This window comes from Shinella sp. JR1-6, from assembly GCF_004284735.1.
Taxonomy (GTDB): domain Bacteria; phylum Pseudomonadota; class Alphaproteobacteria; order Rhizobiales; family Rhizobiaceae; genus Shinella.
Genome location: NZ_SHMI01000033.1, coordinates 1 through 48215, shown reverse-complemented (window position 1 = coordinate 48215; position 48215 = coordinate 1). Strand labels below are relative to the sequence as shown.

Genomic DNA, 48215 nt, shown 5'->3' with positions numbered 1-48215 from the left:
AGGTGGCCGGATTTTACTCCGCCCGCAGCAGCATTATGCCGCCGCTACCGTGGCCGACTTTTGCACCGCCGCTCTCACACCAAACGATACCAACGGCCGTTCAAGCGATCGGCCAGGCTCACCGGAATTCCGCTCGAGGATGAGGTTCACAGCAAGGGGTCCGACAGCCGTTGCAAACTGCATTAGGTAAAGTCCATGGCCATCGTCGCCAGCCTCTTCTATCTTTGGAAAAAGGTGCTGGGCACGGCGTCGATCCGCTCAACCAACTCCCAGAGCTTGACCCGTATCGCTCAAGGCTAGCCAGTCTCCGAGCTCGAGGCGCTGATACCATGAAACTTTAGACCTCACGCTGTCACCTCACGCCATCAGCTAACTGCTTACGTTGCGCAGGATCATGACGATCTGGAATGATTCCGCGTGCGCCCTTTGATGGTCTGGCGAAGCAGGCCTTTTTCGCCAGAGATCGTCACCAGCTGATGTAAAACATAGCCTTTGCCAGGAGAACGATAAGGACCACTTGGAAGAAGACGCTGAGGTGGATGACTTTCGTGTGCCTGGACCTCAGCTTACCACGCGCGCCCAGGATGACGGCCGTGATGAAATGCGCCAGAACGCTGGCCGCCAGCACGATCTTGATCGACAGCAGCGTTGCAAAACTGCTGTCGAGGGGACGGGCGAGGTCTTCGCGATATTGCCAGGCCATGGACACGCCAGCCGTATAGAGCACCGCAATGACGAACGGCATCAGGCGGCGCGCCCGCCAGCCACTTGCCGTTTCCACCGTGCGCATCACGTCCGGCCCCACCCGCTTGCGGATGCCTTCCAAGACGAGAACCTCGAAGAAGACAGTCCCTACAAACAGAATAGCAGCAAAAAGATGCAGCGTGAGAAGCATGAAATGGCTCATGATAGACGTCAGGCTCCGTCAGCTATCCGGTAACGGCACCTTCGTCGGCCGGGCGAGCGAGCGCGGCGAACTTGGCGAGCACACCGCGCTTGTAGCGCGGTTCGGGTTGCTTCCAGGCAGCGCGGCGGCGGGCAATCTCGGCCGCGTCCACGTTCAGTCGCAGTAGCAGGCGCTGCGCGTCGATGGTGATGGCATCACCCTCCTCCACGAGCGCGATGGTGCCGCCGACAAAGGCTTCCGGTGAGACATGGCCGACGACCATGCCCCAAGTGCCGCCAGAAAACCGGCCATCGGTAATGAGGCCGACACTTTCTCCGAGGCCCCGGCCGACCAGAGCCGAGGTCGGTGCCAGCATTTCCGGCATACCCGGCCCGCCCTTCGGCCCGAGATAACGCAGAACCACCACGTCGCCCGGCCTGATCCTATCTGAGAGGATCGCCTCCATGGCGGAAGACTCGTCGTCAAAGACCCGCGCCGGACCGGAGATCACCGGGCTTTTCAGTCCGGTGATCTTGGCCACCGCACCATTTTCGGCAAGGTTGCCCTTGAGGATGGCCAGATGCCCTTCGCGATAGAGCGCCTGCCGCAGCGGCATGATGACACGCTGGTCAACACGCGGTTCAGCTGGCACGTCGGTCAGTTCCTCGGCAAGCGTGCGGCCGGTGATCGTCAGGCAATCGCCATGGAGGAGACCCGCATCCAGCAGGATCTTCAGCACCTGCGGCACGCCGCCTGCAGCATGCAGGTCCACCGCCATGTATCGGCCGGAGGGCTTCAGGTCGCACAGCACCGGCACCTTGCGACGCACACGCTCGAAATCGTCAAGCGTCCACTCAACCTCGGCGGCATGGGCTATCGCCAGGTAGTGCAGAACCGCATTAGTCGAACCGCCCACCGCCATGATGAGCGCCACCGCATTCTCGATCGATTTGCGGGTGACGATGTCGCGCGGGCGTATATTCCGCTTGACCGCCTCAACCAGCACACGGCCGGATGCCGCCGCGCTATCGATCTTCTCCTGATCCGGATTTGCCATGGTGGAAGAATAGAGCAGCGACATGCCGAGCGCCTCGAAGGAGGAACTCATGGTGTTAGCAGTGTACATGCCGCCGCAGGAGCCCGTGGAGGGGCAGGCGTGACGCTCGATACCCTCGAAATCCGCCTCGTCGATCGTACCGGCCATGAAGGCTCCGACGGCCTCGAAGGCGGAGACGATGGACAGGTCCTCACCCTTCCAGCGCCCGGGCTTGATGGTGCCGCCATAGACATAGATCGCCGGCGCGTCGGCGCGCAGGATGCCGATCATACCGCCCGGCATGTTCTTGTCGCAGCCGCCGAGCACGAGCACGCCGTCCATCCACTGTCCCTGCACGGAAATCTCGACGCAGTCGGCGATCACCTCGCGCGAGACCAGCGAATATTTCATACCCTCGGTGCCCATCGACATGCCGTCGGAAATGGTGGGCGTGCCGAAGGTCTGCGGATTGGCCCCGGCCGCCGCGATAGCGCTGATGGCCGCGTCGGCCAGCGGCTGCAGGCCGGCATTGCAGGGGGTGATGGTGGAATGGCCGTTGGCGATGCCGATCATCGGCTTGTCGAAATCGGCTTTCTCATAGCCGAGCGCATAGTACATGGCGCGGTTCGGCGAACGGGCGGCGCCCTGCGTTATATGTTTCGAGCGTTCGTTGAAAGGCATGCCGGACCTTGCTCTTGAAACGGGATGGGCTTGCCCTGTCGGCAATCGAGACGCCGAATGCGCTCGCTGCTCGGTAACAGGCACAAAAACGATACGTTGAACATAGCTTATGGCCATCGGAACGACAAACGCTCAGGGCGTTGCCGCCCGGCATCGTCACCGGCGCTCCGCTTACCGCGTTTCCAGCGCCAATTCCCTGGCCCTGGCCGCAAGCCCCATCCACTCCTTGAGAAGGCCCTGATCCTCCTTTGAAAGGCGTGCACGGTGCGTCTGAAAGGTTCGCCTGAATGGCAACGGTCGAACTCTGCCGCAATAAGGGTCTCGTGATGGAGGCGCATTTGCGCATCTTCGGGGCCGATGGCCTGTATAAATCCCTTGATCGACATGAACAGCCGATCTTCAACGTCCTGCTTCACGGCTTTTTCTCCCACCGGCAAAGTCACGCACCCTCCATCGTCTCCAGACGGCATGAAGGACGCAAATGCAGCTTGGATTTTAGTCCGCCACAGGGCAAGATTTTTCTGGAACCATCGGATCGACCGACATTTGGAAATTCTTACGGCTGGCGCGGGGTGTTGGCGATATTGCGTGCGCCATGCTGGCGGACCTTGCCAGATTGTGAGAATCTATGAAGACGACAGCTCAGATCCTTCGGGATTATCGCGGCCCGGCCCTATTCAGCTTCGGGTTTCGGCCCTTTTTCCTTTTCGCCGCACTTTGGGCCGCGGTGACAATCCCGCTCTGGCTCCTGTCGTTTCTCGGTATCGGGGAAATCTCGGCGACGATCTTCACTCGCGACTGGCATGTGCATGAAATGCTGTTTGGTTACACCGCCGCGGTAATCGTCGGGTATATGACCGTTGCAGGCGTCAACTGGACGGGACACTATCCCGTCGCAGGACGGTCAATCGTCCTATTGGTCATGTTGTGGGCGGTCGGACGGCTGGCAATGCTCGCCTATCCCGTTCTCGGTTCGATAGCCGCCCTGATCGACGCGCTGTTCCTCATCGTGTTTGCCAGCGCGCTTTGGCGTGAGCAACTTGCGGCCAGCAGTTGGCGCAACGTGGCGCCCTGCATCGTCGTATCACTACTAGCGATCGCCAATATCGGTTTTCATATCACCATGATCGTGCCGGATATCGCCCTGGCGCCGGAACGTATGGCCATCGGCCTTATCATCTTCCTCATCGCCCTGATCGGCGGACGGCTCGTGCCAAGCTTCACCCGCAACTGGATGGCGCAGCACAAGATCAAGCCGGAACCGGCATCCTACGGTCGCTTCGACACGGCCGTGCTCGGCATCACCGGCGCGGGCATAGCGCTGTGGGTCGTCTGGCCCTTGGCCGCCGTCACCGGGGTCTTGCTGATCATCGCCGGCGCGGGCCTCTTTATCCGTCTGCTGCGCTGGCGTGGCTGGATCGTCATCAACGACGGCATGGTGGCCGTCCTTCATCTCGGCTATTTCTGGTGCGCGCTCGGTCTTGCCATGCTTGGCGCGTCGATCCTCTGGCCGGCGCATTTGGCCGGTTCCGCCGCGATCCATGCACTGGCCGTCGGCGCAATCGGCATGATGACGCTGGCGGTCATGACCCGGACCAGCCGAAGCCATACCGGCCGCGAACGGCGCGCGGATCGCCCGACGCTGGCCATCTATGGCTTGGCGATGGCGGCCGCGACCACTCGCGTGCTCGCACCATTTGCAATGCCGATCTATCCCCAACTGCTCGTCCTGTCCGCTCTCTCCTGGTCATTAGCCTTCGCCATTTTCGCACTGGTCTATGGACCTATGCTGGCGCGCGCTTGGAAGCGAAAGGTCTGATCGCAACCTTCGCGAGGGATCACACGACATCGCGAGACCCTGGGGCGGGATGCGCCGCAGGACAAAGCCGTTGCGCCGGCAATTCCTGTATCGCGCGTTACGGCGCCCCCCCGAAGCCTTTGCCTATTTTGAAGAGATCGTCGATTCCTACTGTCCTGAACGAGTCTCGACCACGGGCAAAGTGAGGGTGCAGCGCTGTTCCTTTTGGCTCTTGAACATATCGGCAATACACTTGTCGATCGCCACCCGGTTGGTCTCATAGACCCACCCGGCCGTCGAAATATCCCCCGCCTTGGCAGCATCGGCCGCCTGAATCATAGCGCGGCCGGCGCTGATGCGATCGGCCCCCATGATGAGGCTGGCAACACGACTATCGGCCGAAAACGGCAGAAAACGCGGCAAGAGAACAAGCAGGAACGCGCCCGCGACCAAGCCGACGCTAGCTGCTATCCACATCCGGAAATCCTGGCCCTTCCGATCATAGGCGCTTTTCGTATGTGCCGCGAGCTGCCGCCCGGCGCGCTCGAGGTCGGACGCCTGGCGCTCGATCTGTTGCACCGCGGCGCGAACCAGACCTTCGCCGCTGCGCTCGAGCACGCGAGCGTAATGCTCCGGGCCGTTTTTGAGGGTGGGCGACTGTTCGATGCGCTGCAGGCGCTCGTTTGTCGCGGTCTGGTTTTGGTTCATGCGCCCGAGTTCGGCGCTGTAGTCGACCGGCGCGCCCCGCCGTTCCATCTGGTCGAGGGTAAACTCGACGCCCTTACGGATCGTCGTCATTTCCCGCGTGAGATCGGCGGCAAGGTTTTCCATCGTGGCCCGCAGCGCCTCGAAGGCAGAGCTGGCTCGGGAAATCTGCACAGGGGGGATAAGTGGAATTTCTGCCTGATTTCGGCTTAGCTGCCGGGAACAGGAGATACCATGACGAGACGACCGCGCCGGAACCACAGCCCGGCTTTCAAGGCAAAGGTGGCGCTCGCCGCCATCCGGGGTGAGCAGACGCTGGTGGAATTGTCCCAGCAGTTCGATGTGCATGCCAACCAGATCAAACAGTGGAAAGACCAGCTCCTTGAGGGGGCGACGGGTGTGTTCGGCGATGAAACGAAGGCGGAGCCAACGGGTCCGACCGTCGATGTCAAAACGCTGCACGCCAAAATTGGCGAACTGACACTGGAGAATGATTTTTTATCCGGTGCGCTCGGCAAGGCGGGATTGCTGGGCGGAAAGAAATGATCGACCGCGAGCACAAGCTATCCGTGGTGCGTCAGGCGAAGCTTCTCGGCTTCAGCCGTGGAAGCGTCTATTATCTGCCTCGTCCAGTGTCCGACGGCGATCTGGCCTTGATGCGGCGGATCGACGAGCTGCATCTCGATTACCCGTTTGCCGGAAGTCGGATGTTGCAAGGGCTTTTGAGAGGAGAAGGGTTTGAGACCGGGCGGCTACACGTCGCCACGCTGATGAAGAAGATGGGCATCGAGGCGATCTATCGTCGCCCGAACACCTCCAAACCAGCGCCAGGTCACAAAATCTATCCCTACCTCTTGCGCAAGTTGGCCGTCACCAGACCCAATCAAGTCTGGGCCATGGACATCAGCTACATCCCCATGGCGCGGGGATTTGTCTATCTCTGCGCCGTCGTGGACTGGTTCAGCCGGAAGGTCCTGTCATGGCGGTTGTCGATCACGATGGAAGCAGCCTTCTGCATCGAGGCAGTAGAGGAGGCACTTGCCCGTCATGGCAGGCCAGAAATCTTCAACACCGACCAGGGATCGCAGTTCACCTCCATCGACTTCACCGCCGTGCTGAAGAAGGCTGAGGTCGCCGTCTCAATGGACGGCAAGGGTGCGTGGCGGGACAACGTGTTCGTCGAACGGCTCTGGCGTTCGATCAAATACGAGGAAGTCTACCTCCACGCCTACAAGACTGTGTCCGAGGCCCGCGCTGGCATCGGCCGATATCTGAACTTTTACAATCCTGTTTCATCACACCCATCTTTCTATGTTGTTGAAGGGAATAGGCTTTCTTGATCTGGAGACGATCCTGTGGAGTGTCGCGGGTTCTGTCGGACGCGCTGGAGGATTTGACGTGCTTCCGGGGCTGCGAGTTTTGAACGGCTGAAGATCCATGGGCCATCGGGCAGCGGGTGAGCGCCTTCGATCTCGCCGGCCTCGGCCGCCAAGCGCAGCGTCTTTGGCGTGATCCCGAGCAACTTCGCCGCTCCTCCCAAGTTAACCCATGGCTCCATCCCGTCGATCTGAGGACGGAAGACTGGAATCTTGCGATATGACCTCAGCGCGGTGACCCGCTCACGCGTCCAGCGATTGCCATTTCCGGTCGTCAGTCCATTGCGATTGAGGACACCGGCAATCACGTCGTCATTGGCAATCAGAACGAGCTGTCGCACAGCATCGACGATGTCGTCCGGGGTCGCGTTTCTTTGCCCGCGGCGGCGCTTTGGTAGGCGCAGTTCGGTGTGGACCCCGCCAACCCAATGAATGACAAGGACGATCTCGGAGGCGGCATTATCGAGATCGGCGACCACTTCATGGATAAGCGTGCGAACGATGCGTTTCTTCAGCCTTGCATCGGTTGTCGGCGCCGTCCAGACGATACGAAGGTTTCCCGCAAGTGCGGTTACCTGTGATGCGGACATGGGGAATGGCTGCGGCGTAACCGTCCGATGTTTGGCAATCTTGGTTTCGATCTCGCTGACGCGTGCGAGTGTCTTATTCCAGCGAGCTTCGAGCTCCGACGTTACAAGTCTGTTCTCTGGATCAGCCGCGTCGTATTGTCGGAATGCCCGGTCGGCGGCATAGCGCGCCGCCTCGAGGTCGCGCAGCAGGGCATCATGAACCTGGTCGCGTTGGCTGGCCATATTGCGTTCCGCTTCGATGGCGGCGGTAACGGCTCCTGGTTCGACCACGCCGAGCAGTGCCTCTTCGATCGCGTCGTCGACCCGCAGACCGCCGAAGGCTATGCAGCGGGGCTCGCCATTATCGAGTAGGCCACGCCAGCAGGAATAGCGCGGAATATTATGATTGTTTCCGGTGTACCGGACTGTCAGCTTCCGACCGCACCTCTTGCAACGGAAAAGGCCGGCAAGCAGAGCGTCGCCGTGCTTCGGTGCCCCGTGATGGCGGCTGGCTGGCACATTGTCGCTAACCATCTTGCGGATCTCCTCCGCCCGTTCCCAACTGACGTAACCTTCATGTGCATCCGGGATCAGCGCAAGCCATTCATCACGCGCCTTGCGACGAATTCCAGACCGGCCTTCGTATCGGGGCACGGAGCGACTCTTACCATAAGCGTAAGCGCCTCCGTAGATCGGGTTCGCAATCATCCGGTGGATGGTGGCATAATTTGGCCTGCGCCAGATGACGTCACCATTGGTATACCTAACCGGCAGTTCCAGCCCCTGCTCGAGGAACCATAGCAAGGCCTGCCGGGCACTGCCGAGTTGGGCAACCTTGTCGAAGACGAGTGCGATGGCTTCCTGGATGCGTCGATCGGGATCCTTCTCGATCCTATCACCGGCCTTCACGAACCCGGCCGGAACAGTGACCACGAGCTCACCGCGGCGAGCCTTCTCATAGCGGGCGGAAAGCGAACGCTGACGCAAGAGATCGAGTTCATACTCGTTGAGGCTGCCCTTCAAACCTAAGAGCAGGCGGTCGTTGCCCTGGCGGGGCGCATAAACTGCTTCCTGGTCGACCAGGACGGTATCGACAACGCGGCACATCTCGATGAGTTGCTGCCAATCGCGGCTGTTCCGGGCGAAACGCGATACCTCACGTGCGGCCACGGCGCCAACCTTGCCAAGGCAGACTTCCGCCACCATCCGATCAAATCCAGCGCGGGTCACGCCGCCAGCGGCCGAACGACCAAGGTCGTCATCCACCGTCTCTTTATGTGACCATCCAAGCGCTGCCAGACGGTCGCGCATGGCGTACTGGAGGGCGCTGCTCTCTCGATTATGTAGAACCTGGTGAGCCGAGGACTGCCGAACATAGAGGATGGCCTTCCGCTCCAGATGATGAGGCCCGATCTTCTCATGCATCATGACCGGCCTCCTTCTGTTGGGAGGCATGTCCGCACTTTGCGTGATCGACGAACAGCCGCACGATGAGCACCGTCAACGCTTGGCGGGTCTCCTCCGGCAACTCCGGCCATTGCGGCATCCCTGCTGTCTTCCCCCGCTGCGGGGCCGAGAACAGATCGAACTGATATGTCATGGACTGGCGGGGCATGGACATCTCTCCGACTCGTTTCGTGAGAGACCAATGCTGCGCCCGTTACCGCAGATTGCGATGAGGCTTCGGCGTCTTCCAGTAACTTTGCCAAAGCATACAGGCTTGAGAGATCGACGTGCGGAACTGGCAGGCTGCGCCAATATCCGCTTACGGCGCGGTCGAACATCCATGCTGGGACTTCAAGAAGCCGATCAGAGGGAACACCAGAGAGGCTACAGCGGAAAATATCCACACGCTTGGCCAGCGCCGCATGGACATGCACATGCTCTCCGAACCAGGGATGCCACGGATACAAAAGCTCGCGAACCTCGGTCCCGTGGGTGTTCTGTCGTCGTGTTGTACAACTTTGCCAGGCCTCACGGCGCGTTCAATGGAAAAACGCTGTATGAAGCGCTCCGAGAAAAGCTATAATTACATAACGAGATGTCCCAAAAGAACCCGCAGATTACATTTTGCGTAAGATCAAATATACCGGATTGATGATTATGGGTTCTGAAGAATTTTTGGCCGCATACCTTGAGCATTTGCATGAGCTGGTCGGCGCCAAATTCAGTTAATATCCAATCCAACAACTTCGCGATATCGCGACACGGGACAAAGCGAATGCCTGTCGACTCGCCAGCGCAGTCGTCGCGAGCCACTATCGTGGCCATCGGATCTTTACCGCAACTGTCGAAATAGCAACCCAGATGCCGAGCCGCAGGACCATCGCGGCCATCGTGCGGCTCTCGTAGGCCCCGCCGCGCCAGACGTGCCAAAGGAAGAAAGCAAGGACCATGGCCGTTGCCGTCGCGATACCGATGGACAGGGCAGGCGCCCAGGCCGTGCCGCGCCAAAGTCCGATCCCTGCCAGCAGATAGGCGAAGCCGGTCATGAAGTTGAACCACAACACGACGGGAACCACCGCTCCCATGTCGGCCCCGCCGAAGAGCGCGCGGCCGCCCGAAATGACGGTAGCCAGGCCAAACACGACCGCCACGCCAGCGATGATGGATTGCGAGAGAGGTCTTGCGGTCATGGTGTCCTCAGATATCAGGCGTCGGCCAGCCTGCCGTCACGCAGGTGGATCAGGCGATCGAAGCGGTCGAATATCTTCTCGTCGTGGGTGACGGTGACGATGCAGGCTTCCTGCTCGACGGCAAGCTTGCGCAACAGGTCCATCACCAGTCCGGCGCGCTTGCCGTCGAGCGCGGCGGTCGGTTCGTCGGCCAGGATGATGCGGGGACGGTTGGCCAGCGCCCGCGCAATGGCCACCCGCTGCGCCTCGCCACCTGACAGGAGCGCCGGCTTGGCCGCGGCGCGGCGACCGACTTCAAGATAATCGAGCAGTTCGCGTACTCGCGCCCGACCCTTCTCAACCGACCAGCCGGCGAGGTCGAGGACCACGGCAACGTTTTCTTCGGCGGTCAGGAAGGGCAGAAGGTTGTGCGTCTGGAAGATGAAGCCGATCTTGTCCAGCCTGAGCCGCCGCAGGTCGCGCCGCAGCCATTGCCCCTCAAACACCGTCTCGCCGTCCAGCGTCACCTTGCCCGCCGATGGCGCCAGGATGCAGCCGATGACGTTGAGCAGTGTGGTCTTGCCCGAGCCGGAGGGGCCAAGAAGCGCGATCACCTCTCCGGCCCGGACCTGAAGGTCGACGTCGCGCAGTGCATCGACACGGGTTTCGCCCTCGCCGAAATGCTTGGCCACACCTTTCACGTCGATGAGGATTTCGCCGTCCGCCATGTCAGCTCCCCAGAGCCGTAGCGGGATCGACCTTCATCGCCGCCCGTACGCCAAGGCCCGAGGCGGCGATGCAGACGGCGAAGATGATCCCGGCCAGCACCATCACGTTGAACGGCTCCAGCACCACCCGGCGCGGGAAATAGTCCTTTACCGTCAGGATCAGCACGAGTCCGATCCCCCAGCCTGAAGCACCGAGGATCAGCGCCTGCTGCACGATCAGCCCGATGATGGTGCGGTCGGGCGCGCCGATCAGCTTCAGCGTGGCGATCTGCTTCAGCTTCTCCATCGTCATCGTGTAGATGATGAGCGCGATCACTACCGCCGAAACACTGAGCAGGATACCGAGAAACAGGCCGATTTGCCGCCGCGCCAGATCGACCACCGAGGAGACCAGAATGTCCTCCTGCTCGGCTTGCGTCAGCGCCGCCAGATGTTTCCATTGCCGCACGGTCGCTGTCAGCAATTCGACATCCGCGCCCGGCGCTACCCGTGCGATCACGGCCGCGACCGAAGCGGACTTGACCGAAACGGCGCCCCGCGCCGCCTGAACGCGCTGGGCTGCGGGGTCAAGCTCGGTTTGCAATGCCATCGCGTCGGACAGCGTGATATAGACCGCTGGATCGCCGCCCGCGTTCATTGCTCCTTCGACCAGCCCGACCACGGTGAAACGGTTGCGCCCGAGACGGATCGTCTCACCGGTCAGAAGACCGGTCTTGCGGTCTGCCACCAGTTCGAAATGGCTTGTGCCGATGCCGCGCCCTTCGGCGATGCGCTGCGGCCCGCCGGGATGTCCCGGCTCATAGCCGATGACGTAGAGCCGGAGCGAAGCGCCGGCATGGGCAGCCTCGATGTTCTGGAAATTGATCGCGCCGGCTTCGGCCACGCCGGGCATCCGCGCCACGGCGTCGCGCGTGGTCAGCGGGATGTTCGAGGCTTCGGCAAACGGCCCCTGGGTGCCGCTCTCGACCACCCAGACATCTGCCGCCGGCGCCTTCACGACCGCCAGCGCATCGGCGACAAGGCCGTTATAGATGCCGATCATCGACAGCACGACCGTCATCAAGAGCCCCAGCCCGAAACAGGTGAGGACGAAGCGGAACAGTCCGTGGCGTATATCCTTGAGAGCAAGGTTCATGGCGTGGTCCTGGTCCGCGCCCGCCGCCCCTCGGTCGCGCCTTGCGGCATCCGGGCGACGATGGCGGCATCGTCCGGCAGACTGCCCGTGACTTCGACCCGACCACGATCGTCGCGCGCGCCGAAGGTCAGTTCGACCTGCTCCAATCGTCCGTCCCGTACCAGCCAGACCCGCCCGCGATGGCCGTCGAAACCGGTGATCGCCACCTCGGGCACCATCAGCGCACTGTCGCGGTTACCGGTGGTGATGCGCACCTCTGCCTGCTCGCCGAGATACATCGGCTGGGGGCAGTCCGTGCAGGTCAGCCAGATCCGGCGTTCCTCATTCACCCGGTCGCTTTCAAGCCCGATGCGGGCGATGGTGCCATGGAATTCAGCCTGGGGCTGCGAGCGCAGCCGGATCGTGCCGGGCTGGCCAAGCGCAAGCTGGCCGGCGCGCTCCTCATCGACATAGGCCTGGATCCAGACCGTTTCGGGAGCGATCAGGGTGAAGATCGGGTCGCCGGCCCGTACCACCGTTCCCGCTTCGGCATGGCGCGTGACGATCACCGCGTCATAGGGTGCGCTCAGCCGATGACGGGCGAGAAGGACCTTCTCCTGTTGCAGGGCTGCCGCCGCATCCGCGCCCTGAGAACGGATCACCGCCACATCCGCCTGGGCGACCGCAAGATCGGCACGGGCCACGTCCTCGTCGCGCTGCGCTTCCTCGGCGCGCTGGATCGAGGACACATCGCGCTGTGCCAATCCCTGCTGACGCTGATTTGCCGCCTGGCGCTGCGCCAGTACGCTGCGGGCACGCGCCACCGTGGCCTCGGCGCGGGCGAGGGCGGCGACATTGGCCTCGACCGCAGCGCGGGCGCGGGCGGTGCGCGCCTCCTGCTCGGCTGGATCGAGGGTCGCCAGTTCCTGCCCTCTGACTACCCGGTCCCCGACGTCGGCGGCCAGCCCGGTCAGGGCAGCTCCAACCTCGAACCCGACCCGGCTGAGGATCCGCGCCTCGACCGAGCCAAGGCCATAGATGCGCAGGGCCACATCCTGCTCTGGTTGCACCACGCTGACCGTGAGCGGTCGCTCGGTGAGGAACAGCACACCCGCGCCCAGCACCAGACCCGCCGCCGCACCTAACATCCACCGACGCCGCATGGCCTAATCCTCCTTCCCGGTCAAAAGCCGAAGTTGTATTTCAAGGACCCGCTTGCCTTCCCCGATCAGGGAAAAGTTGCGCGCGCCGAGCGACCAGCGGATCGCCATGCCCTGCACCAGCGACGTCAGCAGAACGGCGGCATCCTCTGGGGCGACTTCGCGGCGCAGGGAACCGGCTGTTTGACCGCGCGCCAGTTCGGTCACGATCAGCCCCTGAAACTTCATCAGCAGACCTCGAAAGGCCGCGCGCAAATCCTCATTGCCGACATTCAGCTCGCGCGAGAACAGCAGCATCGGCAGCGCCGGTGTGGAAACAATCTGCCCCAGTTGCGCGCCCACCAGCGCCGTGACCCGGTCGATGGGGCCATCAGTCCCAGTCATGGCCCGTTGCCAGGCTATTGCCAGTTCCCCGGCCACATGATCCGCCACGGCAAGCCACATCTCGGCCTTGGTGGGGAAATGCCGGAACAGGGCCGCCTGACTGACGCCCACGGCCGCTGCGGCAGCACCTGTCGTCACCCGATCCGGCCCGATCCGATCGGCCAGGTCGAGGACGGCCGCGACGATTTCGGCCTTGCGCAATTCCGCGGATTTTCGCATAAAGTACCTAGTAAGTGAGCAATCACATACTTAAGTGGAGCAATGATCGTGGTCAAGCTTTTCTGACGGAGCAAAGCGAACGCGCGGTGTTGCCGGCAAGATGGCGACAAGCTGCCGGCAATGGGAGCAGGCTTGGAAGGGGTGATCCTTCATGGATGCACAGAACCAGAACTGGGACGATCTGCGCTTCTTTCTCGCTGTGGCCCGGGCGGGCACGCTGTCTGGCGCAGCGCGCAGCCTTGGCGTAACGCACTCGACCGTGTTTCGCCGTCTCAGCGCCTTCGAGGAACGTCTGGGCGTTCGGCTCTTCGAGCGGTTGCCGGACGGCTATGCGCTGACGGGCGCCGGAGAGGCCATGCAGGAGACCGCCATCCGGATCGACGAGGAAATTATCGCCCTGTCGCGTCAGGTGACCGGACAGGACCAGCGCCTGAGCGGGCTTATCCGCATCACAGCCATCGATATGCTGGCGATCGGGTTATTGCCACCGCATCTGGCGGCCTTCCATGCAGCGCAGCCAGGGGTCGAATTGGAAGTGATCGTTTCGGACACTCCCCTGGACCTGACCCGACGCGAGGCCGATGTCGCACTGCGCATCGGCAACACGCCGCAGGAAACATTGGTCGGCCGGCGTGTCGGCCGGCTGGCCTTCGGGGTCTATGCCTCGGCAGAACGCGCCGCTCAGGGGCTTGATGACGATCTTGCCGGCAGCGACTGGATCGGCTTCGGCCGGTCACATGGAGCGATCGGTCATCAGTTGGCGGGTTGGCTGCCGAAAATGCGGCCAATCTATCGCACCAACTCGATCTCGGCCGCGATTGCCGCGGCAAGGGCCGGAATCGGCCTTGCGCCGCTGCCCTGCGCCGTAGCCGACCGTACCCCCGATCTTGTCCGGATCGCCCTGTTTCCGCAAGATTTCCGGCTCGATCTGTGGCTGCTGACCCATGAGGACCTGCGCAACACCGCCCGTATCCGTGCATTCATGGATTTCATGGCTGATGCGCTCGCCACCGACGCCGACCTTCTGGAGGGCCGTCGTCCGCAGGCTGGTCTTCCCCGGACAACCACGGCATGAGTCATCCGTTATCTCTCTTGCGGGGTGCGGTCCTGTGGACACCGCTTGCGATGCTGATGGAAGACGAGGCGCGCGCTTCGGCAGTCACCGGTCTGTTCCATTGCCCCATTACAGGGACAATGATCGCATGCGCCCTTTCAGGGCGTCTGGTGAGTCCCGGAAATCGCGAGCATCACGGAGAGATCATGCCCGCCAATGACACGCTGAATGCCGTGGCCCAAAGCCGACGACAAGGAACCCCCGGCGAGGTTCTGGCCGCCTTCCTGAAACTGGGCCTGACCTCCTTCGGTGGACCGATCGCGCATCTGGGCTATTTCCGCGAGGAATTCGTTGCCCGGCGCGGCTGGATCGACGATCGTGGCTACGCCGACCTGGTCGCGCTGTGCCAGTTCCTTCCTGGGCCAGCATCCAGCCAGGTCGGCTTCGCTCTGGGTCTGCAGCGTGCCGGGCCGGCGGGTGCGCTGGCCGCTTGGCTTGGTTTTACCTTGCCTTCCGCCCTGCTGTTGATGCTGTTCGCGCTCGGAGCGGGGGCGTTTTCAGGCCCGCTCGGCATCGGGGTGCTGCACGGGTTGAAACTGGTCGCGGTGGCCATCGTGGCGCAGGCGGTCTGCGGGATGGCGCGCACGCTTTGTCCCGACCGCTCACGCCAGACGATCGCGCTCGCCGCCGTATTGATGGCGGTGCTGATCGGGGGAGCCACGGGTCAGCTGGGTGCAATCCTGCTCGGTGGGCTCGCCGGGCTCTGGCTTTGCCGGGACACGGCGGGAGCGCCGGGTGAAGCGCTGCATTTCCCGGTTTCGCGGCAGGCGGGAATAATCGCGCTGGCCCTGTTCTTCATCCTGATCTTCGGCCTGCCGCTAGCTGTGATGCTATTTCCCGCGCAGGGCCTGGCGGTGATCGACGCCTTCTATCGCGCTGGTGCGCTGGTATTTGGCGGCGGCCATGTGGTCTTGCCTTTGCTGGAAGCCGAAGTGGTTCGCCCGGGCTGGGTCACGCCCGATGCGTTCCTGGCCGGCTATGGCGCGGCCCAGGCGGTGCCGGGGCCGCTCTTCACCTTCGCCGGCTATCTCGGCATGCTGCTCGAACCCGGCCCGAACGGGATCGCCGGCGCGACGCTTGCCCTTTTTGCGATCTTCCTGCCGGGCTTCCTGCTGCTTGTCGGCGCGCTGCCGTTCTGGAACACGCTGCGCGCACGCTCCGGCGTGCGGGCGCCGATGGCAGGGGCCAATGCCGCGGTGGTCGGCATTCTGGGCGCCGCGCTCTACGATCCGCTCTGGACCAGCTCGGTCGGTTCGCCCCGTGACTTTGCGCTGGCGCTGACCTGCTTCGTGGCCCTGATGAGCTGGAAATTCCCGCCATCGCTCGTGGTGTTGATTGCGGCTGCCGGCGGCGCGATCCTGGAGGTAAGCTCGATGTCGTAATGGAAAAAGAATAGCGACCAGGAGCCTGATCGACCGGGAATGTAACGCCAGCCCATCCGGCGCATCATCGCCGGTCTCCCCCAGCCACTGCCGCCGTCGCGGCACAGCCAGGAACACAAATTGCAAATCGACCTTTCTTCCGACCGCTTCATGACAGCATTGACCGGCATCACGCTTGCCGGGATGGCGCTTGCGACTGTCGATGCCTTCTTGATCCCCGGTCTTTGGGGACCGGTCGGTCTCGTGCTGGTCTATCTGGCCGGTGGTGTGCCGACCGGGGTCCGGGCCCTGATGTCGCTCTGGCGCGAGCGGATTCTCGACATCGATCTTCTGATGATCGTGGCCGCCCTTGCCGCCGCCGCGGTGGGTGCTGCGCTCGAAGGGGCGGTGCTGCTGACGCTGTTCAGCCTCTCGACCACGTTGGAGCAGCGGGCGATGGGCCGGGCACGCCATGCCGTCGAGGCGCTGATGGCGCTGCGTCCCGACACCGCGCTCAGGCGCGCTCCTGACGGCACCATCACGGAAGTTTCGGTGGGCGATCTCGTGGCCGGCGACCTGGTGGTGCTGCGCCCCGGTGCGCGTGTGCCGGCCGATGGCGAGGTGGCGGAAGGGGAAGGCTCGCTCGATGAGGCGACGATCACCGGCGAATCGATGCCGGTCGGCAAAAGTCGCGGTGCTAAGGTGTTTGAGGCCACGGTGAACCTCAACGCCGTGCTGGTGGTGCGCGTCACCCGCCCGGTCGCGGAAAGCACCGTGGCGCGAATGATCGAACTGGTGACCGAGGCTCAGGCCGCGCGCGCTCCTTCCGAACGGTTCAGCGCCTGGTTCGGCCAGCGCTATACCATCGCGGTGCTGGCCGGCGCGATAATGGCTCTCGTTATATTCCTCGCACTCGGCTGGACAATGCAGGATGCGCTTTATCGCGCCGCGACGCTGCTGGTCGCGGCCAGCCCCTGCGCGGTGGTGATATCGGTCCCGGCCGCGATCCTCTCGGCATTGGCGGCGGCCGCGCGCGGCGGCGTGCTGTTCAAGGGTGGCGCGGCGCTGGAGACGCTGGCAGATGTCGATATCTTCGCCTTCGACAAGACCGGTACGCTGACCACAGGCAAGGCCGAGGTGACGCAGGTGATGGCGTCGGAATCGGGAGCACAGGCCGAAGAGCGGTTCCTGTCATTGATCGCCGGTCTCGAGGCGCATTCCGAACATCCAATTGCCGATGCGATCCGCCGCCACATCGACGAAAAAGGCATAATCGCCGCCGAGGTGCGCGATGTGGAAACCGTGCCCAGTGAGGGGATTACGGGGGAGGATGCCGTGGGCTCGCTCTGGGCCGGCAATCCGCGCATGGCCGCGCGCATGGGCGCATCGCTCGACGCACCCGAATTTGCGCAGCTGACGGACGGCAGCCAGACCGTGGTGTGGCTGGGGCGGGGAGATCGGGTCTATGGTGCGCTCACCGTCGCCGACCGCCCGCGCGAGACCTCGGCCGCCGGACTGGCTGCGCTCAGGACGGCTGGGGTGGGCACTATCGCCATGATGACCGGCGACCGGCGCCCTGTCGGCTTGCGGATCGCCGCGGAACTCGGACTGGAGGCAAAGGATGTCCATGCCGATCTTCTGCCTGAAGACAAGGTCCGGCTGGTGGGCGAACTGGCGAAGAATGGAAAGGTGGCCTTTGTCGGCGACGGGGTGAACGACGCCGCCGCGCTGGCGCGGGCCGATGTCGGCATCGCCATGGGCGCAGCGGGCAGCGACGTCGCCTTGCAGGCAGCCGATGTCGCGCTGTTGTCGGAGGACATGGCCCGCCTTGCCGCCGCGCATCGGTTGGCGCGCCGTACCCGACGGATCATTCGTCAGAATCTGATTTTCGCCATCGGCATGATGCTGCTTCTGGTCGCCTCGAGCCTGTTCTTCGCCCTGCCGCTGCCGCTCGCGGTCGTCGGACACGAAGGCGGCACGGTGCTGGTGGTGCTGAACGGCCTCAGGCTGCTCGCCGACCCGATCCGGGGGCGCAGTGCGACCTCACTGCGACGCCAACCCGACGCCGGCCCTGTAGAGCCTTCATACCAGTCAGGGGTTTGACCGGATGACGGCAATCCCGCCCGAAACCCGCGTAGATGAGGAACCGACCGCTCTTCAGTAGGCGTCGAATGCCGGTCAAGAACCTGTGGTACGAATGGCGGCCGAAGGCGGCGATGGCCATGCCAAGCAACAAGAGGACAATTCTCTCGACAAAGGCGGCTCTTCCAGACGGAACCATTCCGCTGGAGGGAGAAATTTTCACAAGCCCGTTTCCCGGTGCGGACGCTTCTGAACTTTCGCGATTTGGCAGGCGGCCTTATCGGTAGACGATACCGCCATCGGTCAGGATCGACTGTCCCGTTATGTAGTCGGAATCGGCGCCCGCGAGGAAGGCGACCAACGCTGCCACGTCCTCCGGCGTCTGCGCGCGACCCAAAGCGATGCCTTCGACATACTTCTTGTAAGTTTCGCCCTTCGGCGTTCCGGTGATCTCGGAAAAGCGCTCGTCGATCTCCACCCACATGTCGGTGCCGACGATGCCGGGGCAGTAGGCGTTCACCGTGATGCCCGCGCTGGCATATTCCTTGGCGGCGGCTTGCGTCAGCGCACGCACGGCGAACTTGGTCGCCGAATAGACGCCAAGCATGGCGAAGCCGTCATGTCCGGCAATCGAGCAGGCATTGATGATCTTGCCTTTCTGTCCGCGATCCTTGAATTTCTTCGCAGCCGCCTGGATACCCCAGAGCACGCCGTCGACATTGATCCGGAAGATCAGGTCCATGTCCTCGGGCGTGACGTCGGCGATCGGCTTGACCTGGGCGATGCCGGCATTGTTGACGATGACGTCGAATCCGCCGAGTTGCTTTTCCGCATGGTCGATAGCGGCGTAGACGTCGTCGCGCTTGCTGACATCGGCGATGACGGTGGTGGCCTTGCGTCCGAGCGCTTCGACTTCCTTGCGAACGGAGTCGAGCTTGTCAGCCTTGACATCGGCCAGCGCGAGGTCGGCGCCTTCCTTTGCAAGCCGCAGCGCAATGCCGCGTCCGATCCCCTGGCCAGCGCCGGTTACCAAAATGACTTTGCCATTCAACGACATGATTTTCTCCTACAGAAAGTTGGCCAATCCTGTGCAGCCAGGATGTTCCCTTTCGGGCAATACAGCCGGAGCAGAACCGACTACACTCGATGATTCCGGTCCATTTAAAGGCCGTGGCCCGGAAATGATGCGACGGCGCCGAAACTGGCAGTAAGGCCACCTCAAGGGGCCTCCCTCAAAAGCAACAGTAATTGTTCGACACCGCAAGAGTATGACATGATCCCGCATATATGGCCGAGCGCCATATTTTCATCGCGCGGATAGGGTCGCTGTTGCAGAAGGATGCATAGTTGATGATGGAAGCGGAACGCTACGACGCTGTCGTGATCGGCAGTGGCGAGGGCGGGAAATACCTCGCCTGGCATATGGCGCAAGCCGGCCAGAAGGTAGCTGTCATCGAGCGGCGCTGGATCGGCGGCTCGTGCCCCAACATCAACTGCCTGCCCAGCAAGAACGAGATATGGAGCGCGGGTATTGCTCATGCCGTTGCCCACGCCGCGGAGTACGGCGTTGCATCCGGCCCTGTCTCGGTCGACATGAAGACGGTCGTGGCGCGCAAGCGCGCCATGGTCGAGGGTCTGGTTGCGTTTCATCTCGAACGCTACGAGGCGACGGGCGCGGAACTCATCATGGGCAACGCCCGCCTCATCGGACCAGAAACGATCGAAGTTGCCTTGAACGACGGCGGGACGCGACTGCTCGCCACGGACAAGCTGTTTCTCAATCTTGGAACACATGCAACCATTCCACCCGTCCCCGGTCTGGCCGAAGCCAGGCCGCTCACCCATATCGAGGCGCTCGAACTGGACCGGTTGCCGGCACATCTGATCGTGCTCGGCGCCGGCTATGTCGGCCTTGAACTCGCGCAGGCCTATCGGCGTTTCGGCAGCCGCGTCACCATTGTGGACCGTGGGCCACGGCTGCTGAAGCGCGAGGATGAAGATGTGTCCGAAGAAGTTCGGCGGATTCTGGAGGCGGAAGGCATGGAGGTGCTTTTGTCGGCCGAAGTCGAGAAGGTGGAGGGCCGGTCGTGCGAAAGCGTGCGCGCCACCATTCGGACGCCGGGCGGTTTAAGAACGATCGAGGGCACGGACATTCTGGTCGCTGCCGGCCGCACGCCCAACACGCGAGGGATCGGTCTCGAAGAGGCAGGCATTGCGCTGACGGATCGCGGTTACATCAAGGTGAACGATCGACTGGAGACAACTGCAAGGGACGTCTGGGCCATCGGAGAATGCGCGGGAAGTCCGCAATTCACCCACGCATCGCTCGATGATTTCCGAATTATCCGGGACAATCTTGACGGTGGAGACAGAACGACCACCGGGCGGCTGATGCCCTATTGCATGTTCATCGACCCGCCCCTTGCCCGCATCGGCATGAGCGAAGCGCAAGCGCGGGCCAATGGAATGGATTTGCGCGTCGCGAAACTGCCAATGAAGGCGGTGCTGCGGACGCGGACGACCTCGCAAACCTCGGGCTTCATGAAGGCGCTGATCGATCCACAGGACCGGATCGCAGGCTTTGCGATGATCGGTTCGGAGGCCGGAGAAGTGATGGCCGTGGCGCAGGCGGCCATGCTTGGCGGTCTGTCCTACAGTGTCCTGCGCGATGCGGTTCTTGCGCATCCGACAATGGCCGAGGGGCTGAACGCGCTGTTTGGCAATGTAGCGAAACGATGAGTTTTCCAGGTTCAGGTGAGGCGGCGGGTTAGAGAATGAACGGACACGGTGAGCATCAGCACCATTCGCATGGTCACGCCCATTCGGGTGACGGACATCTTGTGAAGGACCCCGTCTGCGGCATGGAGATCGATCCGCAGACAGCGGAACATCACCTGACCCATGAGGGCCACACCCATTATTTCTGCTCGGCTTCATGCAAGGCGAAATTCAAGGCGGACCCGGCCCGTTATCTTGCCGGAGACGCGGCGCCCGCTCCGGACGCGCCCGAGGGAGCGATCTGGACCTGTCCGATGCATCCCGAGATCCGGCAGGATGGGCCGGGAAGCTGCCCGATCTGCGGCATGGCGCTGGAGCCGTTGATGGTGACCGCCGACAGCGGCCCCAGCCCGGAACTCGCCGACATGACGCGGCGCTTCTGGATCGGGCTGGTCCTCGCCGCTCCGGTGTTCGTGCTCGAAATGGGCAGCCACCTCGTGCCCGCGTTGCATCATCTGGTGCCGATGCGGATATCGATCTGGATTCAGCTCGTTCTGGCAACGCCGGTGGTTTTGTGGTGCGGATGGCCGTTCTTTGAGCGCGCCTGGGAGTCGCTGGTCAATCGCAGCCTCAACATGTTCACCCTGATCGCCATGGGCACGGGCGTCGCCTGGGCCTACAGTATCGTCGCCGTCCTTGCGCCGGGCATTTTCCCCGCCGCCTTTCGCGCGGAAGATGGCACGGTCGCGGTCTACTTCGAAGCGGCGGCGGTCATCACCGTTCTGGTGCTGCTCGGCCAGGTGCTGGAACTGCGCGCCCGCGAGCAGACATCAGGCGCGATCAGGGCGCTTCTCGATCTGGCGCCGAAGACGGCGCGGCGCGTCAGTGACGACGGCATGGAGGAAGACGTGCCGGTCGAGCATGTCGTGCTCGGTGACAGGCTGCGCGTGCGGCCCGGCGAGACAGTGCCCGTCGATGGCGTGGTCGAGGACGGCCGCTCTTCGCTCGACGAGGCGATGGTGACCGGCGAATCCATGCCCGTCACCCGCACTGTAGGCGATCAGGTCATCGGCGGCACGCTGAACCAGACCGGGGCGCTGGTGATCCGTGCGGAAAAGGTCGGCCGCGATACCATGCTGTCGCGCATCGTCCAGATGGTGGCCGACGCGCAGCGGTCGCGGGCGCCGATCCAGCGCATGGCCGACCAGGTCTCGGGCTGGTTCGTGCCGCTGGTCATTGTCATTGCAATTCTCGCCTTCATCGTCTGGGGCATCTGGGGGCCGGAGCCGCGCTTTGCCTATGGGCTGGTCGTGGCCGTTTCGGTGCTGATCATCGCCTGTCCCTGCGCATTGGGGCTGGCGACGCCGATGTCGATCATGGTCGGCGTCGGCAAGGGTGCGAGCGCCGGCGTCCTGATCAAGAACGCCGAGGCGCTCGAACATATGGAGAAGGTCGACACGCTCGTCGTCGACAAGACCGGCACGCTCACCGAGGGCAAGCCGTCGGTGACGGCGGTCGTTGCGGCAAACGGCTTCGATGAAACGGAAATCCTGCGGCTTGCCGCTGGCGTCGAGAAGGCGTCGGAACATCCGCTTGCTCTGGCGATCGTGGAGGCGGCAGAGAAGAAGGGCATCGAGGTCCCGCCCGTGGTGGACTTCGACTCTCCTCTCGGCAAGGGCGCGCTCGGCACCGTCGAGGGCAAGGCGATCGTGCTCGGCAATGCGGCGTTCCTCAAGGAGCATGGTGTCGATGCGTCGGCCCTTGCCGAACGGGCGGACGCCTTGCGCCACGATGGCGCGACGGCGATCTATATCGGCATTGAGGGCAGGGCCGGCGGCATTTTCGCCATTGCCGATCCGGTCAAGGCAACGACGCAGAAAGCGTTGAAAGCCTTACATGGCGAGGGTATCCGCATCGTCATGCTGACCGGGGACAATAAAACCACAGCCGAAGCTGTCGCACGTCAACTGGGCATCGATGAGGTCGAGGCCGACGTGCTGCCGGATGCAAAGAGCGCCGTGGTGAGCCGTCTCAAGGCGGAAGGCCGTGTGGTCGCCATGGCGGGCGACGGCGTCAATGATGCGCCGGCGCTGGCGGCTGCCGATGTCGGGATCGCCATGGGCTCGGGCACCGATGTCGCCATCGAAAGCGCCGGTGTCACCCTGCTCAAGGGTGATCTGATGGGGATCGTGAAGGCGCGGCGTCTGTCGCAGGCGACGATGGCGAATATCCGCCAGAATCTGTTCTTCGCCTTCATCTACAATGCCGCCGGCATCCCGATTGCCGCGGGCGTGCTTTACCCTTCTTTCGGCCTCCTCCTTTCACCGATCATCGCGGCGGCCGCCATGTCGTTGTCGTCGGTCAGCGTCATCGCCAATGCGCTGCGATTGCGAGGGCTGAAACTTTGACTGAAACGCCGGTGCGACTGACGCCCTCGCCTATGATTGACCGGGCGTCAGTCGCGCCAATAATTGTTGGCGGCTGCCACCGTCTGGAAATGGATGGCGATCACCTGTGAGGAGGCGATCAGCTGCGCGGTGTCCTGATCGTAGGCCGCGCGCAGCTTGTCGCGAATTTCTGCGGACGGCTGGGTCACCTTGACGCCGACCCGCGCCATTTTGGTGGCAAGGTCGAACCCCTCCTGCGGGGTTGCTGTCTTGAGTGAGGGAAGCCAAGTGTCAGCCATGATGTTTTCCTTCCAGAGAATACGAATACGCAACAACCGTAATCTACCCGAGCAGCCGACGAAAGCATCAACCCTCGATGCGTTTCGCCTCCAGGCGTCACGCCTGAAACGCCCTCTCGTGCGGGAAATCCCCTCCAGCGATGTAAGCGTCTTCCGCCTGCGTCGATTCTCGGCCGAGGACCTGATTGCGGTGCGGGTGACGGCCGAAAGCGGCGATGACCTTGCGCACATCACCGGCCTGGTTCACCAGCGACTGGTATATCGGTTGAAGGGAAGCGGACGCTTCCGCCGCTATCTCTTCGCGAAGCCCGATGAGCAGATCGATGCGCTCAAGGTGATCCGGGCCTTCGCAATGGCCAAGGGGCTGACTGTAGACGACCCTGTACCAGGGCGTGCCGAGCGATGCATAGTGGCCGTTGGAGAACCCCTCCATCGCCAGCGACAGTGCGGCAGGGTCCTGCGCGAAAGCCCGCGGCGTGCCGCGCCACAGCGAGCGTGAGAACTGGTCGAGCACGATGATGAGCGCCAGCCTGCCTTCGGGTTCGTCGGCCCAGTCGTCGAGATCGCCTGAGGCTGCGCTCCTCGTGAGGTCGGCGAAGCGCGCGACGATCGTGTCATCCGCTCCGCCGTGCAACCGCCACGACCAGTGATCGCGATGAGTTTCAGCCTTTATCTGTGAGGAGCGGCCTTCGGGAAACCAGAAGTCGAGAACGTCGTTCCACGGGGCGGTCCTGGTATTCATGTCGATCCTTTCTGGCGGTTGCGAGCAATGAGACAGGGTTGGCGCCGCAAAAACAACAGACCCCGCATCGCTGCGGGGTCTGCGAGGAGGCTTCAGCCTCGCGCGGCCACAGTTGCGGGCCGGGCGGTGGCTGTTTTTGACGCCCGTCCGCCGGGTGCGGTGGCCTTCGGCACGCGCAGCAGGCGCATGCCGTTGGCGATGACGATCAGCACCGAAAGCTGGTGGACCAGCATGCCGCCGGCCATATGGACATTGCCGGAGAACACGCCCGCCAGCAGTCCGGCCACCGTCACCAGTGCGATGACGAGGTTCTGGCGCATATTGCCCAGCGTTGCGCGCGAGATCGCCATCGCCTCGGGGATCTTGCCGAGATCGTCCTTCAGGAGCGCGATGTCGGCGGTCTCGATGGCGACGTCGCTGCCGGCCGCGCCCATGGCGATCGAGGTGTCGGCTGCGGCAAGCGCCGGTGCATCGTTGATGCCGTCGCCGACCATGGCGACATGCGCGCCATCCGCCTTCATCTTCCGGATCAGTTCCAGCTTGTCCTCGGGCATCAGCCCGGCATGGACCTCGTCGATGCCGACCTCGCGGGCGATGGCTTCGGCCGCGCCATGCTGGTCGCCGGTCAGCATGACCACACGGCCTATGCCGATGTCACGCAGACGGGCGATGGCTTCCGCCGCGCCTTCACGGGCCATGTCGGACATGCCCAGCATCCCGATCAACTGCCCGTCACGCGCCACCAGGATCGGCGTCTGGCCATTGGACAGCAGACGGTCCAGGGCGGCTTCGCCCTCCTGGCCCAGCGTAATGCCGAGCGTATCCATGAGGCGTCGGTTGCCGGCGGCGATGACGCGGCCGTCGATGCGGGCGCTCAGGCCCATGCCGGCATGTTCCTCCAGCGCCTCGGGCGTGGAAAGCGGCCCCTGCTTGCGGCCAGCCTCGACGATGGGACGGCCGAGCGGATGGGTCGATCCGGTCTCGGCGGTCGCAGCCAGATGCAGCAACTCGGCCTCGGCAATGCCGCCGAGCGCGACGATAGAGGCGAGCTGCGGCTTGCCTTCCGTCAGCGTGCCGGTCTTGTCGAGCGCCAGCGTATCGATGCGGCCTGCACTTTCCAGATGCTGACCGCCCTTGATCAGGATGCCGCTGCGCGCCGCCCGGCCGATGCCGGCGACGATGGAGACCGGCGTCGAGATGACCAGCGCGCCGGGGCAACCGACGACCAGCAGCGTCAGCGCCAGGCGGATGTCCTGCGTCACCGCGAAGGCGGCGACCGCGAGCCCGATGATCGACGGCGTATACCATTGCGCAAAGCGCTCGATCATACGCTGGCTCGGGGCCTTTTCCTCCTGCGCTTCCTCGACGCGCTGAATGATGCGGGCAAGGGTGGTGTCGGCGCCGACATTGGTGGCGCGGATGCGCAGCAACCCGTTCTCGGCGATCGTTCCTGCATGAACGTGGCTACCAGGCGCTTTCTCGGCCGGCATCGGCTCACCGGTAATCGCCGCCTCGCTGACGGCGGCGGTGCCTTCGGTCACCTCACCATCCACCGGGATGCGTTGACCGGCCCTGACCAGCACGGTCTCGCCAAGCTGGACCATATGCGCCGGCACCTCGACGGGATCGCCGTCGCGCAGCACGGTCGCGGTGGCGGGCGCGGCATCGAGCAATGCCTTCAGCGCGCCACGGGTCTGCCCCATGGTGCGCGCCTCCAGCCAGCCACCGAAAATGAAGAGGAAAGTGACGGCCGCCGACTCCCAGACCTCGCCGATAAACAACGCGCCGACCGCCGCGACGGTGACGAGCAGTTCGATGCTGAAATGTTTTACGAGCAGCGAACGCCAGGCGCGGATGGCGATGTCGGAGCCGGCAAGAAAAGCTGCCGCGACCATCAGCGCCGTCCATGCCTCGATCATGCCAAAACCGTAGCGTGCCAGAAGGCCAGCCGCGATCAACCCGCCGCTGCCGACCGTCAGCCAGAAGCGCCGCCGTGCCGGATGCACGAAGGCGCTCTTGATCCTGCTGACAAGATTGCTCATCTCATCGCTCCTTTCATCTTCATCCATGCCGGAAAAGCGTGCCTGCCGCGCCGGCTCGCGGCGCGGCGAAAAAGGCGGAGTGCCGATCAGAAGGCGGCAGGTTGCGCCTCGTAGCCGGTGCCGCGCACCGCCTCGACCAGCGCTTCAACGCTGGCTTGCGCGGGGTCGTGCTCAACCTCGATCTTGCCGGTGTTGAAGCGCACCTCGGCCTTCGCGACGCCCGGAAGGGCGTTGAGCGCCTTTTCGATCTTCGGCACGCAGGATGGGCAGGAAAGTTCATCGCTGCGAAGGATGGTTTTCTGGGTCATGATCGGGTTCCTTTCGATAGTGGAGGAGGGGTGTCCCCTGCCTCATTGATCTAAGGGTTTGGCCACGCATTGCGATTGGCGAAACCGGCAAGCCAGGCTTGCAGGAATGCACAGGCCGCTGCCTTGGTTCTGGTTCGTTGGGCGACCAAATTGGGAGCTGTGGTGGAATCGTCGCCTAAACCAAAGGGATCTCCGTGCGTGAATGCACAGGTCGACGAGTCTCGATTTCCTGGCGGATGCTTTGATGTGGACGCGCCGCTGCTGGAAGGACAGCTTGAGGATACTGTCGCCGAAGTCGTATCGGCGACAAGACCATATGCGAAGGTCTCATTGGGCGGATTTGAGTGAGATCAACGAAACGAGCCAAACTTGTGAAATGAATTGGAAGAAGGAGCATATCATGCGTGGATTTGTTGATGACATCGAGGAACTGACCGAGGGAAACACGGATTTTCGCCGTGTTCTTTATACGGCAACAAATATGCAGCTCGTGCTGATGACGCTTCAGCCTGGCGAGGAGATCGGCGAAGATGTTGAATATCGCCGGGATTTGACCCGGTTTGTTGGTTTATCCTAACCCATGCGTAGCTAAAAAATTCCCTTTAATGCCAATTCTTTGCGTCGCTTCAGCAGGGGCAAGGCTACATGAAAAACCGGGTCTAATCCGACCGATACTCAACAAATAGCCGCTTCGACGTCGCCGCCGCCGCGATCGGCACGACGGACAAGCGCAAGGAGACGGTCGACTTCTCTGACGGCTATCTCGCCGGCTTCCTTACAGTGCTGACAGCGGATGCCGGCATCACCGATGCGGACGGCCTCAAGGGCAAGCGCCTTGGCGTCGTGCAAGGCACCTTGCAGGAAATCTATGCCGAAAAGAATTTCACGGGGGCCGATCTGGTAAAATTCCCGGATAACAACTCTGCCGTCTCCGCGCTCAACAACGGAACGGTCGATGCGCATTTCCTCGACTACGAGGCGGCAAAGGACTACTCGGCGCGCTATCCCAAACTGAAGGTCGCCGTCAACATCCCGAGCTTCGACGCGCCGGCCGGCTTTGTCGTCCGCAAGGGCAATGACGCCCTGCGCGAGGCGCTGAACAAAGCTCTCCAGGCCGCCATGCAGGACGGCACCTGGAAGACCCTGCACGAAAAGTGGTTCCCCGGAACGCCGATGCCGGATTCCTATCTTCCCAAGCAGTGATGCCGCCTTGCCGGTCCGGCCTCTCCGGTCGGACCGGTCTTTTTTCCAAGGGACCTCCTGATGAACTGGCTTGAAAACCTGCGCCGCAGCTTCCTTGACTGGAACGCCATGGCCGAAGTGCTGCCGACCATGATCACAGTCGGCCTGAAGAACACGCTTATCCTTGCGGCGGCCTCGACTGTGCTGGGCGTCGTCATCGGCATGGTGCTCGCCATCATGGGCATTTCCCGATCGCCCTGGCTGCGCATCCCCGCACGCCTCTACACGGATATCTTTCGCGGCCTGCCGGCCATCGTCACCATCCTGCTGATCGGCCAGGGATTCGCCCGCATCGGCCGCGAACTGTTCGGCCCGTCGCCCTATCCGCTCGGCATCCTGGCGCTCAGCCTGATCGCTGGCGCTTATATCGGCGAGATCTTTCGCTCGGGCATTCAAAGCGTCGACCGTGGTCAGATGGAAGCCTGTCGAGCGCTCTCGATGAGCTATGGCCAAGGCATGCGGCTCATCGTCGTGCCGCAGGGCGTGAGCCGCGTACTGCCGGCCCTCGTCAATCAGTTCATCGGTAATGTCAAGGATTCGAGCCTCGTCTATTTCCTCGGCCTGCTTGCCTCCGAGCGCGAGATTTTCCGTGTGGGACAGGATCAGGCCGTCGTCACCGGCAACCTTTCGCCGCTGCTTTTGGCGGGCATCTTCTATCTCGTCGTCACCGTGCCGCTCACCCATGTCGTCAACGCCATCGACAATCGCCTGCGCATCGGCAAGCAGCGCCCGGCGATCATCACCAGCGGGCTGGAGGAGGTCAGCGAACTGGACGGCGCCAGCCGTGCGTCCGGGGCTGTCTTCAAGGGCGGCAGCCTCGATGTGCGCAATCTCGGCATGGCCTATGGCGAACTCGACGTGCTCAAAGGCGTCAACCTTTCGGTGAAGCCGGGCAGCGTCACCTGCATCATCGGTCCGTCCGGCTCCGGCAAGTCGACGCTGCTGCGCGGGCTCAACCGCCTCGTCGAGCCGAAGAGCGGCGACATCCTCATCGACAGCGAGAGCATCCTTTCCATGAAGCCGGAAACCCTGCGCCGCTGGGTCGGCATGGTGTTCCAGCACTTCAACCTCTTCCCGGACCACACGGCGCTGGAAAACGTCATGCTCTCGCTGACGAAGATCAAGGGCCTGCCCAAGGCCGAGGCCGAGCGCATCGCGCAGGCGAGCCTTGCCGATGTCGGTCTTGCGAGCCGGCGGCATCACCGGCCCGGCGGCCTCTCGGGCGGCCAGCAACAGCGTGTCGCCATTGCCCGCGCGCTCGCCATGGAGCCGGAAGTCATTCTCTTCGACGAGGTGACGAGCGCGCTCGATCCCGAGCTGGTCAAGGGCGTGCTCAATCTGATGGCCGATCTCGGCAAGCGTGGCATGACCATGGTCGTCGTTACGCATGAGATGGGCTTTGCCCGCCGCGTCGCCGATCAGGTCGTCTTCATGGATGAGGGGCGTGTGGTGGAGGCCGGCACGCCCGAGGCGATCTTCGACAACCCGCAGAGCCCGCGTCTGCAGCGCTTCCTCGCGGAAGTGCTCTAAGCCGGGAAGGAGGACATAATGACACGAAGGATACGCTGGGGCGTGCTCGGCTGCGCGGGCATTGCCGAAAAGGCGGTGATCCCCGCCATCCAGTCCAGCCGGCTTGGCCGCGTGACGGCCATTGCCTCGCGCGATCTGGGCAGGGCCACGGAGATGGCCGCGCGCTTCGACATCGCCAGGGCCTATGGCAGCTACGAGGACCTGCTGGCCGATCCCGCGATCGACGCCATCTACAATCCGCTGCCTAATCACCTGCATGTGCCTTTGACGATCAAGGCGCTGGAACACCGCAAGCCGGTACTCTGCGAAAAGCCGATCGCGCTTGGCGCCGCACAGGCGGTGGAGCTTGCGGCCGCGCAGAAGGCCGCCGGCCTGCCTGTCGCCGAAGCCTTCATGGTGCGCCACCACCCGCAGTGGAAGACGGCGCGCGCACTGGTGACCGAAGGGCGGCTCGGCGAGGTGAGGGCCATCCTGACGATATTCTCCTACTATCTGGACGATCCGCGAAACGTACGCAACCAGGCGGATATCGGCGGAGGCAGCCTGTTCGACGTCGGCTGCTACGCCGTCAACACCGCCCGCTTCCTGTTCGGCGCCGAGCCGCTGCGGGCGATTGCGCTGATGGAGAGGGATCCCACCTTCGGCACGGACCGGCTGACGAGCGGGCTGCTGGCGTTTCCCGAAGGCCGGCAGCTTGCCTTCACCTGTTCCACGCAGCTTGCCCTCACGCAGAAGGTCACGGTGCTCGGAACGTGGGCGCGCCTGGAAATCCCCGTTCCCTTCAATGCGCCGGCCGATGCGCCGACCCGGCTCGTGCTGGACGACGGCCGCGATCTTGCCGGAGGCGGGCGAGAGGAGATCGCCATCGCGCCGGTCGACCAGTACCGCGAGCAGGCCGATGCCTTTGCCGACGCCGTTCTCACCGGCACGCCGCTCGAAGCCGGGCTGGACGATTCGCTCGCCAATATGAAGGCCATCGACGCGCTCTTCCGCTCCGCGGGGAGCGGCCGCTGGGAGCCGCTCTGAACAGCTTTTTTCACCTGCATGACCAAACGATTGAAAGACATCCAATGACCGACACCATCATCTCCTCGGCCGTCATCATCGGCGCCGGTATCTTCGGCGTCTCCACCGGCGTTCAGCTTGCCCGGCGCGGCATCCGCGTTACCATCCTTAATGACGGCCCGCCGGCCAATGGCGCCTCGGGCCACTCGCTCTCCTGGCTGAATTCAGCGCGCATGCGCTCCGAGCCTTATCACCGGCTGCGCATGGCCGGCATCGACCGCTACCGCACGCTTGCGGCGCGGTTTCCGGATGTCGACTGGCTTCGCTTCGACGGCGGCCTGACCTGGGACGCCGACGACATGCGCAACGAGATCGACGCGGCCTATCGCTACGAAGTCTCGCTTGCCTATGATGCACAATGGCTTCCGGCCGCTGCCGTCGCCGGCGTCACGCCCGGCATCGATGCCAGGGCGATCACGCCGCAGGGCGCGATCTTCAATCCCGGTGAAGGCTGGGTCGACCTGCCGGCTTTGATCGGCCTGCTTCTTGAAGAGTTTTCGGCCCTCGGCGGGGTGCTGGTGACGGATCAGGGCGCGGCGCGCGTCATTGTTGAGGGCAGTCGGGCAGTGGGGGCGGAAACCGTGACAGGCACCCGCTTCGCTGCGGATGCCGTCGTGCTCGCGACTGGGCCTGCGGTGCCGCGGATGGCGGCGGATAGCGGCCAGACGATCGGCGACGGAACGCCGCTCGCCCTGCTCGTGCAAACAAAGCCACTCGCCCATCCCCTGCGCGCTGTCCTCAACACGCCGCGCATCGCCGTCCGCCCCGCACCGGGCGGCACCTTCTCGCTGGATGCCGACTGGGCGGCGGACGAGGGCGTGACCGCGCGCGCGGATGGCGGCTACGACATCGACGAGGCCGTCGTGGATGCCTTGCTGGCCGAGGCAGCGAAGGTGATGGAGGGCAATCCGAAGCTTGAGGTCGCTTCCATCGGCGTCGGCGGCAAGCCTATCCCCGGCGACGGTGAACCGGTGGTCGGCGCACTCAAAGCGATCGCGGGCTACTATGTCGCCTTTAGCCACAGTGGCGCAACACTCGGCCTCATCGTCGGGGAACTGCTTGCCTATGAGGTGGCAAAGGGCGCTGAGCACCCAATGCTCGCCACCTTCCGGCCCGAGCGCTTTGGCGTGAGTTGAACGAATTTCACAAACCGGCTTCCGCGCCGATAGCGCGGGACACCGACCAAAATCCTCACGTAATTGAAATCAGACGTTATCGGATAGGAGACGTTCTAGCGCTGGATTGGGAGGATCGCAGGGCGCCGCTCGCCGTGTTGCTCAGCATGGCGGTGGGCGCGCTTTGCGGCATCGTCAACGGCTGCCGCTCGCGCGCTTCTTTGTAAAACTTGGAGCGATCGCCTTCCTCCGCAGCCATGCCTATAGGATCCACGGATGGCCAGGCGATCGTCTCCACCAGCCTCAATTCCCGCGATCTTAGCAATGACTATCTCGGCCCGATCCCAGCTCACGTGCTATAGCGGGCACGTCTACGCAGTTTCATGTCGCTGCAGCATGAAGCGATCTCCTTCTTTCATGCGCGTCCCCTTGACAGTGGAGAACGAGAGTCGACACATTCGGTTGTCAGACATCTTACATAAACGGGGATCTGAGCTGACGGATCACAAGGAGGACCACATGAAAAAGCTCTTCATGCGACTGGCGGTAGGCGCCGCCTTCGTCGCTGCCGCCGTGTCTGCCCAGGCCGGCGAGACGCTCGACCGCGTCATGGAAAAGAAGGCGATGGTTGTCGCCACCAACAGCGGCTGGCCGCCCCAGAGCTATCTCGACGACAGCAATGAGATGGTCGGTTTCGACATCGACGTGTCGCGCGAGATCGCCAAGCGCCTCGGCGTCGAGGTGAGCTTCGAGACGCCGGACTGGCAGACGCTGACCGGTGGCCGCTGGCAGGGCCGCTACGATCTCGGCGTCGGCTCGGTCACGCCCACCAAGGCGCGCGCCCAGGTGATCGATTTCGTCGGCATCTACTACTACAGCCCCTATGTCTACGTCGTTCACCAGGACAGCGACGCCAAGTCCGTCACCGACCTCAATGGCAAGGTGATCGGCGTCGAGACGGCAACGACCTCGGAAGACTTCATCAACCGCAAGCTCGAAATCGATGCGCCGGGCCTGCCGCCGATCGAATACAAGCTGGAGCCGGGTGAAGTCCGCACCTTTGCCGACTCCATGCTGCCCTTCGACGACCTGCGCCTTGGCGCGGGCGTTCGCCTCGACGCGGTGATCGCGCCCGAGCAGACCGCGATGAACGCCATCAAGAATGGCTACCCGGTCAAGATTCTCGAGGGCGAATACGCTTTCCGTGAGCCGCTCGTCGTCATCGCCGAGAAGGTCGATCCGGAATGGACCGCCAAGGTTGGCGGCATCATCGAGGAGATGAAGAAGGACGGCACGCTAGGGACGCTCACCACCAAGTGGTACGGCAAGGATTACAGCGCCGACTGATGCAAGACCGGCGCGGGCGGATAAGCCCGCGCCATTTCATTTGAGGGGGAGCATGCGATGTCCTATCCGGACACCTATTACAAACGAACCATGGCGGACCAGACGACGCGCCCGGCGCTTTCGGGCACGGTCGAATGCGACGCGGTTATCGTCGGCGCCGGCCTTGCCGGCCTTACCACGGCGCTGCAGCTGGCCCGCGCCGGCAAACGCGTCACGGTGCTGGAGGCCGAAAGCGTCGGCTTTGGTGCCTCCGGGCGCAATGGTGGTTTCGTCGGCCCCGGCTATGCGACGGGCGGAGACGACATTGCCCGCGTGACCGGCAAAGATGCGGCGCGCAAGCTGCACCATCTCTCCATCGAAGGCATGGATTTCATCCGCGAGAACATCAAGTCGCTCGGTATCGACGGCGCCCGGCCCGAACCGGGCATCATGAGCGTGCTGCGCTATGACGACGGCCCGAGCCTCAAGGCCTATGCGGACGAGACCCGCCGCGAATACGGTTACGACCTCGACTATATGGACCGCGACGCCGTACGCGCCGTGCTGAAGTCCGAGCGTTACTTCCAGGCGCTGCGCAATCCGAACGCCTTCCACATGCACCCGCTCAACTACCTGCGCGCCATCGCGGCCGAGATCGAGCGTCTCGGCGGACGCATCTGCGAGCAGTCGCCCGCAACATCGGTGGATTTCTCCCGCACTGAAAAACGGGTGAAAACGGCGGGCGGCGAGGTGAGAGCCCATGATGTCGTCTTCACGACAGGCGGCTACACCGACGGGCTGAACGGCAGGCTGAAGCGGTCCTTCCTGCCGATCGCCACCTATGTCATGGTTAGCGAAGAAGCGCCGGAACTGATCGCCACGGCGATTGCCACGAAAAACGCCATCGGCGACAATCGCAGGGCCGGCGATTACTACCGCCTCGTCGACGGCGGTCGCCGCATCCTGTGGGGTGGGCGCATCACCACCCATGCCGCCTCCACGGCCGGCCTGGTCAAGGAATTGCGCGCCGAGATGATCGGCACCTATCCGCAGCTCAGGGATCTCAGGACAGAGCTCGCCTGGTCGGGCCTGATGTCCTATGCCCGCCATCTGATGCCCCAGATCGGGCGCATGAGTCCGGGTGTCTGGTATTGCACCGCCTTCGGCGGGCACGGGCTCAACACCACGGCGATCGGCGGCAAGGTCATCGCGGAAGGCATTCTCGGCGAAACCGAGCGCTACAAGCTCTTCGAACCCTTCGGCCTCGTCTGGGCCGGTGGTCTCGCCGGGCTTGCCGTGGCGCAGCTCACCTATTGGAAACTCCAGGCGCAGGACTGGTGGCGCGAACGCGCAGCGTAAGCGGCTTCAACGAGAACAAGGGGCGGAACATGATTGGCCGATTGATACTCACCTATCCCGAAGCATCGCGCAGGGTCGGCGGCCTGCTCGTCCTCGTCGTCGTCGCGGCAGTGCTTTATTCCATCGGCGTCAGCTCCGCATGGATCGGCCGTATCCTGCCGTCCTCGGTCGATTGGCTGAAGGAGAACCAGGTCGTCGGCCGCATCGTCTCATCGGTGCTGATCGCGCTCATCTTCGCGGCGAACTGGAAGGCGCTGCGCCAGCTGCCGCGCCGCTGGCAGGTGGTTGGCGTCTGGGTCGAGCTCTTCGTGCTCCTGATGCTATTCTTCTATTCCTTCGATCTCTCTTTCGCCTTCATCGCCAAGAAGATCGGCTTCCTCATCACGCAGGGTGTGACGACGACGCTCTATATTTCCGCGATCTCCATCATTATCGCGACCATCATCGCCCTTGCCGGCGCCATCGCCAAACTCTCCAACAACGGCGTCATCTACGGCCTTGCGACCTTCTATACGTCGCTCTTTCGTGGCCTGCCGCTGCTCATGCAGATCTACATCATCTATCTCGGCCTGCCACAGGTCGGCTACGTGATCGGCGCCGTGCCGGCCGGAATCCTGGCGCTGTCGCTTTGTTATGGCGCCTATATGACGGAAATCTTCCGGGCCGGCATCCAGAGCATCAATCGCGGCCAGACGGAGGGTGCGACCGCCCTCGGCCTTAGCCCGGCGCAGACCATGGCGCTCGTCATCCTGCCGCAGGCCATGCGCGTCATCATCCCGCCGACCGGCAATCAGTTCATCGCCATGCTGAAGGATTCCTCGCTCGTCTCCGTGGTGGGCGTCTGGGAAATCATGTATCTTGCCCGCACCCAGGGCCAGACCGAATTCCGTCATATCGAAATGCTGATAACCGCTTCCATGATCTACTGGATTCTGTCGATCTGCCTCGAATATGCGCAGGCCCGCATCGAGGAAAGGTTCGGCCGTTTCAATGTCCGCTGAGGCATCCGTGATTGAAGAGGGCGGCGCGCCAGTCGTGCCGTCCAACGGCCGGGGGGCGGTGCTCGTTCTCCTTGCCTTTTTCGTGTTTTCGGCAACCGACGCCATCGTCAAGATCATGGCGGGCACGATACCGGCGCCGCAGGTGACGTTTTTCATCACCGTCGCGGCGCTTGTCCTGCTTCTGGGACATGCCATTGCCACGGGGCGTCTTCACCGTCTGGTGCCGCGCCAGCCGTCGCTCGCCTTCTGGCGGGCCCTTCTGCTCGCGGTCGATACGCTGCTCATCCACTATGCCTTCGCCAAACTTCCGCTGGCCGAGGCCTATCTCATTGCCTTCCTGACGCCGATCCTCGTCGCCATGCTTGGCTTCGTCTTTCTCGGTGAACGGCTCTCGCGCATCGGCTGGGCGGGCGTGCTCATCGGCTTTGCCGGTGTCGTCGTGGCGCTCAAGCCGGGTGTCGCGCCACTCAATCTCGGCCATCTTGCAGCATTCGCTTCTGCGGTGTTCTTCGCGCTGTCGCTGATCCTGCTGCGCCGGGCCAAGATGGCGGAAACGGACGCGGCGCTGGTGGCGAGCCTGCTCATCGTCATGACGCCCGTTGCGCTGGCCGTTGCAGCCGTTGCGACCGATATGGTGCCGCTCGAGCTTCCCGATTACGGACTCTCGCTGGCGGGCGGCGCACTCATGCTGGGCGGCCACGCGCTGCTGGTGCGCGCGTTCCGGGTCGGCGAAGCCTCGGTCGTGGCCCCGTTCCAGTACAGCCAGATCATCTGGGGCTGTCTCTATGGTGTTCTCCTCTTCGCAACGCCCGTTGAACCGCACACGGTGCTCGGTGCCGCGATCATCATCCTGTCGGGCTGGCTCGTCCTGAGGGGATCTTCCGAGCGGCTGGGCGCATGAGGTGACCGTGGGACACGGTTGTAAGATGACGATGTCCAATGTCCGTCCGCCCCCGCGGAGATTCCGGGGCGTTTCATGGGTGCGGAGCGGCGCTGCGCGCCGCACTTGACCCTGCCGGATTTGTCAGACAAGGAAGGCGCGATACCATGAATGAGGAGGCATCCCGGTGGAGGAACCCCTTCGCGATTCCCGCACCATCGCCGTTCAGTTGAGGGACAGGATCGCCGATCTCATACGCGACGAGGGGCTCAGGCCGGGCGACAGGCTGCCGACCGAAGCGCAATTGACGCAAAGGTTCAAGATTTCCCGGCCGGCATTGCGCGAAGCCCTGAAACTACTCGAGCAGGACGATGTGATCAATGTCGAGCACGGACGCGGCCGTTTCGTCTCTGCTTTGACTGCCGTGCAGGTCGACCGTCCGATCACCGTGTTCGAGAGCGTGACGGACATGGTTCGCCATTACGGCTACAGCACGGTCAACAAGGTGGTTTCCATTTCGGAGGAAACACCGGATACACGCGTTGCAGAGAGCCTGAGGCTTGCCCCGGGCGACCGGGTGATCCGCATCGAGCGCATCCGCCTGCACCAGGACGAGCCCATCCTCTACTGCATAGATTACATGCCCCGCAGCCTCATCGCAGGACGCCTCTATGATATCGACTGGAGCGGCTCCCTGATGCAGCTCATGGAGGAATACGGCAATCGCCCCCGGATGTCGGCGGCGAGCGTTTCCGCCGTCTTGCTGCCGGTCGAGGTGGTGGACCGGCATGGCCTGAAGGACTTCGGCCCGGCCTTGCTCATCACCGAAACCTGTTTCAACGCCGCCGGAGCGCCGGTCAACTATGCCCTCGACTATCATCGCGGCAGCCATTTCTCCTTCAGCATGGTCCGCAAATGACGCCGCCATCTAGGGCAGGGAGTGCCGCGCATTCGCATGGCTAGTCGAAGCGATCGCCCGACGCTACAAGGGGACCGTGACGCGTTCTGCTTGTGCGATTGAAGGGTGACATGGTTCGCAAACCGGCGACTTTGAAGGATGTGGCGGCGCTCGCCAATGTGTCGCGCGCGACGGCCGCCCGGGCTCTAAACAGTTACGGCTATGTTGGCGACGAGACCGCCCAGAAGGTTCAGGCGGCGGCGGAAAAGCTGGGATATCGTGGCAATCGCCTGGCGCAGGCGCTGCGCAACGGTCAATTGCCGATCGTCGGCTGTATCCTCGGGGATATCCAGAATCCGTTCTTCGCTCGGATCGCCCATGATATCGAGGCTCTTGCACGCGAATGCGGGCACAACCTCGTGATCGGCAGCAGCGAGGAGGAGCTGGACCAGGAGATTTCGCTTCTGTCGAGCCTGCGCTCACTGTCGATACGCGGCTTCATCGTGGCGCCGACCTCAGCGACGAACAACGCCCACCTTCAAAGCCTGAACCTCGAAAACGTGCCTCTCGTCCTGATCGACCGTGTCGCCGAGGACATCGAGTGCGACCATGTGGTCGTGGATAATGAGGGCGGCGCGCGCAAGGCGGTGGAATATCTCATCGCCATGGGCCATCGCCGCATCGGCCTCTTGCAGGACGACATGCGCATCTTCACCTCGCGCGAGCGCATGACCGGCTACCGGACCGCACTTGCTGCCGGCGGCATCGCACCGGACGACCGGCTGATCGCCGTTTCGCAATCCACGGTGGAGCACGCCGTCGACGCGACAATACGCCTCTTCAGTCAGAAGATGCCACCGACGGCACTCTTCACGGTCGACAGCCTGATGACACAAGGCGCTCTTCTTGCCTTCCGTTCGATGGGAATCTCCATTCCACACGACATCTCGCTGATCGGTTTCGACGACTTCAATCTGGCGACATTTACCGATCCGCAGATCACCGTCGTCTCGCAGCCGGTCTCGGAAATCGGGCGTGCGGCGGCGCGGCTTTTGTTCGACCGGCTCTCCGGAAAAGACCATCCGCCGGAAAAAATCCTTTTTGAAACCAAGCTGATAGTCCGTGGCTCCGTCAGCCGGAGCATTGCTGGCTGAACGGCAAGTACAGTCCCACATAATTTTATGCCGCCCCACTTGCCAGCACGGAAGTCTTGTGCGCTAAATATGTGTGAGATCGATCTCACATTGTTTCAACGATCATTTGCGTGACGACGCTGGCGTACAGCGAAGCGATCGGAAACGCAAAACGGGAAGGTTCAAATGCTCAATTTCGACAGGGATCGCTTTGTAAAGATCCAAAGCGGCGCGGTTGCAATCGCCAAGGACGTGCGTGTCCTGATGCGTGAACTGCTGGACGGCGGTCTGGAACGTATCTTCTTCATGGGGACCGGTGGCGTGCAATTTCTGACCCAGCCGGCCATCGAGCTTGCACGCAACGCAACGCTCTTCCCGATTTCGGCCGCCTATTCCGCACAGGTCGTTCTGGAGCCGCCGGCAGGCCTCGACGACAAGGCGCTGGTCGTGCTGCCGTCGCTCTCCGGCACCACCAAGGAGAGCGTGCAGCTTCTCGCCTTCCTGAAGGAACGTGGCGTGAAGACGCTGTCGCTCACCGGCCACAAGGATACGCCGCTCGGCCGTGACGCCGATCACAACTTCACCAACTTCGCCGAGGACGATACGTCTTCGGAATCCTTCTATCTCCAGACCCTGCTCATCGTGCTCGCCCTGCTGGCCGAGCGCGGCGAATACGCCGATTTCGATGCGACGGTCGGCGAACTGGCGCTGCTGCCGGAACTGTTGGTTTCGGTGAAGGAAGGCTACGAGGCCGAGGCCGCCGCGCTCGCCCGGGAAATCAAGGACGAGACCTACCACATCTTTACCGGCGCAGGCTCGGTCTGGCCGGAAGCGCACTACTACGGCATGTGCATTCTGGAGGAGATGCAATGGATCCGCACCCGCCCCGTGCAGGCATCCGACTTCTTCCACGGAACGCTGGAGCTGGTGGAGCCGGGCGTCAGCCTCTTCGTCTTCAAGGGCGAGGATGCCTTCCGCCCGCTGACGGACCGCGTGGAGAATTTCGCCAAGCGCTACACCGACAAGGTGCGCGTTCTCGACGCGGCCTCCGCCAAGCTTCCGGGCGTCTCGGCCAAGACGCGCAGCCTCATCTCGCCGATCGTCCTGGCGACCATGCTGGAGCGCCTGAGCGCCCATCTGGAAGTGCTGCGCGATCACCCGCTGACCACGCGCCGCTACTACAAGCGTGTCGAATACTGAGATCTTCCGGTCCGGCGGCGACGCCGGACCGGTTGCCTGACGCATGCTGACGTAACGAAAACAAGAGAGGAACTGCGAAATGAAAGCCAATACGTTCTTGAGCACGACCAGCCTTGCGGCCATCGCGACCGCCGCCTTCGTCATCGGCAGCGTCGGTGCTGCATCTGCGGCCGAGCCGGTCATCGCCGACCCCAATGCGACGGTCGACTATTCGGGCACGGTCAGCGTGCTGACCAAATTCGGTCTGCAACAGCTTTCTCCCTTCTTCGTCGATGCCGCCAGGGACTATGAAAAGCTTCATCCCGGCGTGAAGGTCGAGCTCATCCAGGAGAGCGACGACAGCGTGAAGGGCAAGACCAAGGCGCTCGTCGCCTCCAATTCGCTGCCGGACGTCTACTTCACCTGGACGGGAAGCTGGGGCGAGAATTTCGTGCGCGGAAACCGCGCCGTCGATCTGACCCCGGTCATCGGCCCCGACACCGAATGGGGCAAGACGCTTGCGACCGCTGCCGTCTCCGCCTTCCAGTACAATGGCAAGCTTTACGGCATTCCGCTTTATCTCGACGCCAAGTTCATGGGCTACAACAAGAGTCTGTTTGAAAAGGCGGGCGTCGCCGAGCCCAAGACCTTCGAGGACCTGCTCAGCGCCTGCGCCGCCCTGAAGAAATCCGGTGTCACGCCGGTCTCCTTCGGCAACAAGGAAGGCTGGCCGGGCGTGCATTATGCCGGGCAGCTGCTGGCCTACAACGTGCCGCAGGCGACGCTCGAAAAGGATTTCGTCCCTGCCACCGCCGAATTCGCCGATCCCGGCTATGTCGCCAGCCTGACGCAGTTCAAGCAGCTCATCGACGAATGCTCCGATGGTTCGGGCACGAACGGCTCATCCTATGCATCGGCTCTGCAGCAGTTCAGCAACGGCAAGTCCGCCATGTACTATCAGGAGATCATCGAATTCGATCAGTCGACCGCGGACGGCGCGTTGAACCGGGACGATTTCGGCTTCTTCACGCTTCCCGTGCCGAAGGACGCGAAGGGTGATCCCAAGGCTGTCGAAGGCGCGCCGGAAGGCTACATGATCAATGCGGCATCCAAGAACATCCCGCTTGCGATCGACTTCATGCGTTTCGTGACCTCGGCGGCAAACGGCAAGGTTCTCTCCGCGCCGCCTTACGGCCAGCCGAGCGCGACAGTCGGCGGATATTCGGCGGACGCCATGAACCCGGCCGTGGTCGATGGTCTCAAGGTGATCGCCGACGCTTCCTACCTGATGCCTTGGCTCGACACGGCCAACCCGCCGCGTGTGGCGTCCGCCTGGCTGTCCGGTCTCCAGGCGCTGATCGGCGGCTCGATGACGCCCGAAGAGGTCATGGAGCGGGTCAAGGAAGCGGCGGCTTCGTCCAAGTGAGGATCGGCCTGAAATGACTGTCATAAAGCATGAGCAGAAGGGTGAAGCCGTCAAAATCGGCTTCACCGGGCCGGGCCGGCCTGAAAGAGACCGGCCCGGCCCGCTCGCCGGGATCGCGTCCTTCCGCTGGGTCCTGATCGCCTTCGTCCTGATCCTCTGGTTCGTCTATTACCCGATCATCGACAACTTCCTCGTCAGCACGCGCAACCAGGACATCTTCACGGGTGAGACCGACTTCGTCGGGCTCGACAATTACCGGCGCCTCACGGGCGACCCGGTCGTCTGGACGGCGATCGTCAACAACACGCTCTATGCCGTCATCTCCGTCATCTTCCAGGTTTTCGGCGCCTTCGTGCTCGCCGCGCTCATCGAGGGGCTGAGCGAGGAGAGATGGCGCCGGTTCTGGCGCGCCGTCTACTTCATCCCCTCGGCCATCTCGATCACCGTCACCGGCCTGCTGTTCTACTTCATCTACCAGCCCGATATCGGCCTTCTCGATTCGGCGCTGACGCAGATCGGCCTTGCCGGCTGGTCGCGCGCCTGGCTCGGCGAGGAGGGCACCGCGATCTACGCCATCATCGCCATGAGCCAGTGGCAGGGTTTCGGCTATTCCACGCTGCTCTTCGCCATCGCGATCCAGAAGATCCCGCGCGAACTCTACGATGCGGCGATCATGGACGGGGCGGGCACCTGGCGGCGCCTGTGGAACATCACCGTTCCGCTGACCCGCGAGATGACCGGCCTCATGGTGATCGTCACCATCACCGGCGCGTTCCAGGTCTTCAACGAGGTCATGGTGATGACCGGCGGCGGGCCGAACAACAGCAGCCAGGTGCTGGGCACATGGCTCTACCAGCAGGGCTTCATCGAAAACGACTTCGGCTACGGCGCGGCGATCGCATCGGTGATCTTCGTCATTACGCTCCTGACCGGCTTCGCGCAGCTCTGGTACACGAAAAGACGGAGGGTCGAGCTGTGAGCCTCGCCTATGACACCCGGGAAACCGAGCGCACCGACTTCGTCGCCGTGCTGGCGAAAGTCTGCCTCGTGACCTTCCTCATCAGCCTCGGCATCCTCGTCCTGTATCCGCTGTTCTGGATGGCGCTGAACGGCTTCAAGACCAATGCCGAAATCTTCGGCAATCCCTTCGCGCTGCCGAGCGGTTTCGGCATTGCGAACTACATTTCGGCCTGGAACCAGGGCATCCGCAACTACATCGCGACCAGCGTCATCGTCACGCTTGCATCGGCCATCTGCACGGTGCTGGTCAGCGCCTGGACGGCGTATGGCCTCACCCGCTCGAAACTGCCGGGAAAGCCGTTCTTCGTCGGCATCGTGCTCGGCGGCCTCATGCTCAGCCCGACGGTCGCCGTGATCCCGCTGGTGCGCATGATGCAGGACCTCGGTCTCTACAATACCTACTGGGCGCTCATCATTCTCTACACCGCCTTCCGCATTCCCTTCACGACCTTTCTGATCCGCGCCTATATGCTGGGGCTACCGCGGGACCTCGACGAGGCCGCCATCATGGACGGCGCCAGCGAAGGCCAGATCTTCTGGAAGGTGACGCTGCCGCTGTGCAAGCCGATCCTGGTCTCCTGCGTCATCCTGCATGTGCTTTTCGCCTGGAACGAATATCTCTTCGCGATGATCTTCACCAGCGGCGCGGATCTGCAGACGCTGCCCGTCGGCCTCACCTCGATCATGGCAAAACACGGCACCAACTACGCGGTTGTCTTCGCCGCCATGACACTCTCGGCACTCCCCATCGTCATCGCCTTCTTTGCGGCCCAGCGCTTCTTCATCCGCGGACTGGCCGAAGGCATCGGAAAATAGGGCAGGCATCATGTTGAAACGACAACAGCTCATCGGTGCGAACTTCTCCTTCCAGCACCACCCCTTCCGCTGGACCGCCGAAAAACTCAGCGGCATGGGCTTCCAGCGGATGGAGTTCTGGGGTGTCGCCCCGCATCTCGATCTCTTCCACGACAATCGCGCGCGGCTTGCGGAGGTGAAGGCGATCCTTGGCGACAACGGCCTGACGGTCCACTGCTTCACGCCCGAGCAGGTCCTCTATCCGATCAACATCGCCTCCGGCGACAGCGCCTATCGCGAGGCGAGCGTCGAGCGTTTCCTGCGCGCGGCCGACATTTGCGCGGAACTTGGTGCGAAGTATCTTTTCCTGACGCCCGGCCGCGGCTTCGAATGCGAAAGCCGCGAAACCGCCTGGGGCAATTCGATCCAGTCGATCAACCGGATTGCGGCCCATGCACGCTCGCTTGGCGTCTGCTGCCTGCTGGAACCCCTTCAGCGCCTCGAAAGCAACATCGTCACCGATGCCGACGCGCTTCACAGCTTCCGGCGCGCGCTCGACGGCGACGATATCGACATCGTTCTCGATCTCGTCGCCATGGCGACGGCAAACGACAGCATCGACGGCTACTTCGAGCGCTTCGGCAAGCGCATCGCGCATGTGCATATCGTGGATGGAACGCCAGCCGGGCATCTTGCCTGGGGCGACGGCAACCTGCCGCTCGGCGACTATCTCGGACAACTCGGCAGGCACGGCTTCGCCGGCACGCTGACCTTCGAACCTTTCGGCAACGGTTCCTATGCGCTCGATCCCCTTGCCGCCTGGCGGCGATGCCTCGACGCCATTGCCCCCCATCTCGATGAAGCGGACACAGAATGACGACGGCCAATCCCAACCTGATCGCTGTCGGTGACAATTGCCTCGATGCCTATCTCAGCAAAGGGTTCGTCACCGTGGGCGGCAATGCCCTCAATGTTGCCGTGCAATGGCGGCGGCACGGTTTGAATGCCCGCTATTTCGGCGCGCTGGGGCCGGATGCGGAAGCCGACATCATGCTCGCCGCCATCGAGGAGGCGGGGCTCGACCGCAATGACGTCGAGATCCGCCCCGGCGCATCGGCAGTCACGTTGCTCACGGACGACGCCGGCGAACGGCGCTTCCTTCTCGAGTCGCTCGGCGTGGGGGAAAATTACGTTCCGGATGCAGATCGCTACAAGGCGCTACGGCAAGCCGACTGGGTGCATCTCGGCACGAATTCCAGCGAAACGCTCGTCCGCCGGCTCGTCGCGGATGACGTTCCCTTCAGCATCGACGTTTCCACCCGGCATTTCGACCTTTCGCTGCACGACGTGCCGCTGGTCTTCGCCTCCGGCCCGGACGATCCGGCTGAGCCGGTCGAACCGCTGATCGCACAGCTCAGGGCCGCAGGCGCCCGGCAGGTCGTCGTCACCTGCGGAAAGCGCGGCTCCTTCCACGACGATAGAACCGTGACATCCAGGGCGGGTTCCGTGCCGGTTACCGTCGTCGACACCTGTGGCGCGGGGGACAGTTTCATCGCGACCTTCATCGCTTCGCGGTTCTTCGCGGACCTGCCCGTGCAGGCGGCGCTCGACCTCGCCGCCGAAAGGGCATCGGAAACCTGCACCCATCTCGGCGGCTTCCCGCAGCCCATCCGGGCCATCCCGGACTGGCTGATTGACAAATATGTCGATGTCATCGGCAGCACGGAGAGGGCGGAAACATGAACACCATCACACTGAGGCCGCCCGTCGCGGCGCCAAAGGGCGATCGCTCGTTCTGGCTGCAGAGCATCGCGGCGGATGCCGTCGCGCCGCCTTTGCAGGGCAGCGCGGATTGCGACGTTGCCATCGTCGGCGGCGGCTATGCCGGCCTCTGGACCGCGCTCCGGATCAAGGAACGGGCGCCCGAAACGCGCATCACCGTGCTCGAAGCGGATTTCTGCGGTTCCGGTGCCTCGGGTCGCAATGGCGGCCAGGTCCATAGCTGGTTTGCCGAAATCGACCTGCTGCACGCGCTTGTCGGCGAAGACGACGCGCTCATGCTGTGCCGGGCAACCGCCGACGCGATCGAGGAGTTGAACGGCCTGCAGGCCTCCGGCGCCATCGACATGGACTTGAGGCTCGACGGCTGGCTGTGGACGGCCAGCTCGACCGCCCAGGAAGGCGCCTGGACGGCGGCAACCGAACTTTGCCGCGCGCTCGGCGAAGACCGCTTCCGTCCGCTCCGGCGCGAAGACATCCTGCGTCGCACCGGCTCGGCCGTCTCCTATGTCGGCATTCTGGAGGAAAGGGCAGGGACGGTGCAGCCCGCAAAGCTCGCCATCGGCCTGCGCAGCCTGGCGCTTTCGAGGGGCATCGTCCTTCACGAACGCAGCCCGGTGTTAGAGATCGTGCCAGGCCCCCGGCCCAAATTGCGAACCGCGGAGGGAACACTGACCGCCGGCAAGGTGGTGCTCGCCGCAAATGCCTGGCTCTCCGCCATTTCGGAACTGCATCCCTATCTCTATGTGGTCAGCAGCCAGGTCATCGCAACGGCGCCCGCGCCCGATATCCTCGCGCGGATCGGTTGGACGGACGGGGCGTCGATCTGCGACGCACAGCAGCATGTCCTCTATTACCAGCGCACGCCCGAGGGTACGGTGATCTTCGGCCGGGGCACCGGCGGCATCGCCTATGGCGACCGTATCGACGCCCGTTTCAACCGGAGCGGCGACGGCGGCGCGGAGAATATCCGCGAAATGCACCGGGTCTATCCCGAATTGAAGGACGTTCCGGTGCTCCATGACTGGAGCGGCCCGATCGACTGCACGGCGCAGCATCTGCCGGTCTTCGGGCATCTGAAGGACCATGCGAACATCTTCTATGCGATGGGCTTCAATGGCACCGGCATCGCGCAGGCGCCCGTCGCCGGCCGCATCATGGCGAGCCTCGTCCTCGGGCGCGACGACATCTGGAGCCGGTGCGGTCTGGTCGGCATCGGCAAGCGCACGAGGCTGCCGTCCGAGCCTCTGCGGTATCTGGGCGCCCGGGTCGTTCGCCGCGCCATCCGGCGCAAGAACGACCTCGAAATTCTCGACAGAAAGCCGGGGCCGATCACGCGGTTCCTGGCCGGGCTCGCGCCCTGACGACATGTGCTTTTGAAATCGAACAACGGAGTGGAACGATGGCCGATCTGTCGCTGAGAAATATCCGCAAGGCCTATGGGGATCTGGAAGTCCTGCATGGGATCGATCTGGAGATAAAGTCGGGCGAGTTCATCGTCTTCGTCGGTCCCTCGGGCTGCGGGAAATCCACCCTGTTGCGCTCGATCGCCGGCCTGGAAACGATTTCGTCCGGTGACCTTGTCATTGATGGTGCGCGGATGAATGCCGTCGCGCCATCCAAGCGGGGCATCTCCATGGTGTTCCAGTCCTATGCGCTCTACCCACACATGACCGTCTACGAGAACATGGCCTTCGGCTTGCGCATCGCGGGAACGCAGAAGGCGCAGATCGATGCGCGGGTGCGCAAGGCGGCCGAAATCCTCCAGCTCGACAAATACCTGCAACGCCAGCCAAAGGCACTTTCCGGCGGGCAGCGGCAGCGTGTCGCCATCGGCCGCGCCATCGTGCGCAATCCGCGGGTCTTCCTGTTCGACGAGCCCTTGTCGAACCTCGATGCCGCCCTGCGTGTCGCCACCCGCATCGAGATCGCCAAGCTCAAGCAAAGCATGCCGGATGTGACGATGATCTACGTCACCCATGACCAGGTCGAGGCGATGACGCTGGCGGACCGCATCGTCGTCTTCAAGGACGGAGACATAGAGCAGGTCGGCACGCCGACCGATCTTTACCGCAACCCGGCCAACCTCTTCGTCGCGCAGTTCATCGGCTCGCCGGCGATGAACATCCTGAAAGGAACGGTCGTCGAGCGCGACGCGGCATCGGCACGCTGCCGGCTCGATTGCGGGATCACGCTTGAACTAACCGCCGAACCCGGCAGGCTTTCGAAAGGCGAGGCCGTGAGCATCGGCATCCGCCCGGAAAATACGCGGGTGGTTGCCGGCGTCGAAAACGATCCGACCTTCACGGGAAGCATCGATCTCATCGAACATCTCGGCGAGGTGCAAATCCTCTATCTGGACCTGCCCGGCACCAGCGACAAATTCCTGGTCAAGGTGGATGGAGAGAGCGCGTTCGCGCGCCTGCAGGACATTTCTTTTTCCGTACGCGGGCAGGACATCCGCGTCTTTGACGCGGCCGGCAAAGCCGTCTCGTGCGACATACAGTAGGTTTCGCAGAAGGTTAAAGTTCAGAAAACTCAATGGGGTTGCCCGTTCGATTCGGATCAAGAGCCAATATCCTGGTCTGAAATAGGGACAAACATTCCAAGCTTGACCTCCTTTAGGACGACATTGGTATGCATGCGCTTGATTTGCGGGTTTTCCGACATCAGAAGGGCTGCGATCTCGTCATAGTGGCCGACATCCCGGGCGGTGATGATTGCGACGAGGTCCACCGCGCCGGTTACATAGTAAACCTGCTGGATGTGCTCCTGCTTTGCCAGCCATGCGCGAAACCGCGATAGCGCGTCGTAGTTCTCCCGCTCGATTTCCATGCCGGCGATGAACGTCATCGGGTTGCCGACAACCCTGCGGTCCACGAGTGCGATCTCGGCGGTGATGATGCCGGTTTCCCGAAGTCGTTTCCTGCGACGTGATGAGTGGCGAATTCGACCTTGTCGTGCGGGTGGAGGCCGGGACCGCCGATCGTATCCGGGAAATCTGGCAGGCAATTTCGGCGGTATCCGGCGTGCGCGATACGGTGACGGCCTTTGCCCTGTCATCGATGATCAAACGCTGAATTGTTGGGAGAGGAGAACAATGACCTCAGTCACAATACTCGATGGCGGCATGAGCCGTGAACTGGTGCGTCTCGGCGCCGAACTGCGGCAGCCGGAATGGTCGGCACTCGCCTTGATGGAAAGTCCCGACATCGTCCGGCGCGTGCATGCGGAATTCATAGCTGCGGGCGCCGATGTGGTTACGACGAACAGTTATGCGCTGGTGCCGTTTCATATCGGCGAGGACCGCTTTCGCGAGGAGGGCCGAAGCCTGATCGCCCTTGCGGGGCGATTGGCGCGCGAGGCGGCCGATGCCGCGGGCGAGGGTACGGTTCGTGTCGCCGGTTCGCTTCCGCCGATCTTCGGCTCCTACGAACCGGAATTGTTCCAGCCTGATCGGGTACAGGACTATCTCGCCGTGCTCGTGGAGGAGCTACATCCCTATGTGGATGTGTTTCTGGGGGAAACGCTCAGCCTGATCGCGGAGGCTGAAGCCGTTCAAGACGCTGTGGCAGAAACGGGAAAACCGTTCTGGATTTCCTTCACGCTGCACGACGAGCCTGGGGCCGAGGCGAAGCCGCCGGTGTTGCGCTCCGGTGAAAGCGTCGAGGAAGCCGCGCGATGGATCGCTGCCTCCGGCGCCTCGGCGCTGCTCTTCAATTGCAGTCGCCCCGAGGTCATGCGACAGGCGGTGGCCGTCGCATCCGCAGTTCTTGCCGATTGCGGGCGCTCTGTCGCGCTTGGGGTCTACGCCAATGCGCTCACAACGGACGAAGAGGGCGCGGCAAATGAAGCTCTCCACGCAATTCGCGAAGACCTTTCGGATGATCGCTATGCGGGCTTCGCCTGTGGTTGGGTCGAAAGCGGCGCCACGATGATCGGCGGCTGCTGTGGCGTGGGGGCTTCGCACATACATGGGTTGAAGCGGCGATTGTTGCAGGGTTGACTCGTCCAAGCGAGGTAGTGCTCGAAAGCATAGCCAATTGCGTCGCTCGTTCGAATCCCATCACATCAGGTTTTTTGTCAATCGTTCATCCGAGTGGCATAGAATTTCTCCTTGGTGAGCGGATCCTCGGTCTGAGC

The 48215-nt window shown here is 63.0% G+C and carries 42 protein-coding genes and 3 pseudogenes; 29 read left to right on the top strand and 16 right to left on the bottom strand.

Annotated features, from left to right (window positions below):
- Positions 1-466: 466 nt before the first annotated feature.
- Both EXZ48_RS30325 and ilvD read right to left on the bottom strand, forming a co-directional pair.
- On the bottom strand, positions 467-895 hold the full coding sequence (locus EXZ48_RS30325; protein ID WP_207900549.1) for a CopD family copper resistance protein: 429 nt from the start codon (positions 893-895) through the stop codon (positions 467-469).
- 34 nt (positions 896-929) lie between these two features.
- The gene (gene ilvD / locus EXZ48_RS30320) at positions 930-2603 is read right to left on the bottom strand and encodes a dihydroxy-acid dehydratase (protein ID WP_050747091.1); all 1674 of its coding nucleotides are present in this window, start codon (positions 2601-2603) and stop codon (positions 930-932) included.
- A 287-nt stretch (positions 2604-2890) separates the two neighbouring features.
- Between ilvD and EXZ48_RS30315 the strand changes: the two genes are divergently transcribed.
- Positions 2891-3235 (top strand): hypothetical protein, encoded by a 345-nt coding sequence (locus tag EXZ48_RS30315; protein ID WP_130520688.1) that lies wholly within the window; start codon positions 2891-2893, stop codon positions 3233-3235.
- On the top strand, positions 3232-4422 hold the full coding sequence (locus EXZ48_RS30310) for an NnrS family protein (protein ID WP_130520686.1): 1191 nt from the start codon (positions 3232-3234) through the stop codon (positions 4420-4422). The genes EXZ48_RS30315 and EXZ48_RS30310 overlap by 4 nt, the downstream gene beginning before the upstream one ends.
- A 147-nt stretch (positions 4423-4569) precedes the next feature.
- On the opposite strand, the gene EXZ48_RS30305 is transcribed toward EXZ48_RS30310, so the two are convergent.
- On the bottom strand, positions 4570-5232 hold the full coding sequence (locus EXZ48_RS30305) for a DUF6118 family protein (protein WP_165909473.1): 663 nt from the start codon (positions 5230-5232) through the stop codon (positions 4570-4572).
- A 108-nt stretch (positions 5233-5340) separates the two neighbouring features.
- Here EXZ48_RS30305 and EXZ48_RS30300 point away from each other — a divergent pair.
- Positions 5341-6446, top strand: a protein-coding gene (locus tag EXZ48_RS30300) for an IS3 family transposase (RefSeq protein ID WP_130520682.1) whose coding sequence is annotated in 2 segments (ribosomal slippage) — positions 5341-5599 and positions 5599-6446 — 1107 coding nt in all. Because the reading frame shifts where the segments join, the coding sequence is not laid out codon by codon here.
- Here EXZ48_RS30300 and EXZ48_RS30295 read toward each other — a convergent pair.
- From EXZ48_RS30295 to EXZ48_RS30260, 7 genes are all read right to left on the bottom strand, one after another.
- Positions 6416-8479: a recombinase family protein gene (locus EXZ48_RS30295; protein ID WP_130520680.1), complete on the bottom strand. Its 2064-nt coding sequence runs from the start codon at positions 8477-8479 to the stop codon at positions 6416-6418. The two genes, EXZ48_RS30300 and EXZ48_RS30295, sit on opposite strands and share 31 nt — an antisense overlap.
- The gene (locus EXZ48_RS30290; RefSeq protein WP_130520678.1) at positions 8469-8666 is read right to left on the bottom strand and encodes a hypothetical protein; all 198 of its coding nucleotides are present in this window, start codon (positions 8664-8666) and stop codon (positions 8469-8471) included. Before EXZ48_RS30290 ends, EXZ48_RS30295 begins: the two co-directional genes overlap by 11 nt.
- A 643-nt stretch (positions 8667-9309) precedes the next feature.
- Positions 9310-9687: a hypothetical protein gene (locus tag EXZ48_RS30280; protein ID WP_130520676.1), complete on the bottom strand. Its 378-nt coding sequence runs from the start codon at positions 9685-9687 to the stop codon at positions 9310-9312.
- A 14-nt stretch (positions 9688-9701) separates the two neighbouring features.
- On the bottom strand, positions 9702-10394 hold the full coding sequence (locus EXZ48_RS30275; protein ID WP_130520674.1) for an ABC transporter ATP-binding protein: 693 nt from the start codon (positions 10392-10394) through the stop codon (positions 9702-9704).
- Between the two features lies 1 nt (position 10395).
- Positions 10396-11529 carry an ABC transporter permease gene (locus tag EXZ48_RS30270; protein WP_130520672.1) on the bottom strand — a complete coding sequence of 378 codons (1134 nt, stop codon included), beginning with the start codon at positions 11527-11529 and terminating at the stop codon, positions 10396-10398.
- On the bottom strand, positions 11526-12671 hold the full coding sequence (locus tag EXZ48_RS30265; RefSeq protein ID WP_245462401.1) for an efflux RND transporter periplasmic adaptor subunit: 1146 nt from the start codon (positions 12669-12671) through the stop codon (positions 11526-11528). Before EXZ48_RS30265 ends, EXZ48_RS30270 begins: the two co-directional genes overlap by 4 nt.
- A 3-nt stretch (positions 12672-12674) precedes the next feature.
- Entirely contained in the window at positions 12675-13253 is a 579-nt protein-coding gene (locus tag EXZ48_RS30260; protein ID WP_130520671.1) for a TetR/AcrR family transcriptional regulator, read from the bottom strand.
- Positions 13254-13422: 169 nt separating this feature from the next.
- On the opposite strand from EXZ48_RS30260, the gene EXZ48_RS30255 reads away from it, so the two are divergent.
- From EXZ48_RS30255 to EXZ48_RS30245, 3 genes are all read left to right on the top strand, one after another.
- Positions 13423-14346: a LysR family transcriptional regulator gene (locus EXZ48_RS30255; RefSeq protein WP_130520669.1), complete on the top strand. Its 924-nt coding sequence runs from the start codon at positions 13423-13425 to the stop codon at positions 14344-14346.
- Between the two features lie 185 nt (positions 14347-14531).
- Entirely contained in the window at positions 14532-15767 is a 1236-nt protein-coding gene (gene chrA, locus EXZ48_RS30250; RefSeq protein ID WP_130520694.1) for a chromate efflux transporter, read from the top strand.
- Positions 15768-15887: 120 nt separating this feature from the next.
- Complete coding sequence (locus EXZ48_RS30245) at positions 15888-17849, top strand: heavy metal translocating P-type ATPase (protein ID WP_130520668.1); 1962 nt, start codon at positions 15888-15890, stop codon at positions 17847-17849.
- Positions 17850-18105: 256 nt separating this feature from the next.
- Here EXZ48_RS30245 and EXZ48_RS30240 read toward each other — a convergent pair whose 3' ends face one another.
- Positions 18106-18885 carry an acetoin reductase gene (locus EXZ48_RS30240; protein WP_130520665.1) on the bottom strand — a complete coding sequence of 260 codons (780 nt, stop codon included), beginning with the start codon at positions 18883-18885 and terminating at the stop codon, positions 18106-18108.
- A gap of 293 nt (positions 18886-19178) precedes the next feature.
- Here EXZ48_RS30240 and EXZ48_RS30235 point away from each other — a divergent pair, with 293 nt between their 5' ends.
- Positions 19179-20567 (top strand): mercuric reductase, encoded by a 1389-nt coding sequence (locus EXZ48_RS30235; RefSeq protein WP_130520663.1) that lies wholly within the window; start codon positions 19179-19181, stop codon positions 20565-20567.
- A gap of 35 nt (positions 20568-20602) precedes the next feature.
- Positions 20603-22954 (top strand): heavy metal translocating P-type ATPase, encoded by a 2352-nt coding sequence (locus EXZ48_RS30230; protein WP_207900547.1) that lies wholly within the window; start codon positions 20603-20605, stop codon positions 22952-22954.
- A gap of 47 nt (positions 22955-23001) precedes the next feature.
- On the opposite strand, the gene EXZ48_RS30225 is transcribed toward EXZ48_RS30230, so the two are convergent.
- The 4 genes from EXZ48_RS30225 to EXZ48_RS30210 form a co-directional block, all read right to left on the bottom strand.
- On the bottom strand, positions 23002-23232 hold the full coding sequence (locus EXZ48_RS30225) for a hexameric tyrosine-coordinated heme protein (protein WP_024845346.1): 231 nt from the start codon (positions 23230-23232) through the stop codon (positions 23002-23004).
- Between the two features lie 97 nt (positions 23233-23329).
- A complete protein-coding gene (locus tag EXZ48_RS30220; RefSeq protein WP_130520661.1) occupies positions 23330-23974 on the bottom strand; it encodes a DUF924 family protein in 645 nt (214 codons plus the stop codon).
- Between the two features lie 92 nt (positions 23975-24066).
- Positions 24067-26016 carry a cation-translocating P-type ATPase gene (locus EXZ48_RS30215; protein ID WP_245462400.1) on the bottom strand — a complete coding sequence of 650 codons (1950 nt, stop codon included), beginning with the start codon at positions 26014-26016 and terminating at the stop codon, positions 24067-24069.
- 86 nt (positions 26017-26102) lie between these two features.
- Positions 26103-26324, bottom strand: a complete 222-nt coding sequence (locus tag EXZ48_RS30210) for a heavy-metal-associated domain-containing protein (RefSeq protein WP_035032918.1) — start codon at positions 26322-26324, stop codon at positions 26103-26105.
- Between the two features lie 400 nt (positions 26325-26724).
- On the opposite strand from EXZ48_RS30210, the gene EXZ48_RS30205 reads away from it, so the two are divergent.
- From EXZ48_RS30205 to EXZ48_RS30115, 19 genes and pseudogenes are all read left to right on the top strand, one after another.
- Positions 26725-26901, top strand: a complete 177-nt coding sequence (locus EXZ48_RS30205; RefSeq protein WP_245462399.1) for a hypothetical protein — start codon at positions 26725-26727, stop codon at positions 26899-26901.
- 104 nt (positions 26902-27005) lie between these two features.
- Positions 27006-27527, top strand: a pseudogene (locus EXZ48_RS30200) (ABC transporter substrate-binding protein); the annotation flags it as partial.
- Between the two features lie 60 nt (positions 27528-27587).
- Positions 27588-29096 carry an amino acid ABC transporter permease/ATP-binding protein gene (locus EXZ48_RS35900; RefSeq protein WP_130520657.1) on the top strand — a complete coding sequence of 503 codons (1509 nt, stop codon included), beginning with the start codon at positions 27588-27590 and terminating at the stop codon, positions 29094-29096.
- Between the two features lie 18 nt (positions 29097-29114).
- Positions 29115-30122 carry a Gfo/Idh/MocA family protein gene (locus tag EXZ48_RS30190; protein WP_130520655.1) on the top strand — a complete coding sequence of 336 codons (1008 nt, stop codon included), beginning with the start codon at positions 29115-29117 and terminating at the stop codon, positions 30120-30122.
- A 44-nt stretch (positions 30123-30166) separates the two neighbouring features.
- On the top strand, positions 30167-31297 hold the full coding sequence (locus EXZ48_RS30185; RefSeq protein ID WP_130520653.1) for an FAD-binding oxidoreductase: 1131 nt from the start codon (positions 30167-30169) through the stop codon (positions 31295-31297).
- 498 nt (positions 31298-31795) lie between these two features.
- Positions 31796-32623: a transporter substrate-binding domain-containing protein gene (locus EXZ48_RS30180; RefSeq protein ID WP_023515928.1), complete on the top strand. Its 828-nt coding sequence runs from the start codon at positions 31796-31798 to the stop codon at positions 32621-32623.
- 57 nt (positions 32624-32680) lie between these two features.
- On the top strand, positions 32681-33961 hold the full coding sequence (locus tag EXZ48_RS30175) for an FAD-binding oxidoreductase (RefSeq protein ID WP_023515929.1): 1281 nt from the start codon (positions 32681-32683) through the stop codon (positions 33959-33961).
- 29 nt (positions 33962-33990) lie between these two features.
- Complete coding sequence (locus EXZ48_RS30170) at positions 33991-34962, top strand: amino acid ABC transporter permease (RefSeq protein WP_023515930.1); 972 nt, start codon at positions 33991-33993, stop codon at positions 34960-34962.
- Between the two features lie 7 nt (positions 34963-34969).
- Entirely contained in the window at positions 34970-35863 is an 894-nt protein-coding gene (locus EXZ48_RS30165) for a DMT family transporter (RefSeq protein ID WP_245462398.1), read from the top strand.
- Positions 35864-36029: 166 nt separating this feature from the next.
- Positions 36030-36761 carry a GntR family transcriptional regulator gene (locus tag EXZ48_RS30160; protein WP_023515932.1) on the top strand — a complete coding sequence of 244 codons (732 nt, stop codon included), beginning with the start codon at positions 36030-36032 and terminating at the stop codon, positions 36759-36761.
- 110 nt (positions 36762-36871) lie between these two features.
- A complete protein-coding gene (locus EXZ48_RS30155) occupies positions 36872-37894 on the top strand; it encodes a LacI family DNA-binding transcriptional regulator (protein ID WP_130520649.1) in 1023 nt (340 codons plus the stop codon).
- 165 nt (positions 37895-38059) lie between these two features.
- Entirely contained in the window at positions 38060-39073 is a 1014-nt protein-coding gene (locus EXZ48_RS30150; RefSeq protein WP_023515934.1) for an SIS domain-containing protein, read from the top strand.
- Between the two features lie 79 nt (positions 39074-39152).
- The gene (locus tag EXZ48_RS30145; RefSeq protein ID WP_130520647.1) at positions 39153-40478 is read left to right on the top strand and encodes an ABC transporter substrate-binding protein; all 1326 of its coding nucleotides are present in this window, start codon (positions 39153-39155) and stop codon (positions 40476-40478) included.
- Positions 40479-40491: 13 nt separating this feature from the next.
- Positions 40492-41457 (top strand): carbohydrate ABC transporter permease, encoded by a 966-nt coding sequence (locus EXZ48_RS30140; RefSeq protein WP_130520645.1) that lies wholly within the window; start codon positions 40492-40494, stop codon positions 41455-41457.
- On the top strand, positions 41454-42314 hold the full coding sequence (locus EXZ48_RS30135) for a carbohydrate ABC transporter permease (protein WP_130520643.1): 861 nt from the start codon (positions 41454-41456) through the stop codon (positions 42312-42314). Before EXZ48_RS30140 ends, EXZ48_RS30135 begins: the two co-directional genes overlap by 4 nt.
- A gap of 10 nt (positions 42315-42324) precedes the next feature.
- Positions 42325-43170 carry a sugar phosphate isomerase/epimerase gene (locus tag EXZ48_RS30130; protein ID WP_130520641.1) on the top strand — a complete coding sequence of 282 codons (846 nt, stop codon included), beginning with the start codon at positions 42325-42327 and terminating at the stop codon, positions 43168-43170.
- On the top strand, positions 43167-44036 hold the full coding sequence (locus EXZ48_RS30125) for a PfkB family carbohydrate kinase (protein WP_130520639.1): 870 nt from the start codon (positions 43167-43169) through the stop codon (positions 44034-44036). Before EXZ48_RS30130 ends, EXZ48_RS30125 begins: the two co-directional genes overlap by 4 nt.
- Positions 44033-45436, top strand: coding sequence for an FAD-binding oxidoreductase (locus EXZ48_RS30120; RefSeq protein ID WP_130520637.1), 1404 nt, complete (start codon positions 44033-44035; stop codon positions 45434-45436). Before EXZ48_RS30125 ends, EXZ48_RS30120 begins: the two co-directional genes overlap by 4 nt.
- A 38-nt stretch (positions 45437-45474) precedes the next feature.
- Positions 45475-46581 carry an ABC transporter ATP-binding protein gene (locus tag EXZ48_RS30115; protein ID WP_130520635.1) on the top strand — a complete coding sequence of 369 codons (1107 nt, stop codon included), beginning with the start codon at positions 45475-45477 and terminating at the stop codon, positions 46579-46581.
- Between the two features lie 56 nt (positions 46582-46637).
- Here the strand turns inward: EXZ48_RS30115 and EXZ48_RS35080 are convergent.
- A pseudogene (locus EXZ48_RS35080) lies at positions 46638-47006 on the bottom strand (Lrp/AsnC family transcriptional regulator); the annotation flags it as partial.
- Here EXZ48_RS35080 and EXZ48_RS35075 point away from each other — a divergent pair.
- A pseudogene (locus tag EXZ48_RS35075) lies at positions 46979-47152 on the top strand (Lrp/AsnC ligand binding domain-containing protein); the annotation flags it as partial. The pseudogenes EXZ48_RS35080 and EXZ48_RS35075 sit on opposite strands and share 28 nt — an antisense overlap.
- A gap of 20 nt (positions 47153-47172) precedes the next feature.
- On the top strand, positions 47173-48078 hold the full coding sequence (locus EXZ48_RS30105; RefSeq protein ID WP_130520633.1) for a homocysteine S-methyltransferase family protein: 906 nt from the start codon (positions 47173-47175) through the stop codon (positions 48076-48078).
- Positions 48079-48215 lie beyond the last annotated feature (137 nt).

Excerpts from the sequence above, each read along its gene's own strand:
- EXZ48_RS30220 (WP_130520661.1), bottom strand. The coding sequence starts at position 23,974 with ATGAATACCAGGACCGCCCCGTGGAACGACGTTCTCGACTTCTGGTTT.
- ilvD (WP_050747091.1), bottom strand. The coding sequence starts at position 2,603 with ATGCCTTTCAACGAACGCTCGAAACATATAACGCAGGGCGCCGCCCGT.
- EXZ48_RS30145 (WP_130520647.1), top strand. The coding sequence starts at position 39,153 with ATGAAAGCCAATACGTTCTTGAGCACGACCAGCCTTGCGGCCATCGCG.
- EXZ48_RS30190 (WP_130520655.1), top strand. The coding sequence starts at position 29,115 with ATGACACGAAGGATACGCTGGGGCGTGCTCGGCTGCGCGGGCATTGCC.
- EXZ48_RS30175 (WP_023515929.1), top strand. The coding sequence starts at position 32,681 with ATGTCCTATCCGGACACCTATTACAAACGAACCATGGCGGACCAGACG.
- EXZ48_RS30120 (WP_130520637.1), top strand. The coding sequence starts at position 44,033 with ATGAACACCATCACACTGAGGCCGCCCGTCGCGGCGCCAAAGGGCGAT.
- EXZ48_RS30255 (WP_130520669.1), top strand. The coding sequence starts at position 13,423 with ATGGATGCACAGAACCAGAACTGGGACGATCTGCGCTTCTTTCTCGCT.
- EXZ48_RS30325 (WP_207900549.1), bottom strand. The coding sequence starts at position 895 with ATGCTTCTCACGCTGCATCTTTTTGCTGCTATTCTGTTTGTAGGGACT.
- EXZ48_RS30215 (WP_245462400.1), bottom strand. The coding sequence starts at position 26,016 with ATGAGCAATCTTGTCAGCAGGATCAAGAGCGCCTTCGTGCATCCGGCA.
- EXZ48_RS30240 (WP_130520665.1), bottom strand. The coding sequence starts at position 18,885 with ATGTCGTTGAATGGCAAAGTCATTTTGGTAACCGGCGCTGGCCAGGGG.
- chrA (WP_130520694.1), top strand. The coding sequence starts at position 14,532 with ATGCCCGCCAATGACACGCTGAATGCCGTGGCCCAAAGCCGACGACAA.
- EXZ48_RS35900 (WP_130520657.1), top strand. The coding sequence starts at position 27,588 with ATGAACTGGCTTGAAAACCTGCGCCGCAGCTTCCTTGACTGGAACGCC.
- EXZ48_RS30280 (WP_130520676.1), bottom strand. The coding sequence starts at position 9,687 with ATGACCGCAAGACCTCTCTCGCAATCCATCATCGCTGGCGTGGCGGTC.
- EXZ48_RS30270 (WP_130520672.1), bottom strand. The coding sequence starts at position 11,529 with ATGAACCTTGCTCTCAAGGATATACGCCACGGACTGTTCCGCTTCGTC.
- EXZ48_RS30115 (WP_130520635.1), top strand. The coding sequence starts at position 45,475 with ATGGCCGATCTGTCGCTGAGAAATATCCGCAAGGCCTATGGGGATCTG.
- EXZ48_RS30230 (WP_207900547.1), top strand. The coding sequence starts at position 20,603 with ATGAACGGACACGGTGAGCATCAGCACCATTCGCATGGTCACGCCCAT.
- EXZ48_RS30295 (WP_130520680.1), bottom strand. The coding sequence starts at position 8,479 with ATGATGCATGAGAAGATCGGGCCTCATCATCTGGAGCGGAAGGCCATC.
- EXZ48_RS30235 (WP_130520663.1), top strand. The coding sequence starts at position 19,179 with ATGATGGAAGCGGAACGCTACGACGCTGTCGTGATCGGCAGTGGCGAG.
- EXZ48_RS30105 (WP_130520633.1), top strand. The coding sequence starts at position 47,173 with ATGACCTCAGTCACAATACTCGATGGCGGCATGAGCCGTGAACTGGTG.
- EXZ48_RS30265 (WP_245462401.1), bottom strand. The coding sequence starts at position 12,671 with ATGCGGCGTCGGTGGATGTTAGGTGCGGCGGCGGGTCTGGTGCTGGGC.
- EXZ48_RS30275 (WP_130520674.1), bottom strand. The coding sequence starts at position 10,394 with ATGGCGGACGGCGAAATCCTCATCGACGTGAAAGGTGTGGCCAAGCAT.
- EXZ48_RS30170 (WP_023515930.1), top strand. The coding sequence starts at position 33,991 with ATGATTGGCCGATTGATACTCACCTATCCCGAAGCATCGCGCAGGGTC.
- EXZ48_RS30150 (WP_023515934.1), top strand. The coding sequence starts at position 38,060 with ATGCTCAATTTCGACAGGGATCGCTTTGTAAAGATCCAAAGCGGCGCG.
- EXZ48_RS30185 (WP_130520653.1), top strand. The coding sequence starts at position 30,167 with ATGACCGACACCATCATCTCCTCGGCCGTCATCATCGGCGCCGGTATC.
- EXZ48_RS30130 (WP_130520641.1), top strand. The coding sequence starts at position 42,325 with ATGTTGAAACGACAACAGCTCATCGGTGCGAACTTCTCCTTCCAGCAC.
- EXZ48_RS30180 (WP_023515928.1), top strand. The coding sequence starts at position 31,796 with ATGAAAAAGCTCTTCATGCGACTGGCGGTAGGCGCCGCCTTCGTCGCT.
- EXZ48_RS30140 (WP_130520645.1), top strand. The coding sequence starts at position 40,492 with ATGACTGTCATAAAGCATGAGCAGAAGGGTGAAGCCGTCAAAATCGGC.
- EXZ48_RS30310 (WP_130520686.1), top strand. The coding sequence starts at position 3,232 with ATGAAGACGACAGCTCAGATCCTTCGGGATTATCGCGGCCCGGCCCTA.
- EXZ48_RS30315 (WP_130520688.1), top strand. The coding sequence starts at position 2,891 with ATGGCAACGGTCGAACTCTGCCGCAATAAGGGTCTCGTGATGGAGGCG.
- EXZ48_RS30205 (WP_245462399.1), top strand. The coding sequence starts at position 26,725 with ATGCGTGGATTTGTTGATGACATCGAGGAACTGACCGAGGGAAACACG.
- EXZ48_RS30290 (WP_130520678.1), bottom strand. The coding sequence starts at position 8,666 with ATGCCCCGCCAGTCCATGACATATCAGTTCGATCTGTTCTCGGCCCCG.
- EXZ48_RS30155 (WP_130520649.1), top strand. The coding sequence starts at position 36,872 with ATGGTTCGCAAACCGGCGACTTTGAAGGATGTGGCGGCGCTCGCCAAT.
- EXZ48_RS30305 (WP_165909473.1), bottom strand. The coding sequence starts at position 5,232 with ATGGAAAACCTTGCCGCCGATCTCACGCGGGAAATGACGACGATCCGT.
- EXZ48_RS30225 (WP_024845346.1), bottom strand. The coding sequence starts at position 23,232 with ATGGCTGACACTTGGCTTCCCTCACTCAAGACAGCAACCCCGCAGGAG.
- EXZ48_RS30210 (WP_035032918.1), bottom strand. The coding sequence starts at position 26,324 with ATGACCCAGAAAACCATCCTTCGCAGCGATGAACTTTCCTGCCCATCC.
- EXZ48_RS30125 (WP_130520639.1), top strand. The coding sequence starts at position 43,167 with ATGACGACGGCCAATCCCAACCTGATCGCTGTCGGTGACAATTGCCTC.